The following is a 56,907-nucleotide window of genomic DNA, read 5'->3' on the forward strand; positions in this document are numbered from 1 at the left end:
GTGAGGGAGCTTCCACATGACGAGCCTGATCGAACAAGCCGCCGCGCGGCTGGAACAACTGAAGCAGGCCGGCGTCGACGTCGGCCCGGCCGCCACTGCACCGGCGACGGCACCGGCGACCGCGCCGACGGCGTCCGCGACCGTCCATCCGGCGGCTGCCGCCACGCCAACGGTCGCGCCCGTGGTGGCGCCGGCGGCGCCGGCGGTGATCCGCAGCCCCGGGGACGTCCACTCCAAGCGTGTCGACCTGGACCTCGAGGCGCTGGCCGCCCAGGGCTTCCTCACGCCGAACGCGCCGCGCACGGTGATGGCGGACCAGTACCGCAACATCAAGCGTCCGCTGATCCGCAACGCGATGAACAAGGGCGCCTCGTCGCTCAATCACGCCAACCTGATCATGGTGACCAGCGCGCTGCCCGGCGAGGGCAAGAGCTTCACCTCGCTGAACCTGGCCATGTCGATCGCGGCCGAATTCGACAGCACCGTGATGCTGGTCGACGCCGACGTCGCCCGCCCGTCGATGCTGCGCATGCTGGGCCTGCCGCCCGGCCCCGGCCTGCTCGACGTGCTGGAGAAGGAGGCCGACATGGCCAGCGTCCTGCTCAAGACCAACGTCGACAAGCTGACGCTGCTGCCCAGCGGCCGCCCGCATGCGCGCGCCACCGAACTGCTGGCCAGCGACGCGATGACCGCGCTGCTGGACGACATGGCCAAGCGCTATCCGGACCGGATCATCATCTTCGACAGCCCGCCGCTGCTGCTGACCACCGAATCGCGGGTGCTGGCCACGCACATGGGCCAGATCGTGATCGTCGTGCAGGCCGAGCGCACCCCGCAGAGCGCGGTGCAGCAGGCGGTCGCCGCGATCGAGCATTGCCCGCTGAAGATGCTGCTGCTCAACCAGGCGAGCAACAAGCGCAGCAGCGGCTACGGCTACGGCTACGGGTACGGCTACGGATATGGCTACGGGTACGGCAACGCGGACGGACAGGGCCACGCGCCGGATGCCGCGTCCAACCCGGCTGCCGGACCGGATCGGGCCTGACACGATGACGCGGGCCAACGACCTCCGCCGCCGGCCGCAGTCCTCGGGCCGGGCGCTGTCCGCGGTGTGGCCGGATTCCCCGGTGCGGGGCGCCTGCCTGGCGGCACTGGGCCTGGCCGCGGCGCTGGCGCAGACGCCGGCCGCCGCCCAGGACGACGGCACCAGCGCCGCGGGGGCGCGCAAGGGCATCGCCTTCACGCCGCGGGTCAGCGTCTCCGAGACCTGGACCGACAACCTCGCGCTGTCGCCCGACAACTCGCGTGATCGCGCCTTCATCACGACGGTGTCGCCGGGCCTGACGATCTCCAGCAACACCGGCGCGATCCGCGGCAGCTTCGACTACACCCTCGACGGCATCCTCTACACGAAGAGCGACCGCGACGCGCGACTGCAGAACCAGCTCAGCACGCGTGTCACCGCGGAGCTGGTGCAATCGGCGCTGTTCGTGGACGTGACCGGCAACATCAGCCAGCAGGCGGTCTCGGCCTTCGGCCAGCAGTCGCCGGACGGCAAGCTGGACAGCCCCAACCGCACGGAGACCCGCACGCTGCAGGTCTCCCCGTACTGGCGCGGCCGGCTGGGCAGCTTCGCCGGCTTCGAGCTGCGGGCGATGGGGCAGATGCGCGATTCCAGCGAGGGCGGCGCCGGCGCGGCCAGCGGCAGCGGCAACAGCAAGGAAGGCGCGCTGTCGCTGAACCTCTTCGGCCCCGGCGGCCGCGAGATCAACTGGGGCCTGAGCGCGTCCACGACGCGCATGCACTTCGAGCAGACGGGCATCGACTACCGCACCACCAGCGTGATCGGTTCGCTGAACTGGGTGCCCGACGTCGACTGGAGCGTCGGCCTCACCGGCGGTCGCGAGCGCAGCGACTACTTCGGCCGCGAGACGACCTCCGTCTACGGCGCCAACCTGCGCTGGTCGCCGGGCCCGCGGACCAAGTTCGCCGCCGAATGGCAGCACCACAGCTACGGCGACAGCCACAACCTGACCTTCGAGCACCGCATGGCGCAGTTCTCGGTGCGGGCCAACAGCAGCCAGAGCGTCAGCACCGGCGAGACGCCGACGCAGGCGACCAACTACCAGCTGCTGGAACTGCAGTTCGGCAGCCTGGAGCCCGATCCGGTCAAGCGCGACGCCTTCGTGCGCGGACTGCTGGCCGCGCTGGGCCTGGACCCGAATTCGTTCAGCGGCGCCGGCTTCCTCAGCAACACCGCGTCGCTGCAGCGTCGCAGCGACCTGTCGCTGATCTGGACGGGGCCGCGCATGACCGTCACGCTCAGCGGCAACGACAACAACAGCCGCCGTCTGGTCAACTCGCCGCTGGACGTCGGCAGCGGCGACCTGGCGCTGACGGACCGCGTGCGGCAGCGCGGTGCCACGGTGTCCGTCGGCTACCGCCTGACGCCGCTGGCCAATGCGAATGTGAGCTACTCGCGGCAGAACTCCCGCGGCGACGGCGGTGTGGGGGGCAACGACATGCGCACCCTCACGGCCAACGCCACCTACCGGCTGGGCCCGCGCACCGATGCGGCCTTCGGCCTGCGCCAGACCAAGTTCGACGACACCAGCCTGTTCGCCACCAGCTATCAGGAACACGCGATCTACGCATCGCTGACCCAGCGCTTTTAAGCAGTCACCGACATGTACGAGGCCTTCTACGGGCTGGCCAGCAAGCCGTTCCAGCTCAGTCCCGATCCCAGCTTCTACTTCGGCAGCAAGCAGCATCGCCGCGCCAAGGCCTACCTCGACTACGGGGTGCTGCGCAGCGACGGTTTCATCGTCATCACCGGCGAGATCGGCGCCGGCAAGACGACGCTGGTGCGCGGGCTGCTGGACAGCCTGAACCGCAGCAACGTCGTGATCGGCAACATCGTCACGACGCAGCTGGACGCCGAGGACACGCTGCGCCTGGTCGGCGCCGCCTTCGGCGTGCGGGTCAAGGACCTGCCCAAGAGCGAGGTGCTGATGGCGCTGGAGGCCTTCTTCGTCAGCGAGGCCAGCCGCGGCAAGCGCTGCCTGCTGATCGTCGACGAAGCGCAGAACCTGACCGCCCGCGCGGTCGAGGAGCTGCGCATGCTGTCCAACTTCCAGTTCGGCAACCAGTCGCTGGTGCAGACCTTCCTGGTCGGGCAGCCGGAGTTCCGCGGCATCCTGCAGCGGCCCGAGATGGAGCAGTTCCGCCAGCGCATCGCGGCGAGCTGCCACATCGGTCCGCTCGACGAGGAGGACACGCAGCGCTACATCGAGCACCGGCTCAAGTGCGCCGGTGCTACCGACAGGCCCCGCTTCGATGCCGACGCCTTCACCGCGCTGCACCGCGCCAGCCACGGCATCCCGCGACGCATCAACACGCTCTGCGACCGGCTGCTGCTGCTGGGCTTCATGCACGAGAACCCGCATCTGACGGCGGCGGACGTGGAGGAGGTCGTGCAGGACCTGTCCAACGAGTCGGCTTCAGCGCCGGCGCCCGCGGTGCACGGGTCGGAGATCAACGGCCACGCGTCCGAGGGCGACCTGGCGGTCGATCTCGACCTGACGCGGCTGCGCTCGCGCGTGGCGCAGGGCGGCGGCCTGGACGGGGAACTCGGCGCGCTGGCCGACGGGCTTGCCGGCCTGAGCCTGGACGGCCAGGATGCCCGCCTGCAGCGCATCGAGGACAGCCTGATGCGTCTGGAACGGATCAACCAGCAGACGCTGGCGCTGCTGCAGAAACTCGTGGGAGCGATGCGATGAACACGACGACCCGTTCACCGATCCGCAATGCGATGAGCATCGACGTCGAGGACTACTTCCAGGTCTCGGCCTTCGCCCCCTACATCGCCCGCGGCGACTGGGACGCGCGCGAGTGCCGCGTCGAGCGCAACATCGCGCGCATCCTGGATCTGCTCGACGCCAAGGGCGTGAAAGCCACCTTCTTCACACTGGGCTGGATCGCGCAGCGTTACCCGCAGATCGTGCGCGAGATCGTCGCCCGCGGCCACGAACTGGCCAGCCACGGCTTCGGCCACGAGCGCGCCAGCGACCTGGACCGCGCCTCGTTCCTGAAGGACGTCGGCGACGCCAAGGCGCTGCTCGAGGACCTGGGCGGCGTCGAGGTCAAGGGCTACCGCGCGCCCAGCTTCTCGATCGGCAAGGACAACCTCTGGGCCTTCGATGTGCTGGCCGAATGCGGCTACCGCTACAGCTCCAGCGTCTACCCCATCGAACACGACCACTACGGCATGCCCGATTCGCCGCGTTTCGCCTACGAGGTCCGTCCGGGCCTGATCGAGGTGCCGGTGACGACGCTGCGCTGGCGCGGCAGGAACTATCCGAGCAGCGGCGGCGGCTGGTTCCGGCTGCTGCCCTACGGCGTGTCGCGCTGGATGATCGAGCGCTTCAACCGCATCGAGGGCCGCAGCGCGGTCTTCTACTTCCATCCCTGGGAGATCGATCCGGAGCAGCCGCGCATTCCCGGCATCGACGCGAAGACCCGCTTCCGCCACTACGTCAACATCGGCCGCACCGAGTCGCGCATCGAGCAGTTGCTCGGCGACTTCGCCTGGGCACGGATGGACGAGATCTTCCTCGCGCCGACGGGCGCCGAGCGGTTGGCGGCATGAGCGCCACGTCGACGGGCGCGATCCAGGTCAAGCACCTCGCGCTGAAGGATGCCGACGGCGCGAAGCGCTGGGACGCGTTCGTGCAAGGCTGCCCGACGGCCACCTTCTTCCACCTGGCGGCCTGGCAGCGGATCATCCGCAAGCAGTTCGGCCACGCGGGCTACTTCCTGTACGCCGAGCGCGACGGGGTCATCGAAGGCGTGCTGCCGCTGGCCGAGAACAAGAGCCGGCTGTTCGGCCATGCGCTGGTGGGCCTGCCGTTCGCGGTCTACGGCGGCGTCGCCGCGACCAGCGACGAGGCGGCCCGCGCGCTCGAGGACGAGGCGCAGGCGATCGCGCGCCGGCTCGGCGTCGAGCACCTGGAGTTGCGCAATGTCGAGCGCCGCCACCTCGACTGGCCGCACCAGGACCTCTACGTGACCTTCCGCAAGGAGATCCTCGAGGAGGAAGAGGCCAACATGCTGGCCATCCCGCGCAAGCAGCGCGCGATGGTCCGCAAGGGCATCAAGAACGAGCTGAAGGCCGAGATCGACCGCGACGTGTCGCGCTTCTTCGCGCTGTACGCCGACAACGTCCACCGTCACGGCACGCCGGCGATGCCCAGGCGCTACTTCCAGGCGCTGCTGGACGAGTTCGGCGACGCGGCCGAGGTGCTCATCGTCAGCAGCCCGCAGGGCGAGCCGCTGTCCGGCGTGCTGAGCTTCTACTTCCGCGACGAGGTGCTGCCGTACTACGCCGGCGACGCCGTCGCCGCGCGCGACCTGGCCGCCAACGACTTCAAGTACTGGGAGCTGATGCGACGCGCCTGCGGCCGCGGGCTGAAGGTCTTCGACTACGGCCGCAGCAAGCAGGGCACGGGCAGCTATTCGTTCAAGAAGAACTGGGGCTTCGAGCCCACGCCGCTGAACTACGAATACTGCCTCTACAAGCGCGAGGCCGTGCCGCAGAACAACCCCAGCAACGCCAAGTACCAGCTCATGATCAAGGCCTGGCGCAAGCTGCCCATCGGCGTCGCCAACTGGCTCGGTCCGCACATCGTGCGCAGCCTGGGCTGAGGACGACGCCATGGCCAACATCCTCTACCTGGTCCACCGGCTGCCGTACCCGCCCAACAAGGGCGACAAGCTGCGTTCGTACCACCTGCTCAAGCACCTGACCGCGCATCACAAGGTCTGGCTGGGCACCTTCGTCGACGACGCCGAGGACTGGGCCCACGTGCCCGCGCTGCAGGCGCAGTGCGAGCAGCTCTTCGCCGCCGACCTGAATCCGCTGCTGGCACGCGTGGCCAGCCTGCGCGGCCTGGCGACCGGCGAGGCGCTGAGCCTGCCGTACTACCGCCACCGCGCGATGCGCGACTGGATCGCGAGGATCGCGAAGGAGCAGCGCTTCGATGCGATCGTCGTGTTCTCGTCAACGATGGCGCAATACGCCGAGCAGCTGCGCGCCATCGCCGGCCCGGTGCCGATGCTGATCGATTTCGTCGACGTGGACTCGGCCAAGTGGACCGACTACGCCAAGGCCAACCGCTGGCCGATGTCGTGGCTGTACCGCCGCGAAGGCCGCGAGCTGCTGGCCTACGAGCGCCGCGTCGCCGAACAGGCGCGCTGCTCGTTCTTCGTCACCGAGGGCGAGAAGGCGCTGTTCCAGCGCCTGTCGTCCACCGGCGCGCCGGTCGAGGCGCTGGGCAACGGCGTCGACAGCGGCTACTTCGCCCCGTTGCCGCAGCAGGCGAATCCCTTCGCGGAAGACGAGCTGCCGCTGGTCTTCACCGGCGCGATGGACTACTGGCCCAACGTCGACGCGGTGCAGTGGTTCGCCGCCGAGGTGCTGCCGCAGCTGCGCCAGCGCTGGCCGACCTTGCGCTTCACCATCGTCGGCCGCGCACCGACGCCCGCGGTGCTCGCGCTGGCGGGCGACGCCGTGCGCGTCACCGGCACGGTACCCGACGTCCGTCCCTATCTGCAGCATGCGGCGGCCGTCGTCGCGCCGCTGCGGCTGGCGCGCGGCGTCCAGAACAAGATCCTCGAGGCCATGGCCGTGGGCCGGCCGGTCGTGGCGGCGCGCAGCTGCGTCGAGGCGCTGGGCGCCGACGGCGTGCTCGCCGGCCAGGACCTGCTGTCGGCGGACAGCGCCGCGGACTACCTGGAACTGGTCCACGCGCTGCTGAGCGCGCCGACCCGCGCCCAGGCGATCGGCCAGCAGGCCCGCGAACGCGTGCTGCGTCAGTTCAGCTGGCAGGCCCACCTCGCCAAGTTGGACGGGTATCTGCCGCAAGGACAGGTGGCATGAGCGCAGCGCAGGGCCGTCCCAAGCAAGCTCACGTCCCCTTGGGGGACCGGCTGCGGCATGCCGCGGACGAGGGGCAGACATGAGCGCAGCGCAGGGCCGTGCCAAGCAAGCTCACGTCCCCTCGGGGGACCGGCTGCGGCATGCCGCGGACGAGGGGCGCACATGAGCGCGACGACGCCTTCCGCGCTCCAGCAGCGCGGCATTCCCGATGCCTGGCGCCGCCCGCTGGCGGTGCTGGTGCTGCTCGTCGTCGCGCTGCTGCTGCTGTACCGGCAGACGGCGCTGGGCATGGTGACGATCTGGTGGCGCTCCGGCACCTTCACCCATGCCTTCCTGGTGCCGCCGATCGTGCTGTGGCTCGCCTGGCGGCGCCGCGGCATGGTCGCGCCGCTGACGCCGCGGCCGGTGCCGTGGCTGGCGCTGCCGATCGCCGCGCTCGGCGCGGTCTGGCTGTTCGCCGACTTCGCCGCGATCAACGCGGTCACGCAATTCACGCTGGTGGCGATGCTGGTGCTGCTCGTGCCGGCGGTGCTGGGCTGGCGCGTTGCGCGCGAGATGGCCTTCCCGCTGGGGTTCCTGTTCTTCTGCGTGCCGGTCGGGGAATTCCTGCTGCCGCAGCTGATGGACTGGACCGCCAGGTTCACCGTCGTCGCGCTGCGGCTCAGCGGCCTGCCGGTCTACCAGGAAGGTCTGCAGTTCATCATCCCGAGCGGCCAGTGGTCCGTCGTCGAGGCCTGCTCCGGCGTGCGTTACCTGATCGCCTCGGCGATGGTGGGCACGCTGTACGCGTACCTCAGCTACCACTCGAACCGCCGGCGGATCGGCTTCATCGCCTTCGCGCTCGCGCTGCCGCTGGTGGCGAACTGGGCGCGCGCCTACCTGATCGTGATGATCGGCCACCTGTCGGGCAACACGCTGGCTGTCGGCGTCGACCACCTGATCTACGGCTGGCTGTTCTTCGGCATCGTGATGCTGGCGATGTTCCTGATCGGCGCGCGCTGGGCGCAGCCGGAACTGCCGCTGGTGCCGCCGCCGCGCGATCCGGCGACGGCCTCGACGGCCGCCGGCGTCGGTGCGGGTTGGGCGGCCGCCGTCGCCGTGCTGCTGGCCATCGCGCTGCCGGTCACCGCCGGCGTGCTGCTGCGCCAGGGGCATTCGGCGCCGATCCCCGCGCTGCCGGCGGTGCCGGCGGAGCCGGGCTGGGCGGACCAGACCGTGCCGTCGGACGCCTGGATGCCGGACTTCGAGGGCGCCAATGCCTCGCTGCACCAGGAGTTCACCGGACCGGACCAGGTCGGCCCCGCGAAACCGCGGGTCGGTCTGCACCTGCAGTATTTCCGCGACCAGGACTACGAACGCAAGCTGGTCAGCTCCAGCAACGCCGTCGTGGCCGCCGAGGACAAGCATTGGGCCGTCACCGGTCGCGACCAGACGGAATTCGCGCCGGTCACCGGCGGCTCGGTGACGCCGGTCCCCGTGCTGACGACGCAGGTGCGCGCCTCGTCGCTGGACGCGGTGACCGCGCCGCGGATGCTGGTGTGGCATGTGTACTGGATCAACGGCCGGCCGATGACGAGCGCCTGGCAGGCGCGTGTGCGCGGCGCGCTGGAGCGGCTGCAGGGCCGCGGCGACGACGCGGCGCTGGTGCTCGTCTACACCGAGGCCGACGAGCTCGCGCCGCAGCGGCTGCAGCTGTTCCTGCGCCAGCACTGGGGCGCGATCGATGCGCAGCTCCGACGCGTGCGGGATGGCGGCGCCGGCGCGGTGCGGTCCCCGCAGGGCGCCCCTGGCGCCGCGAGCGGTTCGGGCGGTTCGAGCCTGCCGGGGGCGCCGACATGAGCGCCGGTCTCAGCGTCGAGCGCGCACTCGCGATGGCCGACGCACGGCCGCTGGTGCTGCACGTGATGTACCGCTTCGACACGGGCGGCCTCGAGAACGGCGTGGTGAACCTGATCAACCACATGCCGGCGGACCGCTACCGGCATGCGATCGTCGCGCTGACCGAGGTCACCGACTTCCGCAAGCGGCTGCAGCGCGACGACGTCGAGTGCTTCGCGCTGAACAAGCCGCCGGGGCAGGGCTTCTGGCTTTATCCCAAGCTCTACAAGCTGTTCCGCGCGCTCAAGCCCGCGATCGTGCACAGCCGCAACCTGGCGGCGCTGGAAGTGCAGCTGCCGGCCTGGGCCGCGCGCGTGCCGGTGCGCATCCACGGCGAGCACGGCCGCGACGTCGGCGACCTCGACGGCCGCAACCGCGCCTACCAGCGCGTGCGCCGCTTCTACAAGCCCTTCGTCTCGCACTACATCGCGCTGTCGCGCGACCTCGGCGACTACCTGACCGGTCCGGTCGGCGTGCCGCCCGCGCGCGTGAGCCAGTTCGTCAACGGCGTCGACACCGCGCGCTTCCAGCGCCAGCAGGTCGAGTCCATCCCGGGCTGCCCCTTCGATCCCGCCACCCACTGGCTGATCGGCACCGTCGGCCGCATGGCGCCGGTGAAGGACCAGGTGATGCTGACGCGCGCGTTCATCGCGCTGATCGGCCAGGCGCCGGACCTGCGCGCGAGCGCGCGGCTGGTGCTGATCGGCGACGGCCCGCTGCGCGCGCAGTGCCAGGCGCTGCTGGACGAGGCCGGCCTGGGGGCGCTCGCCTGGCTGCCGGGCGAGCGCACCGATGTGCCGGCGGTGATGCGCGGGCTGCATGTCTTCGCGCTGCCGTCGCTGGCGGAAGGCATCTCCAACACCATCCTCGAGGCGATGGCCAGCGGGCTGCCGGTGGTCGCGACCGAGGTGGGCGGCAACGCGGACCTGGTCACGCGCGACCTCAGCGGACTGCTGGTGCCGGCGGCGGATCCCGGGGCGATGGCCACCGCGCTGCTGCGCCTGGCGCGCGATCCGGCAATGGCCGCAGCGATGGGCGAAGCCGGCCGGGCGCGGGTGGAGCAGGATTTCAGCATGCGGGCCATGGTCGCTCGGTACCAGGGCCTGTATGACACGCTGCGCGGCCACAATGCCGGCAGCCACAAGAACTGACGGGGAAATCGACCATGTGCGGAATCAGCGGACTCTTCGATACCCGGGGGCGGCGCGACTTCGACGGCGCGCTGATGCATCGCATCAACGACTCGCTGCACCACCGCGGCCCCGATGAGGGGTCGATCCACCTGCAGCCGGGGCTGGCCTTCGGCCACCGCCGGCTGTCCATCATCGACATCGCGACCGGGCAGCAGCCGCTGTTCAACGCGGACCATTCGGTGGGCATCGTCTTCAACGGCGAGATCTACAACTACCGCGAACTGACCGCGGAACTCACCGCGCTGGGCTACCAGTTCCAGACCAAGAGCGACACCGAGGCCATCGTGCACGCCTGGTCCGCCTGGGGCGAGGACTGCGTCCAGAAGCTGCGCGGCATGTTCGCGTTCGTGGTCTGGGACAAGGCGCGCGACCAGCTCTTCATGGCGCGCGACCGGCTCGGCGTGAAGCCGATGTTCTACGCCCTGCTGGACGACGGCACGCTGGTCTTCGGCTCCGAGCTGAAGGCGCTGCTCGCGCATCCGGCCATGAAGCGCGACATCGTCCCGCAGGCGGTGGAGGAGTACTTCGCGCTGGGTTACGTCGCCGAACCGCGCACCATCTTCCGCCAGGCGCTGAAGCTGCCGCCGGGCCACACGCTGGTCATCAAGCGCGGAGAAGCGCTGGGCCAGCCGCGCCGCTACTGGGACGTCAACTTCACGACCGACAACAAGATCGACGAGGTCCAGGCGCAGGAAGAGCTGACCCGCCGCCTGCGCGAGGCGGTCAAGCTGCGGCTGATCTCCGAAGTGCCGCTGGGCGCCTTCCTGTCGGGCGGCGTGGACTCCAGCGCGGTCGTCGCGATGATGGCCGGCGAGACCAACGGGCCGGTGAAGACCTGCTCGATCGGTTTCGACGACCCGCAGTACAACGAGTCCGAATTCGCGCAGATGGTGGCGGACCGCTACCGGACCGAGCACCATGTCGAGACCGTCCAGAGTGACGACTTCGACCTGATCGACACGCTGGCGCGGCTCTACGACGAGCCCTACGCCGACAGCTCCGCGATCCCGACCTATCGCGTCTGCCAGCTCGCGCGCAAGCACGTGACGGTGGCGCTGTCGGGCGACGGCGGCGACGAGAGCTTCGGCGGCTACCGCCGCTACAAGCTGCACATGATGGAGGAGCGCATGCGCGCCAGCCTGCCGCTGGGGCTGCGCAAGCCGCTGTTCGGCACGCTGGGCCGGCTCTATCCGAAGGCCGACTGGGCGCCGCGCGTGTTCCGCGCGAAGACCACCTTCCAGGCGCTGGCGCGCAACTCGGTGGAGGCCTACTTCCACACGATGTCCGTGATCCGCGACAACGAGCGCATGCCGCTGTACAGCGCGCGCTTCAAGTCGGAGCTGGGCGGCTACAACGCGCGCGACCTGTTCCTGCGGCACGCGGAGCGCGCCAACACCGACGATCCGCTGGCGCTGATCCAGTACATCGACACGCACACCTACCTGGTCGGCGACATCAACACCAAGGTCGACCGTGCGTCGATGGCGCATTCGCTGGAAGTGCGCGAGCCGCTGATGGACCACCCGTTGGTCGAGTGGCTGGCGACGCTGCCCTCCCACCTGAAGCTGCGCGGCGGCGAGGGCAAGTACCTGTTCAAGAAGACGCTCGAACCGCACCTGCCCAACGACGTGCTGTACCGGCCCAAGATGGGCTTCGCGGTGCCGCTGTCGCGCTGGTTCCGCGGCCCGCTGCGCCAGCGCGTGCGGAACTCGTTGCTGGGGGGCCGCTCGCCGATTCGGGCATGTTCGACCTCAAGACCGTCGGCCAGATGGTCGAGCAGCATGAGAACGGCAGCCGCGACCACAGTACGCCGCTCTGGACCTTGCTGATGTACGACGCGTTCCTGCGCAACGTGATGGGCGCGACCTCGATGCGCGAAGCCGCCTGAGTCCTGTGAGTCCTGTTTCCCCGATGTCCTTCCGCTCCGCATGAAGATCCTGTACCACCATCGCACCGCGTCCAAGGACGGCCAGGCGGTCCACATCGAGGAGATGATCGGCTCGCTGCGCGCGCTCGGCCACGAGGTGCGCGTGGTCGCGCCCGGCGGCGAGTCGGCGCCCGAGGACAAGGCCAAGATGGGCGACGATACCGGCTGGGTGCACCGCCTGCGCGCGAAGCTGCCCAAGTTCGTCTACGAGCTGCTGGAGCTGGCGTATTCGCTGGTGGCCTACCGTCGCCTCGCGGCGGCGGCCCGTGACTTCCAGCCCGACCTGATCTACGAACGCTACAACCTCTTCCTGCTGAGCGGGCTGATGCTCAAGCGTCGCCTGCGCGTGCCGCTGCTGCTGGAGGTGAACGCGCCGCTGGTCGACGAGCGGACCAAGTTCGGCGGCCTCGCGCTGCCGCGCATCGCACGCTGGGCCGAGGACACGGTCTGGCGCGGCGCCGACGCGGTGCTGCCGGTGACCCAGGTGCTCGGCGCGATGGTGAGCGCGCGCGGCGTGCCGCAGGACCGGCTGGTGGTGATCCCCAACGGCATCAACGAAGAGCACTTCGACGCGGCGCCGTCGCCCGACGAGGCCAAGCGCACGCTCGGCTGGGACGGCGCACTGGTGCTGGGTTTCACCGGCTTCGTGCGCGACTGGCACGGCATGGACCGCGTGATCCGCTGGATGGCGACGGACGCGGCGCCCGCGAATGCGCGGCTGCTGCTGGTCGGCGACGGACCGGCACGGGCCGACCTCGAAGCGCTGGCCGGCGAACTGAAGCTCGGCGAACGCGTGCGCTTCACCGGCGTCGTGTCCCGCGACGCGGTGCCGGCCTACGTGGCCGCCTTCGACATCGCGCTGCAGCCGGCGGTGGTCGCCTACGCGTCGCCGCTGAAGCTCTTCGAATACCTGGCGCTGGGCAAGGCCATCGTCGCGCCGAACCAGCCCAACATCGAGGAAGTCCTGGACGACGACCTCAACGCGCGGCTCTTCGATCCGTCCCGGCCCGGCGCGCTGGAAGCGCTGCTGGCGCGCCTGGCGTCCGACGAGGCCCTGCGCCGCCGCCTGGGCGAGGGCGCACGCGCCACGATCGGCCGGCTGCAGCTGACGTGGCACGGCAACGCCGCGCGCGTCGTGGCACTGGGCCGGGCCTTGAAGAGCGGGCAGGGCGCCCGCGAGGCGCAGCAGGCCGCCCATGCGGCCGTCGCGCCGGGGGCGGGCGCGCCCGCGGTCGACGGTGCGCCGGCGGTGCCGTCCCGTGCCGGTGACGCGAAGGCCTGAGCCATGCTGAAGCTGCTGACCTTCTCGACGCTGTACCCGAGCGCGGTGATGCCCAGCCACGGCATCTTCGTGGAGACGCGCTTGCGCCACCTGATCGCGTCGGGCCAGGCCGAGTCGCGTGTCATCGCGCCGGTGCCGTGGTTCCCGCTCAAGGGGGAGCGCTTCGGCGAGTACGGCAAGTTCGCCGCGACGCCGGCGCGCGAATCGCGACACGGTCTGGACATCACGCATCCGCGCTTCGTGCGGCTGCCCAAGGTCGGCATGAGCAGCGCGCCGTACACGCTGGCCTGGACCTTCCTGCGCGCGGCGCGGCAACTGCAGGCGACGGGCTATGACTTCGACCTGATCGACGCGCACTACTTCTATCCCGACGGCGTCGCCGCGGTGATGGTGGCGCGCGCGCTGAACAAGCCGGTCGTGATCACCGCACGCGGCACCGACATCAACCTGATTCCCCAACACGCCTTTCCGCGCAAGCTGATCCTGCGCGCGGCCGACCAGGCCGACGCGATGATCACCGTCTGCGAGGCGCTCAAGGACGAACTGGTCGCGCTGGGCGCGGCGCCCGCGAAGGTCACCGCGCTGCGCAACGGTGTGGACCTGGCGCTCTTCCATCCGGCCGGCCGCGACGAGGCACGCGCCGCGCTGGGCCTGGCCGCGGGGCGCTTCACCCTGGCCTCGGTCGGTCACCTGATCGAGCGCAAGGGCCATGAACTGGTCATCGGCGCGCTCGCCGAGCTGCCCGATGTCGACCTGCTGATCGCCGGCACCGGTCCGGAGGAGGGCGCCCTGCGCCGCCTGGCCGAGTCGCTGGGCGTGACGTCCCGGGTGCGTTTCCTCGGCGCGTTGCCGCAGGCGCGGCTGCGCGAGGTCTATGCCGGCGTCGACGCGCTGGTGCTGGCGTCCAGCCGCGAAGGCTGGGCCAACGTGCTGCTGGAGGCGATGGCCTGCGGCACGCCGGTGGCGGCGTCCAACGTGTGGGGCACGCCCGAGGTCGTGGCCAGCCCCGAGGCCGGCGAGCTGATGCCCGCGCGCACCGCGGCCGGCGTGGCCGAGGCGGTGCGCCGCCTGCGCGCGTCGCCCCGCGACCGCGCGGCGACGCGGCGCTACGCCGAACGCTTCAGCTGGGACGCGACGACGCAGGGCCAGCTCGACCTGTTCCACCGCATCCTGGCCGCGCGGCGGTCGCCGGAGCTGCGCCATGCGTGACCTGCTGATGCTGGGCCTGTTCATGGCCCTGATCTACAAGACCTTCAAGGACCCGATGTGGGGCGTGCTGGGCTGGGTCTGGATGGGGGTGATGAACCCGCACCGCCTGGCCTACGGCTTCGCGCACGACGCGCCGTGGTCGATGGTGATCGCGCTGGCGCTGTTCGCGAGCCTGCTGGTCCACCGCGACAAGCTGGTGAAGTTCCCCGTCAACGCGGTCACCGTCCTGCTGGCGATCTGGATCCTGTGGATCGGCGTGTCGCCGCTGCTGTTCTCGTTCTACCCGGACAAGGAGATGAACTTCTGGTCGCGGGCGTTCAAGGTGCTGCTGATGGTGCTGGTGTCGCTGCTGGTCGTGAAGCGGCGGCGCGACCTGGACTGGCTGGTGCTGGTGCTGGTGATCTCGATCGGCTACTACGGCATCAAGGGTGGCGTGTTCACGGTGCTGTCGGGCGGCTCGGCGCGCGTGTGGGGGCCGGAGGGCTCGTTCATCGAGGACAACAACTCGCTGGCGCTGGCCACCATCATGACGGTGCCGCTGATCCGCTACCTGCAGCTGCAGGCGACCAAGCCCTGGCAGCGCCACCTGGCGACGGTGTCCATGCTGCTGTGCATGGCCTCGGCGGTGGGCTCGCAGTCGCGCGGGGCCTTCCTGGCGATCGTGACGATGTCCTTCTTCCTGTGGATGAAGAGCCGCAACAAGCTGCCGCTGGCGCTGGTCGTGCTGGTGGCCCTGCCGCTGATCTTCGTCTTCATGCCGGACAGCTGGACCAACCGGATGGAGACCATCAAGACCTACGACCAGGATTCGTCGGCGATGGGGCGCATCAACGCATGGCAGATGGCCTGGCGCCTGGCCATCGACCTGTTCCCGTTCGGTGGCGGCTTCACCGTCGCGGGACCGGCGGTGTTCGCCAAGTACGCGCCGGATCCGTCGGTGCCGCTGACGGCGCACAGCATCTACTTCCAGGCGCTGGGCGAGCACGGCTTCTTCGGCCTGGCGATCTTCGTCGGCATCTTCGCGACCACCTGGCGGCTGGCGAGCGCGACCATCCGGGCCGCCAAGGACCTGCCGGACCTGCAGTGGGCGCGGGACCTGTCGGCGATGTGCCAGGTCGGGCTGATCGGCTACGCGACCGGCGGGGCCTTCCTGAGCCTCGTCTACTTCGACCTGCCGTACTACCTGGTGCTGATCGTGGTGGTGGTGAACCGCGTCGTCGCCGCGGAGGTGGCGGGGCGCAGAAAGGCCGCCGTCGCCGCGGGGCAGGCGCCGCGCGACGTGCATTCGCCGTACTGGGGAGGCACCTGATGCTGGCATCGTTGAGCCTGCTGGGCTGGCCGCGCGGCGAGCCCGCGCTGAGCATCCTGATCTACCACCGCGTGCTGCCCGGACCCGACGCGATGCGGCCGGGTGAGATCGATGCCGCGCGTTTCGAGGCCCAGGTGTCCTTCCTGGCGGACCACTTCACGCTGATGACGGTGAGCGACGCCGCCCTCGCGCTGCGCGAGGGCCGTCTGCCGAAACGCGCCGCGTGCATCACCTTCGACGACGGCTACGCGGACAACTGGACCGTGGCGCATCCGATCCTGGCGCGGCACGGTGCGCGCGCGACCGTGTTCATCGCGACCGGCTACCTGAACGGCGGCCGCATGTTCAGCGACACGGTGGTGGAGTTCGTGCGGCTTGTCCCGGGACCGGTGCTGGACCTGTCGGCGGTGGACATGGGCGTGCATCCGGTCGCGACGACGGAGGACCGGCTGAAGGCCGTGTCCGCGCTGCAGGTGCAGCTGAAGTACCTGCCGCCGGACGAGCGCGACGCGCAGCTGGCGCGCATGCTGGCGGCGCAGCCGGTCGGGGCGATGCCGGACGACCTGATGCTCACCGACGCGCAACTGAAGCAGCTGGCCGACGCGGGCCATGAGATCGGCGGCCACACCGTGGACCACACGGTGCTGACGACGCTGTCGCCCGAGGGCGCGCGCGAGCAGGTGCAGGCGGGGCGTGACCACCTCGCGGCACTGCTGGGCCGGCCGGTGCGCAGCTTCGCGTACCCGAACGGCCGGCCGGTGCGCGACTACGACGCAGGCCACGCGGCGATGCTGCGGGAGCTGGGCTTCGAGGCGGCGGTCAGCACCGCGCCCGGCGTGGCGCTGCCGGGCGCCGACCTGTTCCAGCTGCCGCGCTACACGCCGTGGGGCAACTCCACCGCGATGTTTGCGGCGCGGATGATGCGCAACGCGCGCATGGGCGGGCCGGCGGCGGTGGTCTGAGGCCCCCGGCCTCGGCACCGGAGCCGGTGTCGCGGCGGGCATGGCCGCCGGCACGCTGGCGTGCCGGCGCGGCGGTGACGGCATGGGGGCGCTGAAGCGGGTTCAGACCCGGTAGTTCGGTCGCCGTCCGCGCAGCCACTGCTCCAGCATCATCAGGATCCACACCATCTCGCCGTAGTACCCGGGGTGTTCCGGCAGCCGCTCCTTGAGCAGGCTCCGGATGAACTCGGGGCGGACGATGCCGCGCGTGGACAGGCTGCCCAGCGAATCCTCGGCGAGTGCGCGCAGGTTGGCGTCGCGCGTCGCCCAGACGCCGAAGGGCAGGCCGAAGCCCTGCTTCTTCTTGACGATGATCTCGTCGGGCAGGAAGCCGCGCAGCGCCTCCTTGAAGAACCAGCGCAGCTGCAGGCCCTTGAGCTTGTAGTCCGCCGGCAGGCGTTCGGAGAAGGCCAGCAGCTCGTCGTCCAGCATCGGGAAACCGACCGAGGTCCCCGCCAGCCGCGTGGTGCCCACGACCTTGGGCAGGTCGGTGTCCGCCAGCGTGTAGCGCCAGTCGAAGGCCAGCATGCGGTCGACCAGCTGGCCGGTCTTGAGCCCGTTCCACACCTGGCGCTGCTGCTTCTGCGGCCCCAGCGGATCCACGCGGCGCAGGAAGTCCGTCTCCAGCACGTCGCCCATGCCCAGCCGCGTCAGCAGGTTGTAGCTCTGCAGCCGGTCCGGCATCGGCACGCGCGCCTGGTCGATGTAGCTGGCGCCCTTCTTCAGCAGCGGCAGCTTGCCGATCGGCGAGCCGAACACCGGCTGCAGCACGAGGTCCCGCAGCGGCCCCGGCACGTTGCCGTACCAGGAGAACACCGTCTGCTTCGCATAACGCGTGTTGCCGCCGAAGAGTTCATCCCCGCCGTCCCCGGCCAGCAGATGCCGCACGCCGTTGTCGTGGGCGCGGCGGGCGCAGTAGTAGGCCGGCAGCGCCGAGCTGTTGCCGAAGGGCTGGTCGTAATGCGTCGCGACCTTCGCGATCCCGTCGACCAGGTCCTTGGGCGTCACGTAGTACTCGTGATGCCGGCAGCCGAAGTGCTTGGCCGCGATGCGCGCGAAGGCCATCTCGTCGTAGCCCTCGGCCTCGAAGCCGATCGAGTAGGTGTCCGGTGCCCGTCCCGCGACGCGGCTCAGCATGCCCGCGACCGTCGAGCTGTCCGTGCCGCCGCTCAGGAAGCAGGCCGCGTCCGGCGCGTGCATCGCGCGCTGCACCGAGCGCTGCAGGATCTCCTTGAACTCGACCTTCAGGTCCTCGAGCTTCGGGGCCGGATCGGCGCGGAAGGTCGGCGTCCAGTACGGCGTCACGCGCAGCTCGCCGCGCTCGAAGATCGCCACATGCCCCGGCGGCAGCCGGAAGATGTTGCGGAACACCGTCCGCGGCGACGGGATCACGTGGAAGTAGAGGTAGTCGAACAGCGCCTGCGGATCGAGGTCCACGTCGTCGCCGGCCAGGTCGTCGGCGCGGGTCGCGAACTGCAGTTCGTGGCCGACGATGCGGTAGCACAGCGGCTCGATGCCGAAGCGGTCCGTCGCCAGCAGCGTGCGCCCGCCGGGCTGTCGCCAGGCCACCGAGAAGCGGCCGCCGACCTGCGCCAGCGCCGGTGCCGGATCGCTCGCCGACAGCAGCGTCTGCCATGCGGCGTCGCGTTGCACGGCCGGGACGTCGGCGGGGAGACCCGGCAGGACCGGCTGGCCCGTGGAAAGGAAGGTGGCGGTGCTCGTCGTCATCGTTGTGTACGGACCGGCGATGCGGCCAAGAGGCAGGAAAGAGGGAGGTTCGCGGTGTGGAACTCCCCGCCGGATTCTGGCGTGGAATTGAGTCGCCACGCCTGTCCCCCACCCCACCCACTTGGAGGGCCGCCCTTCGGGGGAGGCTTCCGACCATGCCGCACAATCGCGGCCTGCCCGCTGTCGGAGGCGGACCCTGGAGCCGGTTTGCAGATTCACTGGATGCCTCACGCACTGAACCCGGCCTACGCCGGCGTGCGCCTGCGCTGCCTGATGCCGAGCCGCGAACTGCGCCGCTCGGGTCTGGTGTCGCGCGTGCTGGATCCGGCGTCGGACGCTCAGCCGCTGCCCAGCGAGGGCGTGCTCGTGGTCCAGGCGAAATGGCTGCTCGACGCGGGCTCGCCCGACGCGCTGCGCGGCCGTGCCCGGCGCCTGGCCGAGGCCCGCGCGCACGGCGTCCGGCTGGTGCTGGACAGCTTCGACAACTACTTCCTCAACGAGTCCGGCGATCCCGCGCGTGCCGCGCTGCTGAGCGCCTACCGCGAGGCGCTCCCGCTGTTCGCGCTGTTCACCGTGTCCTCGCCCGGCCTGAAGCCGCTGCTGGAGGCGGAACTGCCGCCCGACCTGCGCGCCGCCGCGCCGGTTCGCGTCGTCGGTGATCCCGTCGAGACGCCCGCCGCCGCGCGCGACTTCGAATCGTGGCCGCACCGCATGCATCCCGGTCGCTGGAGCGGCCACTGGCGCGCCTGGCGTGAACTGCGCGAGCACCGCGCGCAGCGCCGCGTCGCCCGGCAACTGGTGTGGTTCGGCAATCATGGCAGCGCCTATGCGACCGGCGGGATGGCGGAGCTCGAACCGCTGCTGCCGCTGCTGGAGGCTGCCGCGCGGCGACAGCCGCTGCGACTGACGGTGGTGAGCAACTCCGAACAGCGTTATCGCGAGCTGCTCGGTCGCGCCGCCTTCCCGCACCGCTACCGGCCCTGGGACCGGCTGCATTTCCTGTCGCTGCTCGGCGAGCAGGACCTGGTGCTGCTGCCCACCCGCATGACCGCCTTCACGATGGCCAAGAGCAACAACCGCATGCTGCTGGCGCTGGCCCAGGGCGTGCCGGTGATGGCCGACCCCTTGCCTGACTACCAGCCCTGGCGCGCCCACTGCGCGCTGGACGACTGGGCGCACCTCGCCGATCACATCGCCGATCCGGCCCCGCTGGCCGCCCGCGCGCGCGCCGCGATGCCCGCCATCGAGCGCGACTACTCCACGCGCGCCATCGCCGCCCAATGGCGCGAGGCGCTGCAAGCCCCCGTCCCTTGATTGTCCCGATGAACCGCATGACGCCCGATTCCCTCGCCCCGCCGGACGGCGCCCCTGCGGACGGACACGCGCCCGCATCGTCGACGCCGGCTTCCTCCGCGGAGCACCCGCTCGCGATCGCCATCGTGCTGCCGCAGTTCCACCCGTTCCGTCAGAACGACGAGTGGTGGGGCAAAGGCTTCACCGAATGGCGCAACGTCGCCAAGGCCAGGCCGCTGTACGAGGGCCACTACCAGCCGCGGCTGCCGGGCGAGCTTGGCTTCTACGACCTGCGGCTGCCCGAGGCCCGTGCGGCGCAGGCCGAGCTGGCCCGTGAGCACGGCATCGGCGGCTTCTGCTACTACCACTACTGGTTCACCGGCGAGCGCTTGATGGAGCGCCCGATCGAGGAGATCCGCGCCAGCGGCGAGCCCGACTTCCCGTACTGCCTGGCCTGGGCCAACGAGAACTGGACCCGCGCCTGGAACGGCAAGGACCGGGAGATGCTGATCGAGCAGCGCTACTCGGACGAGGACGACGAGGCCCACATCCGCACGCTGCTGCCGCACTTCCGCGATCCGCGCTACATCCGCATCGACGGCAAGCCGCTGTTCATCGTCTACAAGGTCGATCACCTGCCGGATCCGCAACGCACGCTGGCGACCTGGCGCCGCATCGCGCGCGAGGAGGGCGTCGGCGAACTGACGCTGGCGCAGTTCGAGTGGAGCGGCACCGGCTCCGGCGCCGATCCGCGCGAAGTCGGACTGGACCTGTCGATCGAGTTCGCGCCGGACTGGCGGCGCCTGGGCGGCAGGCACTTCACCGGCTGGAAGTCCAGGCTCGCGATGAAGCTGGGCTTCCTGCCCAAGGCCTACGGCGAGCACAACTTCTTCGACTATGACCGCATGGTCGACGGCGTGCTGGCCAAGCCGGCGCCGGACTATCCGTTCCTGCGGTGCGTCAGCCCCGGCTTCGACAACAGCGCGCGGCGCTCCTCGGGCGGCGCCACCATCCTGATGAACAACACGCCGCAGCGCTACAAGCGCTGGCTCGAGGCGGCGCTCGCGTGGACGCGCAAGCACCAGCCGCCGCAACGGCAGGTCGTGTTCATCAATGCCTGGAACGAATGGGCCGAAGGCAACCACCTCGAGCCCGACGCGCTGAACGGCCGCACGCTGCTGGAAGCGACGCGTGACGCGTTGAAGCACAAGGACTGACCCCGAAGGCCAGGGCCCGATTTCCTCGGTCGTTCAGGGACGGCAAGGCGCGAGGTTTCGGCGCTTGCCGCCGGGGCCTTGCGCCTTGGCGGCCAAGCGCGCCGACGTTGGCAGTCGAAGGACCGGGTGGGTCAGCGCCCGATCCGTGCCGCGCACGCCGCCTGATGCCGAGCCACCGATCCGCGCATCGACGCCAACGCCTCCTCGGTACGCCGCAGGTCGTCGGCGATGCGCGGTGCGCGCGAGATCGCGGCCAGCCAGTAGTCGCTCATCGAGACCTCGTCGTCGCACTCGTGCAGCACGCCGCGATCGCGCAGCAGCCGGTAGACCGGATACGACGGGTAGGTCGTGTCCCAGCCGCCGCGGATGGTGAGCGGCTTGTTCAGCCCCAGCGGTTCCAGCACGTTGTGGTCCACGCCCACATGCGCGACGGTCGCCGCCGCATAGAAGTCGCGCAGCTCGCCGACGGTGTCCAGCACCAGGCACTGCACCTCGGCCGCGAGCGGCGCGTCCTCGATCTGCGAGCGCCGCGTGACGCGCAACCCCGCCTCGCCGAGCTGACCCAGCAGCGCGCCCATGCGCTCGAGGTTCTCCGGATGGCGCGGCGCCAGGATCAGCAGCGCGTCGGGATGCGTGCGGCGCAGACGATCGAACGCGCCCAGCACCTGCTGCTGCTCCGGCAGTTCGGTGACGCAGCCGCCGACCACGATCGGCCGGGCCGACGCCAGCAGGTGGCCGAGCAGGCGCGGGCTGCGCGTGGCCTGCTCGACGCCCCAGTCGGCGCGGCGCATCGCGTCGAACTTCATGTTGCCCGTCACCTGCAGCCGCTCGCGCGGCGCGCCGCGGGTCTCCAGCTGCCGCGCGGTCTCGGCGTCCTGCACGCACAGCACGTCGAAGGCCTGGAGGAAGTCTCGCGCCAGCAGTCGGCGCTCGATCTGGTCGAGCCGGGCCGGCGGGTCGTAGTGGTACAGCCAGCCGTTGAGCATCAGCGTCGCCGCGTTGTGGCGGCGCGCCTCGCGCAGGAAGGCGTAGGAGAAGCGGCAGGGCGCCTCCGACGGCAGGCAGGGGATCTCCGCCACCGCGAGCATGGCCGGCGGCAGCAGGCGCGCGAGCCGGCGCGCATCGGCGCTGTGGCCGCGGCTGGTGCAGACCACCGCCTGCGGCAGCCGGGCGAGGTAGGCGTCGCGGTAGTGCGGGTGCTCGGTGATCAGCACCGGGCGCAGGTCGGGCCGCTGCGCGATCAGCCACTCGATCATCGGGGCGACGGCGTTGAGCTCGCCGATCGTGGTCACGTAGAACCACAGCGCCGGTCCCGTGGCATCGGCCGGCGTCAGCGAGAACGCGCCCAGCGTGTTGTTGCCGCGCAGGTCGCTGAGGCGCTCCAGCGCGCGGAACATCGCCCAGCGCAAGGTCTCGCCGGGGCGGACCGGCGCGGACGTGGCGGGCGCGGCCAGGGACGGTGTCAGCTCAGGCATGGCGGCTCCGCAGATGGGTCAGGGCACGGCGGACCTCGGTCATCGCCGGATGCCGCAACAGCGCGGCGCTGGCCAGCCACGCACCGGCGCCGGCGATCACGCACAGGGCGATGCGCGGGATCAGCGGCAGGCTCAACTCGTAGGCGATGAACTGGGCCAGCCCGAGGCCGGCGCAGCAGCCCAGCGTCAGCTGCACGCTGACCCAGCTGGGCGCGAACAGCTGGCGCGGCGTGGCCTTCAGCACCTCGGTCAGGTGACGCGTGTACATCGCGACCTGCACCAGGTTGCCGATGACGAACACGGCCGCCACCGCATGCAGGTTCCAGAACGCGGCCAGGCCGACGCACGCCAGGTGGGTCGGTCCGTACCAGAGCGCCACCGACAGCCGGCGCCGGATCTGGCCGGTGGCCGCCAGCGCATTGGGCGCGAGCATCGTCAGCGCGTACGGCAGGCCGGCCAGTGCCAGCAGCGTGGCCAGCGGCGCGGCCTCGTGCCATTGCGCGCCGAACAGCAGCGCGATGATGTCGCCCGACATCAGCGCCACGCCGGCCATGAAGGGCCACGCGATGCCGGTGAAGATGGCGGTGCCCTTCGCATAGGGACCGACCAGGCTGTGCCCGGCGCGGTGGTCCGCCGCGAGCGCCGGCGTCGCGACGCGCAGGATGGCCGAGCTCACCGTCTGGCCGAGCAGGTCGATCAGCCCCGTGGCGCGGCTGAACAGGCCCAGCGAGGTGAAGCCGAAGACCTTGCCGATGATCAGCTCATGGCCGTTGCGGGAGCCCGATTCGACCAGCCGCGAGCCCGTGAACATCGCGCCGAAGCGCAGCTGCCGTCCCGCGCCGCGCAGGCGCGGCATCAGCAGCGCGTCGCGCGGCCGCAGCCAGACGAGGATGGCCACCTGCACGGCGATGCCAGCCACCGGTCCCCAGGCCAGGCTCATCGCGCCGTGACCGCTCCAGGCCAGCGCGATGCTGGTCGCCGAGTTCGCGGCGTTGGCGCAGACCTGCACGATGAAGACCTTGTGGAAGGCCATCTCGCGGTTGAGCAGCGCGAAGGACGGCGACGCCAGCGGCAGCATCACGAAGTTGAGGCTCAGCACCAGCAGCAGGTCCGCCAGCAGCGGCTCTTGGTACCAGTCGGCCAGCAGGAAGCGGCCGCCGAGGATCACCAGCGCGATGCTCCAGGCCATCATCAGCGTGATGGTGAAGGCGCTGCGCAGCTTCTCGCGGTCGAGCTCGCGCTCCTGGATGATGTACTCGCTGACGCCGAAGTCCCGCAGGATGGACGCCAGGTTGGTGACCACCGCGCACAGCGAATAGACGCCCACCTGCGTCGGCGTCAGCAGCCGGGCCAGGATCATCGTGGTCGGCACGGTGATCAGCAGGCTCAGGTAGCGCTCGGCGAAGGACCAGGCCAGCGCGCCGCGCACGGACGGGCTCTTGCTCATGCCGGGGCTTCTTCCGTCTTGGGCGCCGCATCGCCGGACGGTGTCGCGTCACCGCCGCGCAGCAGCCGCTTGAGCGCCGGCACCCAGCCCCAGCGGTACAGCGTGGCGTGATAGACCGGGCGCATGTCGGCGGTCCAGCGGGTGTGCCATTCCATGACCTTGCCGTAGAACTCGATGCGGCGGATCGGACCGCCCGCCGCCGCCGCGTCGAACAGCTGCTGGAACTGCAGCTGGCGCATCAGCGTCGACGGCGACACGGCCTTGTGCGCCTCGTCGTAGGCGGTCTTCAGGATCACGATCTTGCCGCCGGACTCGATGCACAGGTCCATCGCGACGACCGCGTCGTCGAACCAGTACTGGTAAAGGCGGACGCGACCGGCGCGCGCGAAGCCTTCCAGCATCGCGCGATAGAACTCGTACTGCGGATGGCCCGGCGCGATCGCCGTGCCCTCGGAGCCCTTCCAGCCGCTGGCCTCGAGGCGTCCGTAATCCGTCAGCGCGGGAGCGACGTCCTCGGGCCGCGTCAGGCATTCCAGCCGCGTGACCGTGCCGGCGGTGTCCAGCTTCTTCTGCTGCTTCTTCAGGTTGGTGCGCAGGTTCTTGCCGCGCGCTTCCCAGTAGGTCTCGAAGTCGCCGGTCAGGTCGACCCAGGCGGTGTCGATGTAGTCCTGGCCGCGCCAGCGCGTGCCGTCGGCGGGGCGCGGGTGGAACAGGCTGTCGATCTGCGTCAGGCCCAGCGCGAGGGCGGGCAGCGGCAGCGCGCGCAGCAGGCCGTCGGCCAGCGGTTCGAGCGCCTCGCCGGCCGGGCTCAACCAGGCGCCCAGCGGCAGCTGCGACGGCTGGAAGGTGGCCCATTGCGCGGTGCCGGCGGGCGTCACGATCGCGGCGGCGCGAGGCGCCTTCGGATCGCCGAGCAGCGCGAGCCGCTCGCGGCCCGTGCCGAAGACGCCCAGCAGCGGTGCGAGGAAGGCGCTCTCCAGGAAGGGCAGGCCGGCGACACGCGCCTGCAGCGCGTCCCACGCGGCGGCATGCGGCGCGAAGGCGGCCGCATCGGGCAGCGCGATGAGGGACCAGCGCAGCGAGCTTGCGGGGGGCGAGGAGGTCGGGGGTGTCGGGCTCATCGGGCTCATCGGGCTCAGCGGGGTCATGGTCGCGCCTCGGCGGTCGGCATCTGGGGGGCGCAGGCCTCGTCGAGCACGCGGGCGAGTTCGCCGGTGCGGGACTCGCGCGAGGCGGCGGCGATGGCCGGCGGCGCGGGCAGCGCGGCACGGCCGTGGAACAGGTCGTCGAGGAAGCGGTCGAGCACGGCGGCGACGCCGGGACCGTCTTCCAGCGCCGCGTTGTGCGGCAGGCCGGCGCGGCGCATCAGTTGCGCGGTGTCGCCGGCGGGATCGGCCAGCGTCAGCACGGGCCGGCGCGCGCGCAGGTATTCATAGGCCTTGGCGGGGATCTGGTCGTTGCAGTCGTTCGACTGCAGCAGCAGCAGGCCGTCCGCGCGCAGCATCTCGGCCAGGGCGTCGGCATAGGGAATCGGCGGCGCGATCTCGACCAGATCGGCCACGCCCAGGCGCGAGGCGAGCGCACGGACGAAGTCGTCATGCGCCGTCGCGCGCAGCCGCAGCCGCAGCCGCGACGCATCGATGCGGCCGTCGGCCTTCGCGGCGGCGAGCGCCTCGAACAGCCGCACCGGGCTGCGCCAGTCCGGATAGACGACGCCGCTGTGCAGCAGCACGCGCGGGCCGGTGCTGCGCGCCACATCGGTCTCGGCGGCATCGGAGGCGCCGGCCACCCCGCGTGCGTGCCCCGCGGTGCCCGTGAAGGCCAGCGTCTGTTCGGCTTGCCGGAACGCCTCCTCGCTGTAGCCGTTCTCGATCACGCGGATCCGGTCGGCGGCGGCGGGGAAGCGCCTGGCGTAGAGGCGCGCGGCGCCGGGCGTCGTGAAGGTGAAGCGGGATGCGCGCGCGAAGACCTGGCGCTCCACCGCCGCGAAGCTGCGCCACAGCACCGGATCGGCGGGGTAGCCGTCGTGGGCCATCGGGTCGCGGAAGTCGGCCACCCAGGGCAGGCCGCTGAGCTTGGAGAGCCAGTAGCCGACGAGGTGCGCCGTCGGGATCGGATAGGTGCTCCAGATCGCGTCGGGGCGTGTCTCGCGGATCAGCTTCAGGCCGGCCGGGACGGCGCCCAGCAGCCAGCTGTGCCAGCGGTCCGGGCGCGCAAGGAAGCTGGGATAGCGTCCCCCGATCGACAGGTGCCGCGCGGCGTCCAGCGCGAAGGCGCGGCGCACGATCAGGTCCGCCGGGATCTCCTCGACGAGGTCGGTGCCGGTCTGCGCATGCACGCGGGGATGCGCGGTCAGCAGGCTCGGCGTCCAGCCCGAGGCGGGCAGCTGCTGCGCGAAGCGCAGCGCGCGCTGCACGCCGCTGGTCCCCGCCATCGGCGGGAACTGGAAGGAGACCATGAGCACACGCCGCATCGCCGGGCTTTCAGCGCGCGGGCGCGGCGGGCGTGATGAACAGGCGCTCGACCTGCTCGACGATGCGGCGCAGGTCCGCCTCGGTGAGGTCCTGGTGGCAGGCGAGCTGCAGCACATGGTGCGACCACGACTTGCCGGCATCGCCGGGCAACGCCGGCACGCCGGGCCACAGTCGGTCCCAGCGCGAGACCGGCACGCCGAGCTTGCGCATCTCGGCGTAGCCCGGATCGGGCGTGCGCACCCACAGCGGGAAGACGTAGGGCGCGCAATCCGCCGGCAGCGCCGGCAGCAGCGGATGCACGCCGTCGCGGTGCGAGAACGCCTCGGTGAAGAACGCGTAGTGGTGCCGGCGCGCCTCGACGATGCGACGGCGCGGCACGCGCCGCGAGATCCAGCCGCTGGCATGCGTCAACGCGCGGTGCGACAGCGGCAGGTCGATCAGCGCCATGTTGGCGTCGATCTCCTCGGCCTCGTCGAGCTCGCCGTGGCGGCTGGGCGGCGCCTGCGAGCCGGCGGCCGGACCGCCCTTCACCAGACGGCGCAGGGCGCTCTTGAGCGCGAACGCGCCGCGGATCAGCCGGTTCAGGCCGGTCAGGCGGTCGTGGGCGGCGCCCATGTGCAGGATGTCGGAGCCCGCCTTGACCTGGTCGATGCGCGAGGCCGGCGTCAGCGCCGGCATCGTCAGCCCCGTCCGGTTGAGCGCGAGGATGCCGCCCTCGGGCGTCGGGAAGAACTTGGTCAGGCTGGCGATGGCCACGTCGCCCCACGAGCCGATCGGCCGCGCGCCGGCGCGTCCGAACATTGCATGCGCGCAATCCTCGATCAGCGCGATGCCGCGGGCGTCGCACCAGGCGCGCACCGCCTCCATCGGCTGCGGCAGCCCGAAGTAGTGCGGCACCAGCAGCGCCTTGATGCTGGCCGGCACGTGGGCCGGCACGTGCGCCGAGAGCCAGTCCAGGCGCGGCGCGCCGTGCTCGTCGATCGGGTAGAAGGCCGCGTCCGCCCCGAGCGTCTTCACCGGCGAGACCATCGTCGGACAGTGGTAGGTCGGCAGCAGCACCAGGTCGCCGGGACCGACGTGCAGGCATTCCAGCGCCAGCAGGATCGCCGCGCGCCCGCTGGTGGTCGGCAGGTGGCGCGGATGGTCGAGCAGGCTGTGCTGGTCGACCTGCGCGGCGCCCGCGAAGGTGCGCCAGCCGATGACCGGCAGCCGCGGCGCGGGAAGGGTGGGGGCGGGGTCAAGTCGACGGCCTCCCGGTCAGCGGCCGGTGGCGGCCGACGGGGCCGACGAGGCCGGTGGGGCCGATGGGGCCGATGGCACCGATGGGGCTGGTGCGGCCGCGCCGGGCGCCGAGGAGGGCGCCGAGGCGGGCGCGGACTCGGGTGCCGACGCGGCGTCCCCCGGCAGACGGATGTCGGCGGGCCAGCGGTTGATCGCCATCAGCCGCTGGCGCAGGATCGGGTGCGTCATGCCGGCGCCGTAGGCGCGGCGCGCGGCGTCGACGGCCAGGTCGACCTCGTTGAGGTCCATCGCGACCATGCCGACGTTGTAGACCGAGAACGCGTTGTCGCCGGCCGCGGCGAGCTTGTTGGCGGCCTCCAGCTGCTCCTTGGCGCCGGCGGTCTTGCCCTTGCCGTTCAGGAACCCGGCGTAGATCAGGTGCACGATGACGTCATCCGACTTCCAGGTCAGCGCGCGCTTGAAATAGCAGTCGACGGTGAACAGCGCCTCGGGCGGCTGGTCGCGCTTGGTGCGCTCGCCGTAGAGCATCATCGCGATCAGCGCGCGGTGGTGGTTCGGGAAGGCGCGCAGCGTGTAGTCGATGTCGCTGCCGATGCTGCCGCGCTTGCACTTGACCAGCGCCTCGCAGGTGTCGATGAAGTGGGCCCCTTCCACCATCTGCAGCGGCGACATCTGCTTGGTCACCGGATCGATCTCCGGCATGTCCTTGTACTGGCGGTAGTCGAACGGACCGTAGTTGTTGGCCAGCCCGCCGCAGCCGATCCCCTGCGCGACGGCGGCATGGGCGGCGACGGCGCCGGCCAGGGCCAGCACGAGGGTGCGCCACGGGGCGCGGGCGGCGCGAGGGGAAGCGGGGACGGACATGGCGGGGCTCCGGTGAGGCCGGGTGTACCGGGCTGGCGGTCAGGCGGCGGCCGGCACGCCACGGACGAAGTCGGCGGTCAGCCGTTCGACGTGGGCGCGCCAGGCGGCGGTCGAGAAGGTGTGGTCCGCGTCGGGCAGGTCTTCGCGGCGAAGGCCGGGACGGCTCAGCAGCCCCTGCCAGACAGGACCGCCGTCGCGGCAGCGGTCCTGGAACTCGCGGGCGCAGACATCGTCGCCCGACAGGATCAGCAGCACCGGGCCGCCGAACGCACGCAGGCCGTCGGCCATCTGTTCGGTGTAGTGACGGGTGTCGGCCAGGCGCGCCGCGCTCGACGAGCCCGCGGCGCCTGACGAGCCCGCGGCAGCCGAAGGACTTCCGGCGTGCGCCGGCGCGCGGCTCTGCGCGAGCTTGCCCAGCAGTTCACGCACGGCGCCCAGGCCCACGCGGCCGCTCAGCAGCTTGCGCCAGAACGCCGGCTGGCGCAGCCGGTCGAGGTAGTAGTGCTTGACCTGCGCGCGGGCCAGGCTGGTCGCCGTGCGGACCCAGGGATTGGCCAGGCACAGGCCGGCCACGCGCGGGTCGCGGCGGCGATGCACGTACAGCAGCGCGGCGGACGCGGCGTCGCACAGGCCCCAGAGGACCACGCGCTTCAGCGACGGATGTTCGCGTTGCCAGGCGTCGATCGCGGCGGCGATGTCGGCGTCGACCTGCGCGAAGTCGCGCTGGTCACCCTGCGCGTCGCCCATGCCGCGGTAGTCCAGGCGCAGGCAGGGGACGCCGGCGCCGGCCAGTGCGCGGCCCAGCAGCGTGAACTGGCGGTGGCTGCCGACGCGGTACTGCGGGCCGCCGACGATCAGCAGCACGCCGATGTCGGAGGCGGCGACGACCGGTTCGCTCAGCAGGCCGACCAGCGTCTGGCCGTCGCAGTCCACGCGCAGCACGCTGTCGCGGTGCGCGGGCCTGATCGACGCGGTCGGCGTGTTCATGCGGCCTCCGCCTCCACCGGTCGGGTCGCGAAGTCCGCGTCGGCGGTCAGCGCGGCGAGGCTGGCCTCGATCAGGCGCGGGGCTTCCTCGATCTCGATGGCGGCCCAGAACGACGGGCCCTGGCAGACGGCGGCACGCACCGCCGCGCCTTGCGCGGTCCAGGCGTCGACGGCCATCGTCGCGGCGGGGGTGAGCGTCGCGTCCTCGCGCGTCGAGAGCTCCAGCCAGGCGACGCGGCGCACGCGCGCCGACGGCTTCAGCTGGGCGGATTCGAGGCCTTCGGCCAGCGCGGGCGACAGCAGGTAGCCGGCGATCTCGACCGGTTCGCCGCGCGCGAGCTGGTCGCGCATCGCCTGCACGGCGCCCTTGGCCTGGCCGCCGATCAGGTCGGCGGCGACGCGCAGGCGCATGAACTGCTGCAACTGCAGCTTGCCGGCGGTCAACGGCTGCCAGAGCAGCAGGTTCAGCGGCCGGTCGACCAGCACGTCGAAGGCCGCCGGCGCCAGCAGCGCGCCGGCGCGCAGGCCCCACAGCCACAGCGGCGGCTTCGCGCCGTCGGCACCGGACCGGGCGCGGGCGTCGAGCCAGTCGAGCGCCAGGCGGACGTCGCCCTGCCAGTGGGCCCAGGCCGCGTCGCCGAAGTCGCCGCTGCTGTCGCCGCAGCCGAGCAGGTCGATCGTCAGCACCTCGAAACCCGCGGCGGCGAAGGCGCGCGCGGCGAGGGCGGTCATGCGGCGCGCCTTGTTCATCTCCTCCGCGAAGGGCGGCAGGAGCAGGATCTGGCCGCGCGGCACCGTCGCCCCGGTCGCGGAGGCGGTGGGGGTGACGGCGGGCGGGTAGTGGACGCACAGCCGCTGGCCGCCGGCGCCGTCATCCAGGAAGAACGGCACAGGGGCCGTGGCTGGCGTGGACGGCGTGGAGGCGGCCATGGCGGAGGGGCGCGGCGGTCGCGCCCGTCAGGCGGCGAGCTTGCCGTTCACGAAATCGAGCAGGGCGCCGACGGTGGCGAAGGTGGCGCCGTCGATCTCGTCGTCGTCGACGACGATGCCGAACTGTTCCTCGAGCGCGGTGATCAGGCTGACGACCGCCATGGAGTCGAGCTCCGGGATCGCGCCCAGCAGCGCGGTGTCGACGGTGAAGGCCTTGGCGCGGCCCTCCAGGCTCAGGACGTCGTCGAGGATGGCGAGCAGGTGTTGTTGGGTGTTCATGGTCGGGGCGGATCTTAACTGGGGCCCCCTCTGGGAACCCCTGAGGCGCCCCCTCATCCCAAGGGGATCTTCCCGGCTTCGTGAGGGATTGCCAGGGGACTGCGTGAGATACTTTTTTCATGACCGCCGCCATCGACAGCCACCTGCTTCCGCACCTGATCCGGCACAGCGCCGAACGCGATCCGGCGGCCCCGGCGCTGCGCGACGGCGCCCGGTCGCTGAGCTACGCGGAACTGGCCGCGCAGGTCGAGGCGCTGGCCCACGGCCTGCTGTCGCTGGGCCTGGCGCGGGCCGAGCGCGTCGGCCTCTACCTGGACAAGCGGCTGGAGACGGTGGTCGCCAGTTTCGCGGCGCCCGCGGCGGGCGGCGTGTTCGTGCCGGTCAACCCGATCCTGAAGCCCGAGCAGGTCGGCTTCATCGTGCGCGACTGCGACGTGCGCGTGCTGATCACCTCGCGCGACCGCTTCGCGTCGCTGCGGCCGGTGCTTGCGGCGTGCCCGTCGGTGCGGCACGTCGTGGTGGTCGATCCGGTGCCCGACGCCGCGCCGGACGGCTGGCACCGCTACAGCGACCTGCTGGACGCCCCCGCGCAGAGGGCGCACCGCGTCATCGACACCGACATGGTGGCCATCCTCTACACCTCCGGCTCGACCGGCCGGCCCAAGGGCGTGGTGCTGTCGCACCGCAACATGGTGGCGGGGGCGAAGAGCGTCGCCAGCTACCTCGGCAACCGGCCGGAGGACCGTCTGCTCGCGGCGCTGCCGTTGTCCTTCGACGCCGGCTTCAGCCAGCTGACGACGGCCTTCCACGCGGGCGCGTCGGTGTCGCTGCTGAACTACCTGATGCCGCGCGACGTGCTCAAGGCGCTGGAACGCGACCGCATCACCGGCCTGACGGCCGTGCCGCCGCTGTACATCCAGCTCGCGCAGCTGGAATGGCCGGCCGCGATCGACCAGCAGTTGCGCTACTTCGCCAACACCGGCGGCCGCATGCCGCGCGAGACGCTGAACCTGCTGCGCCAGCGCGTGCCGTCGGCGCAGCCCTTCCTGATGTACGGCCTGACGGAGGCCTTCCGCTCGACCTACCTGCCGCCGGAGGAGGTCGACCGCCGGCCCGACTCGATCGGCAAGGCGATCCCGAACGCCGAGATCCTGGTGCTGCGAGAGGACGGCACGCCCTGCGCCCCGGACGAGCCGGGCGAGCTGGTGCACCGCGGCGCGCTGGTCGGGATGGGCTACTGGAACGACGCCGAGAAGACGGCCGAGCGCTACAAGCTGCTGCCGTCCGGCGCGGCGGGCCGGGAGTCCGGCCTGCAGCTGCCCGAGTACGCGGTCTTCTCCGGCGACAACGTGCGCCAGGACGCCGAGGGCTTCCTGTACTTCATCGGCCGGCGCGACGAGATGATCAAGACCTCGGGCTACCGCGTCAGCCCGACCGAGGTCGAGGAGATCCTGTACGCGACGCAGCTGGTGGGCGAATGCGTCGCCTTCGGCGTCGACCACGCGACGCTGGGCCAGACGATCCAGGTGATCGCGACGCCGCCGGCGGGCGCCGACACGCTCGACGGCGCCGCGCTGCTGGCGCAGTGCAAGGCCCGCATGCCGGCCTACATGATCCCCGCCGGGATCGAGTCGAAGGCCGGACCGCTGCCGCGCAACCCCAACGGCAAGATCGATCGCAAGCTGCTGAGCACCGAATGGGTGGCGAAGCAGGACGCCCAGTGAATGCGCCGAAACACGCGCTGAATGAAAACCCGGTGACGAATCCGTGAGCAACGACGACAAGACCCCCGCCGCGCCCGTCAAGGCCGCGCCGCAACATGCGCCCATGGACCAGTTCACCGCGCGCGACGGCGTGCTGCAGATCGGCGGCCAGCCGCTGACGCGGCTCGCGGACCGCGTGGGCCGCACGCCGTTCTACGCCTACGACCGTGCGCTGCTGACGCGCCGCGTCGAGGAGCTCCGCGCCGCGATGCCCGCGAAGCTGGAGCTGCACTTCGCGATGAAGGCCAACCCGATGCCGACGCTGGTCGCGCACCTGGCGACGCTGGTGGACGGCATCGACGTGGCCTCGGCCGGCGAGCTGCAAGTCGCGCTGGACGCCGGCGCCGATCCGCGCGAGATCAGCTTCGCCGGTCCCGGCAAGAGCGCGCTGGAACTGAAGCAGGCGCTGGCCGCCGGCATCCTGATCAACCTCGAATCGTTCCGCGAGGTCGAGCTGCTGCGCACGCTGTGCGCGGAGACCGGCTACGCGGCGCGCGTGGCGGTGCGCGTCAATCCGGACTTCGAGCTGAAGTCCTCGGGCATGAAGATGGGCGGCGGTCCCAAGCAGTTCGGCGTCGACGCCGAGCAGGTGCCGGCGCTGCTCGCGCGCATCGGCGAGGCGGGTCTCGGTTTCGAGGGCTTCCACCTCTTCGCCGGCTCGCAGAACCTGAAGCCCGAGGCCATCGTCGAGGCGCAGCTCAAGAGCTTCGAGCTCGCGCTGCGCCTGGCGAAGGACGCGCCGGCGCCGGTGAAGGTGCTCAACCTCGGCGGCGGCTTCGGCATCCCGTACTTCCCCGGCGAGCAGCGGTTGGACCTGACGACCATCGGCGCCAACCTCGCCGCGCTGATCGATCGCGCCGCGGTCGAGCTGCCGCAGGCGAAGCTGGTCGTCGAGCTCGGCCGCTACCTGGTCGGCGAGGCCGGCGTCTACGTGTGCCGCGTCGTCGACCGCAAGGTCTCCCGGGGTCAGGTCTTTCTCGTCACCGACGGCGGCCTGCATCACCACCTGGCGGCCTCGGGCAACTTCGGCCAGGTGATCCGCAAGAACTATCCGGTCGCCATCGGCAACCGCATCGGCGGCGAGCCGGAAGCGGGCGTGTCCGTGGTCGGACCGCTGTGCACGCCGCTGGACCTGCTGGGCGAACGCATGACGCTGTCGCACGCCGAGCCGGGCGACCTGGTCGTCGTCTTCCAGTCCGGTGCCTACGGCATCACGGCCAGCCCGCAGGGCTTCCTGAGCCATCCGGGCGCGGCCGAGGTCCTGGTGTGAGTTCGGCCCCGCGCCTGGCGCAGCTCGATGCCCTGCGCGGCATCGCGGCGCTGGCGGTGGTGCTGTTCCACTACACGACGCGCTACGACCAGCTCTTCGGTCACGCGCAGCCGCCGGCGGTGTCGTTCCCGTACGGCTACCTGGGCGTCAACCTGTTCTTCATGATCAGCGGCTTCGTCATCTTCATGACGCTGGAACGCACCGCGCGGCCGATGGATTTCGTGGTCTCGCGCTTCAGCCGGCTCTACCCGGCGTACTGGGGCGCGATCCTGCTGACCTTCGCGCTGACCCACGCGATCGGGCTGCCCGGCAAGACCGTCGGCTGGGACGTGCTGCTGGTCAACGTGACGATGGTGCAGGGCTTCTTCGGCGTGGCCCATGTCGACGGCGTGTACTGGACGCTGGAAGTCGAGCTGCTGTTCTACGCCTGGGCCTTGCTGAGCTTCCGCGCCGGCGGCGCGGCCGGCCTGCGGCACTTCCTGTTCGCGTGCCTGGCGCTGCGGCTGGTCTACGCGGCGGCGAAGACCTTCTGGGGCGTCGACCTGCCGTGGATCGGGCAGCGCTGGCTGCTGCTGCCCTATATCTGCTGGTTCGCGCTCGGCGTGACGGTCTACCGGCTGAGCCGCCGGGATGCGGGTTCCGCGTGGGGTGCCGCGGAGGGGGGCGTCGGACTGGGCGCTGGCGGCGGCGGCGATGCTCGTGCTCGGCCTGGTCGAGGACTGGGGCCTCGCGGCGCTTGCCGTGGGGTTCTACGCGGTGCTGTTCGGCGCGGCGCGCGGACGCTGGACCTGGCTGGAGCATCCGGTGCTGCTGTGGTTGGGGGCGATCTCGTACACGCTGTACCTGCTGCACGAGAACATCGGCTGGGCGGTGCTGCGCCGGCTGGAGTCCTGGGGCGTCGAGGTGCATGTCGCCATCGTGCTGACGATGGCGCTGTCGGCGGCGCTGGCGCACGGACTGACCCGCCTGGTGGAACAGCCGGGCATGCGCTGGATCCGCGACCGCTATCGCGCACGGCGGCAGGCGTCGTCACCCGCACCGGCCGGCGGGTGAGGCGGACCGCGCCCGCCCGGGGCGCCGGGGCGGAGACAATGCGCGCTTCCCCTTGCAGTCGACGACGCCCCTGATGACCGAAGAACGGAAGAATTCCCTGATCCCGCTGGCGATCGGCGCCGTGGCGCTGCTGTCCTGCGGCGGCATGATCGCGGCCGGCGTGGCGATGCTGCGCAACGGCAAGCCGTCGACGCCCGCGGACGACCTCGCGGCGCGGATCGCCACCATCCACGACATGCCCGTGACGGCGCCCGACTGCGGCGCGGTGTTCAAGGACGAGCAGCCGGTGGTGATCGTCGTGATGGGGCAGTCCAACGCGGCCAATCACGCCGACCCGATCCCGCCGGCGGCCGCGCCGGTGCCGCCGATGCCGGTGCTGCACCTGGGCGGCTGCGGTCTGGCGAGCTCGCCCGTGCCGGGCGCGACGGGCACCGGCGGCAGCCTCTGGCCGGCCGTGAACCAGGCCCTGGGCGGGCGCTGGCAGGGGCATCCGATCGTGTGGGCGGTGGTGGCGGTGGACGGTAGTTCGATCGCCGAATGGACCGATTCGAACAGCGCGCTGCGCGCCTATTGGCAGACGCAGATGGACCGCATCAAGGGCACCCGCTGGCCGGTGGCCGCGGTGCTGTGGCAGCAGGGCGAGGCCGACGCGCGCGACCGCACGGCGATGGCCGACTACCGCGACGCGCTGGCGGCGCTGCGCGCCGGCGTGGCCGCGCGGGGCGTGGACGCGCCGTGGTGGATCGCGCGTTCCACGTATTGCCCGCCAGCCGACGGCGGCCAGGTACGTGAGGCCGTGCGGGAGCTGCTCGCCATTCCCGACAGCGGCTTCCGCGCGGGGCCGGACACCGACACGATCGGCACACCGCTGCGCAACGGCTGCCACTTCACGGTGGACGGCACGGCGCGTGCGGCGGCGCTGTGGGCGCAGACCTTGAAACCGGCGGCGACGCGGCGGTAGACCTGCGCGCGGGCGCAGGCGCGGATACGGGTATCGTCGCCAGTCGCGACGGGCGGAACACTGCCCGCGACATCACGCCCAGGGAGGGACGATTGAACGCACGCCGACTTGCCCCGCTGCTGGCCGCCATCCTCGCGGTGCCGGCCCAGTTCCTGTCGATGTCCGACGCCATGGCCGCCGAGGACGCGAACCGCTGCCGCATCGAGACCATGAGCATCCCGGTGCGGCTGGTCGACCGCCTACCGGTCGCCACCCTCCAGCTCAACGGGGTCGCCGTGCCGATGCTGGTGGACAGCGGCGCCTTCTACAGTTTCCTGAGCGCCTCGACGGCCCAGCAACTGGGCCTGCCACTGCGCAAGCCGCCGTCCCACCTGGAGGTGCGGGGCGTCACCGGTCCTGTGGAGGGCCTGCGCGTCACGACGGTCAAGCGCGTGCGCCTCGAAGAGGCCGCGCTGGAGGACATCGAGTTCCTCGTCGGCGGCAGCGAGAAGGGCGCCGGCATCATGGGCGTGCTGGGCCGCAACTTCCTGTCCATCGCCGACACCGAGTACGACCTGGCGCACGGTGTGGTGCGCCTCGTCTTCCCCAAGGGCGACTGCGACAAGACCTCGCTGGCGTACTGGGCCGGCGACGCGCCGGTGATCGAGGCGCCGATGCTGAGCTACAGCCGGTCCGACCGCACCGTGCGGGTCGAGGTGCAGGTCAACGGTCGCAAGCTCGAGGCGGTGATGGACACGGGCGCGACGAACACCGTGCTGACCTGGGGCGCGGCGCGCAAGGCCGGCATCGAGGAGAAGGACATGACGCCGGCGGGCCGCACGAGCGGGGCGGGCGCGGACAGGGCGCGGGCCTGGTTCGCGAACGTGGAGCGTTTCGAACTCGGCGGCGAGAAGGTCCGCGACAACCGGCTGCTGGTGACGGACGTCAGCAGCCGGGACCAGGACATGCTGCTGGGCCTGGACTACTTCCTGGCGCACCGGGTGTATGTGTCGCGGCTGCAGGGCAAGGTCTACGCGACCTGGAACGGCGGCAGGGTCTTCGCGCCGAGCCGGCCCGGCAGCGAGGCCTACAACGCGAGCTACGCGGCGAAGGCCGACGAGATCGCCGCCGACGACGCCGACGGCTTCGCGCGACGGGGCAACGCGTCGCTGGTGGCGGGCGATGCGCCGCGCGCGCTGGAGGACCTGGACCGGGCGATCCAGCTGGCGCCGGCGGTGGCGGGCTACTTCGACGCGCGCGCCCGGGTGCGGATCGCGCTGAAGCAGGGGAAGGCGGCGCTGGCCGACCTGGACGAGGCCCTGCGCCTGGATCCGACGATGGCGGAGACGCGGCTGCGCCGGGTGCCCTTGCGCCTGGCGTCCGGCGACCGCGACGGCGCGGACGCGGACCTGAAGGCACTGGATGCGAGCTTGCCGCCGGCGTCGAACCTGCGCGCGTCGATGGCGGTGACTTACGCGCGGCGCAACCTGGTGCCGGAGGCGATGCGCCAGTTCGAGCTCTGGATCGGCAGCCACCCGAGGGACGTGCGCCTGGCCTCGATGCTGGGGGAGCGCTGCTGGCTGCGGACGCGGCTGAACCTGGAGGCGGACCAGGCGATCGACGATTGCAAGGCGGCGATCGACCGGGACGAGGACGAGCCGGCATACCACTGGCAACTGGGCTGGGCGTGGCTGCGGCAGGGCGACGCGTCACGGGCGCGCAAGGCCTTCGATCAGGCGATCACGAGGAAGCCGTCGGCCTGGGCGCACTACGGGCGTGCGGTGGCGCTGCTCAGGCTCAATGACACGGACAAGGCGCGTCAGGATCTGGAGGCCGCGCGTCGGCTGACGCCGACGATCGATGAGAGCGTGACGAAGGCGGGGTTCGAGGCGTTGGCGGGCGCGGCGGCGGTCAGACAGCCGGAGTGAATGCCGTTGCTGACTGCCGGCGCCATCACCGTTCGAACGTCTCGAGGAATCGTCGGGCCTCGGTCTCGACGATCTCCAGCATCCCCCGACCTTGGCCACGAGGGGGGCCAGGTCTTGCAAGGTGGTCAGGACGATCCCGGCCAGTTCGATGACCCGGGCATCGATCTGGGGCCGGCTCAGATCGCAGGCCCTGCCGAACTCCAGCAGGCCGAGCCGCGAGGCGAAGAAACTCTTGTTGCCGTCCAGGTTGAGCGCGAGGTTGTCCTCACGGATGTAGACCCGCGTGCAGACGATGTCATAAGCGGGCGCCATGCCGACCTCTCCGGAGACCCGGTCGTAGAGGACGCCGAAGTTCTTCAGATGCGCGTCTCCGTTGCCCAGGATGCACGAGAGGACGACCATGTCGAACAGCTGAAGGATGGCGGGCCGGGTGAGTCGTGGCGAGCAGTAGAGGTCCAGCAGGCGTCGGATCTGTTCGTACGAGCCCTTGTACTTCTGATCGGGGGCCCTGCCGCTCAGGGACAGCATGTCTTCGAAGCCGAGGATCCGCCCATCGGCGGGGCGATCGAAACGCCGCATGATGAAGAGTTCACCGTCGTTCGACAGGAAGAACTCGGGGACGGGCACACCGGCGCGCCGGACTGCCGTCATGCAGATGAACTCGTTGATCGACAAGGCGGGAAACTCGCCCAGGCCGGACTTGACGATGAGGTCCGAGGTCGACAACGCCGCCTTGAATTCCGGATCCATGGGGCCGCGTTCCGGAACCAGCACCTTCGGCTGCACGCCGCTGATGCCGCTGCGCAGCACGTAGTCGTCGACCAGGCGTGCGAACAGCTCTCGCGTGCCGCGTGCGGCCAGCAGGTCGGCGAGACGTTCGCCTTCCCCGGGTTGCCGCTCGGAGGAGGGCGCCTGTCCGTCCAATGCATAGCGGAGCCTGCCGATCGGCGCCTGCGATCCGATCACGCTCAAGAGCAGCAAGGGGTCGAGTCCCGTCGTCTTGGCAAGTCGGTTGCGCAACTGCTCGAGCACGAAACCTTCCGGCAGGTTCATGTGGAAGACCGGATGCAGCGTCGGCTGCTCATAGGGCCGCACGCGCAGCGGCATCGTGAGGGCGGGGGCGTGATCGGGCGTCGCGTCGGCGGCGAACGTGAACAGGTAGTCCCCGTCGCGGTGGATGTGCCCGCTCAGGCCTTCGGGCGTGAAGACGGCGAGCTTGCGGGCGATGGTCGGTCCTTCGATCATTCGTCATCCCCCAGCAGTTGCCGGATCTCGTCCAGCGTCGGCCGCTTCTGCGGCACGACACGCATCTCGCCGCCCATCGCGGCAGCCACGCGGGCATAGGCCGCGACGGCGACTCCTGGCTTTCCCGCTTCGATCTGGACGATCTTCAGGCGAGGCACGCCAGCCATGACCGCCAGATCGGCCTGGCTGTACCCGCGCTCCAGCCGCATCGCCTTCAACGACTGGGCGAGGTGGGTCAAGCCAGTGACAAAATCCGCCATGAATGTATCGAATACGATGCTTTAATCTGTTTAAGTATCGAATTCAATGCATTGGAAGTCAAGGTCGCGGGACCGGATGCCTGCCCGATCACACCGTGCCCGGAAGAGGGGGCGACTTCGGCGCTGATGCCCGCGTGCTGCGCCGGTCCGTTCAGTCCGGCGTCTGGATCGTCAGCCACGGCCAGCGTCGCTGGTACGACGCGGCCTTGCGTTCGAAGAGCTGGCGATGCGGCACCAGCGGATTCATCGCGAGCAGGCCTTGGTACAGGCCTTCCAGACCGTACGGCGCATAGACCTCGCCGGGCCGCACGCCGACGCAGGTCGACGGCACGAGGAAGCGCTCGATGCCCGCGCATGAACTGTGCAGTGGCTCGTAGGGCTCGCCGAAGTCCTCTTCGTACCAGAGGTGCACGCGCGCCTGGTTGGCGGCCTCGACCGTGATGCCCAGGTCGCCCAGCACCGCATCCGCTCGGGCCTGGACGCGCCGCTCGGCCTCGGCGCTCAGGTCGTCCGGGTCGAAGTAGAAGAGGTCGTAGTCCTTGATGTCCGCCGTCGGCGGCTTGCCGTCCCGCAGATTCCCGACGGTCTGGAACAGGCAGCCCGCGACCAGCCAGCCGTCGGGCAACGCGAGCGCGTCCCAGCGGTCCAGGATCGCGCGGTTGTTCGGGTTGGTCAGCAGGTCCGCGACGAAGCGGTCCTGGAGGTTCGGCGACAGGGGTGCGAAGGGCATCGTGCCATTCTGGCCGTGCCGCCCGAGACACGCCGGTCAGTGGAATCCCTCTCTGGCGGACACCCTCGCTGCTTGCCCGTTCCTGCTTGTCCCTCTCTGTCTCTCTGGTGGACTCCCTCTCCCGCTTGCGGGAGAGGGAAGGGGTGAGGGCCAGCAGCGACGGAAAAGCTCAAGCCCTCCCGCGCCTCACCGTCCTGTCGTGCGAAGCGCGTCTGCCTCCGGCAGCCGCACCATCTCCGGCACGCTGACGACCACCAGCGCCTGGTCCGGCGACAGCGATGACAGCTCGATCGACTCGCCCGCGTTCTCGCGGCGCGCACCGGGTTCACGGGTCTGCGCGGCGCGGCAGGCCGTCTCGTTGGCGCAGACGATCACGCGCAGCCAGCGGTCCTGGTGCCGGATGCGCACCTCGGCCTGGTCCCAGTGCACCGGCAGGCAGGCCGTCACGCGCAACCGGCCCTGCTCGACGACGACGCCGCAGATCGATTCCAGCGACGCCCGCAGCAGCCAGCCCGCCGAGCCGCTGTACCAGCTCCATCCGCCGCGCCCGACCCAGGGCGCGTGCGAGTAGATGTCGCCGGCCATCACGTAGGGCTCGATCGCGTAGGTCGGACCCAGCCGCGGATCGGCCCAGCGGTGCGCCGGGCTCAGTCCCGTGTAGACCTGCCACATCGTGTCGCGCTGGCCCAACCGCGCCAGCGCCATCAGCGACCACACCGCCGCATGGTTGTACTGGCCGCCGTTCTCGCGCACGCCCGGTGCGTAGGACTGGATGTAGCCCGCGCTCGGCTGGGCCATCGCCAGCGGCGGGTGCAGCAGCCGCGCCAGCTTCGCCACCGGATCGAGCAGGTGCGCGCAGGCGCTCGCCATCGCCTGCCGCGCATGTGCGGGATCGGCCGCCGCGGTCAGCACCGCCCAGCTCTGCGCGATCAGGTCGATCTTGCACTCCGCGTTCTCCGACGAGCCCAGCGGCGAGCCGTCGTCGAAGAAGCCGCGCCGGTACCACTGGCCGTCCCAGCCGGGGCCGTCCAGCGCCGCGATCCAGCCGTCGCGCGCCGCCTTCCAGCGTTGCACGCGCTCGTGCTCGCCACGCGCGGTGGCGACCGGCACGAAGTCCTCGATCACCTGTGCCAGGAACCACGCCATCCACACCGATTCGCCCTTGCCCTCGTGGCCGACGCGGTTCATGCCGTCGTTCCAGTCGCCGGTCCCGAACAGCGGCAGCCCGTGCTGCCCGCTGTCCAGGCTGCGGTCGATCGCGCGGGCCGCGTGCTCGTAGATCGAGGCCATCGGTCCGTCGGTCCGCGGGCTCTCGTAGATGTCCTCGGCGCCCTCGGGCACCTGCTGGCCGTTGAGGAAGGGCACCGTGTCCTCGAGTAGCGCCAGGTCGCCGGTCCGGACCAGATAGTGCGCGAGCGCATAGGGCAGCCACAGCCGGTCGTCCGAGAAGTGCGTCCGCACGCCCGCGCCGCCCGGTTCATGCCACCAGTGCTGCACATCCCCTTCAGGGAACTGCCGCGCCGCGCTGCGCCGGATCTGGTCGGCCAGCAGCTGCGGCGCGACATCCGTCAGCGCCATCGCATCCTGCAGCTGATCGCGGTAGCCGAACGCGCCGCCGGCCTGGTAGAAGCCGGCTCGTGCCCACATGCGGCAGACCAGCGTCTGGTACGGCAGCCAGTGGTTGGTGAGCGCGTCGAAGCGCGGGTCCGGCGTCGAGACCTGCAGGCCACCCAGCAGCGCCGGCCATTGCCGGCGCTGGCGGTCCAGACGCGTGGCCGGATCGACCTTCCAGGCCGATTCCATCAGCGCATGCGCGGCGTCCGGCGACGGCGCGTGGCCGAGCAGGACGGTCAGTTCCGCCGGCTGCGCGCCGTCGAGCTCGATGCGCGCGCCCAGCGCCGCGCAGGCATCGAGCCCGCTGCCGCTGCGACGGCCCAGCGCCTTGGGCAGGACCATGCGGCCGGCGCTGTCGAAGAACTCCCGGCGGTCGCAGGTCCAGTCCTGCGGGTCGAGTCGTACGCGCGCCGGAGCGGCATCGCCGCCGGACGCACCGCCCGCGCTGTTCACGTCGCCGGCCCCCGCGCGCCGCTGCCATCGCCTCGCTGCCGCGGGCGGATGCTGAGGGCAGCCGTCGCGTCGCCGAATCCGCCGAGGTGATCCAGCTGCGTCGCCTGCAGCGCGAGCGCGCGTTCCGGCTGCGGCAGTCCGGCGCCGAGTTCTCCGGCCGTCAGCCAGTCGTTGTGCGTCGTCACCGATAGGCGCTCGCTGCGTGCGCTGCCGAGCTGCCACTCGGCCAGCGCCACCAGCCGCAAGCGGCGGCGTGACCGGGCGGCGGAGTCGATGCGCACCTGCACCTGCTTCACCGAGGCGTCGCGGTCCACGCACCAGCAGAGGTCCACCTGGAGATCGCCCAGCCGCTGCCGGCTGCGCGAGTACCCGATGCCGTGCTCGATCGACAGCGGCGCGTCGCGACGCAGCTGCCGGCCGAGCGGCCAGACGCGGTCGTTGTCCAGGTCGTGCAGCAGCAGCCACTCGCCGGGCGGGTCGATCAGCGGGTCGTTGGACCACGGCGTGACCTGGTGCATCCGGCTGTTGCCGGCCCAGGTGTAGCCCGCCGCGATCTCGGTGACCTGGCAGCCGAAGTCCCGGTTCGCGAGCACGTTGACCCAGGGCTTGGACGGGTGCCGGGCCGGCGAGACCTCGAAGGCGAAGCCGCCGTGGTCCGGATCGAAGCGGCCCTCCGGCGGGCGCGGCGTCGCCTCCGGCAGGGGACGCTCGGCCAGCGCATGCGCCACCGGCAGCCGCTCGGCGTCGTTCGTCGGCGCCGTGTCCTCGATCCAGCGCTCGAGCTGCTGCGACAGCGGACGGCCGTCCGCCTGCAGCCGCAGCCGTGTCAACGTCTGCAGCGTGAAGCGCTCGTCGGGTTGCAGGTCGCCGTCACGCAGCACATGCAGCGCGGAGCACAGGTGTCCCGGCCGACCCTGCGCCTGACCCTGCAGGCGCGATTGCAAGGCGTGCAGCGCCTGCTGCACCGGCGCGTTGTACGAGGACGGTTCCTCGTTCAGCACGACGAGGTCGATGCCGATCGCGTGCGTGGTCCACATGCGCAGCGCCTTCTTGAGCGCGCGGATCAGGTCGATGCCTTCCTCGCCGGTGACGGTGACCATGAGGATGGGCCGGTCCCCGGAGATGCCGAAACGGTACAGCGCGCGGCGGTCGCAGCGGCCTCGCGGTTCGCGGACATGCGCGGGCTCGCGGACGGCCTGGCCGGTGACCAGCGTGTTGAGCTGCAGCAGCGCGCCCCAGGTCGCGGTGTCGAACTGCAGCTCGCGCAGCCGGATGCCGCCCATCGTGTGCGACATCGACGCGGAACGCTCCACGTGCGCCGACTGCCGGTACTTGTCGACCAGCGCGCGCAGCAGGTCGCCGTCGCGCGAGGCCGCCGTGCAGAAGGTCAGTCGCACCGTCGCGCCCGGCGCGAGGTCCAGTCCGACCCGCAGGCCGGCGATCGGATCCAGCCCCGTGTCGAGCAGCCGGCCGGGTTCGCCGGCAGCGGTCACGTCGGCCTCGTCGTCGACGAACTCCGGCCGCGCGTCGCCGACCGGCCGCGTCGTGCTGCCGTAGCGGCCCAGCCAGCGCGCGCGATCGGCGATCGGCAGGACTTCGCGCACCGTGTAGCCGTCGGGACGGGCGTCGATGCCCTGTGCGCCCTCCACGCCGACGGCGTCCTTCCCGGGCGCGACGCCTCGCGCGCCATCGCGCCGTGCCGTCTTGCCGCAGTTCGCGCCGCCGTCGACCCCGGCCAGGAAGAACACCGCGCGCATCGCGGCCTCGTCGAACAGGCGCGGCCGGCGCCGCAGGTGCAGCGCATGTTCCGCCTCGTCCCAGCGGGCCTGGATGAACAGGTTGGAGAAGGCCGGGTGCGCCTCGTCACCGCGCTGCGGTGCGAGCGTGGCCTCGAAGGAGGAGACCAGGTCCAGCACGAGCGGCTTCGTGCCGCGGTTGATGAGCTCGACCTGACGCAGCTCGCAATCGTCCTCCGGGCTCACCCAGACCGTGGTGCAGCTCTGCAGGTCGGGCCAGGAGGCCTCGAAGAGCACGCGCTCGGCCTGCATCCGGGCCTCGTAGCGCGCCCGCGGATCGGGCGTCGGGCGGGCGGTGTTGCTGAACCAGTCGTCCTCCCCGGCGCGGCGCAGCATCGTGAAGCTGCCGTGCTGGTCGCGCAGCAGGTCGTCGCGCCAGCGCGTCACCGCGACGCCGTCCCAGTTGCTGTAACCGCCGCCGTGGCTGCGCAGCACCACCGAGTAACGGCCGTTGGTCAGCATGTGCGTCAGCGGCAGGGTCTCCGTCAGCGGATCGCTTTCGCGCACCATCCGTGCCTTGCGGACCTGACGCGCGCGCGGCGTCGGATCCGTGATCTCCGCGGACAGCGGGGCCACCTCGCGCGGCGCACGCTCGTGCAGCAGCGTCGCCACGGCCTTCACATGCGGATCGCTCATCAGCCAGCGACGCGGCGCGTCGTCGGCCAGCAGGTTGGTCAGCGCGACGAAACCCATCGCCTGGTGGTGGGCCATGTAGGTCTGCACCAGCGTGAAGCCCGCGCCGGCGGTCTGCCGCTGCGGCGTGTAGTCCACCGCCTCGATGAAGCCGAACGCGCCGCGCGCGCCCAGCCGCTCGAAGTCCTGCAGGTTGGCCACGACCCGCACCGGCGCGACGATCGCGGCCATCACGGCCGCATAGGGCGCCAGCACGCGTTCGTCGACGGCCAGTCGCGCCAGCGCCAGCGTCTGCACGCCCTGCGGTCCGTACTGGTAGGCGAGGGTGTGATCCTGTCCGGCGATGGCCGATTCGGAGATGCCCCACGGCGTGCCCTTGCTGCCCGCCTCGAAGCGCTGCTCGGCGACGGCCGTGCGGATCGCGCGGCCCAGCGCGCTGTTGGCCGGCTCACGCAGCACCAGCGAGGGCATCAGGTACTCGAACATCGAGCCCGTCCAGGACTTCAGGCCCAGCGAATCGCCGGCCACGGTGCCGGCCCCGTCGCGCGAGAAGAACGGCCGACCCAGCGAGCGCCAGTGCTCGGGCGGCAGGTCGCCCTTGGCGATCGCGATCAGGCTGGTGAGCCGCGCCTCGCTGGCGAGCAGGTCGTAGTGGTTGTCGTCGAGCTGTTGCGCGTCGCCGCGCCAGCCGATGCGCAGCAGGCGGCGTTCGGGGTCGTACAGCGGGCGGTAGTCGGCCTCCAGGCCGAGGCGCCGCGCGCGCTGGGCCAGCTCCCGCAGCCGCAGGCGCGACTCGGCGAAGCCGGCGCCGTGATCGCGCCAGAACGAATCCAGCTGCGCGATCAGGTCGCGCAGCAGCCAGTGCGCCGCCGTGGCCTCGTAGGACTCCGCCGTCGCGAGGCCGTCCAGTTCTGAGCGCGCCGCCGCGACCTGCGCGCGCAGCACGGCCTGCTGCTCCTCCGCGCCGGCGCCGGCGTTCTCGGGATCGATCAGCGCGGCGACCAGCGCGGCCCCCGCGGCCAGCACGCCGTCGTTGGCCAGCGGCGGCTGCATCACGCGCAGCCGGTGCAGCGTCTTCGCCAGCGCGTCGCGCGGGGCGACGGCGAGCTGCTCCGGCGTCATCTCCGCCGCCAGTTCGCAGGCGCGCGCCACCGTCAGCAGATGCGCCGAACAGTTGCCGCTGTCGACCGCCGAGACGTAACCCGGCGCGAGCACGACCAGCGATTCGGTGTCGTACCAGTTGTAGAAGTGGCCGTGCCAGCGCGGCAGGCGCTCCAGCGTGTCCAGCGTCGCCGACAGCCGCTCCGTCATCGTCACGACGCCGATGAAGCCCATCTCGCGCGCGCAGGCGACGGTCAGCAGGTACAGGCCGATGTTGGTCGGCGAGGTGCGGTGCGCCACGAGCAGGTGCGGCGTCAGCTGCACGTTGTCCGGTGGCAGGTGGTTGTCGGCGGCGCCGACGTGCGTGTCGTAGAAACGCCAGGTGTCGCGCGCGAGCTGCCAGAGGTAGGCGCGACCCTGCGGGTCGAGGTCGGCTTCGCGCTGCAGCAGCGGCGCCCGCGGCGCGCTGGTCCACCAGATCCACAGCGGGGAGAGGGCCCAGACGATCAGCAGCAGCAGGGCTGCCGTGCCGTCGACGGGCGCGCCGGACAGGGCGGCGGCGGCCAGCACGCCGCCGAGCACGGCGGCCGCGATCGGCACGCGCAGGTGCTGACGGACGAGTGCCGGCAGCTCTCGCTTCGCGGCGGCCTGGGCGGCCGCGGCGGTCGTCCACTCGAGCAGTCGCCGGCCCGACACGGTCTGGCGCCACAGCGCTCGGCCGATCGCGTCGAGGTACAGCAGCGACAGGTGCAGCAGCAACGCGACGTGCCACGCCGCCAGGCCGAGCGCACGTCGCAGGTCGAGCGCGGTCTCGCGGTAGAAGTGTCGTCGCGCCAGGCCGTCACGGCTGGGCACCAGCCCCGCCAGCGCGCCGACCAGCGGTCCGATCGCGAAGGCCGCGGCGACCACCGCCAGCGTCAGCCCGAAGGGCAGCACGCCGGTGCCCAGCACCAGCAGCATCAGGCCCAGCGACATCGGCGCGACCAGCGAGCGGCGCAGGTTGTCGATCAGCTTCCAGCGGTTGATCGGCGGGATGCCGTAACGGCCGGCGCGCGCGATGAAGGGCAGCAGCTGCCAGTCGCCGCGCGTCCAGCGATGCAGCCGGGCATGCGAGACGTCCGCGTGCATCGGCGAGTCCTCGACCAGCGTGATGTCGGAGACGCCGGCGCAGCGCGCGATGCTGCCTTCCAGCAGGTCGTGGCTCAAGACCTGACCCTCGGGCAGGCGCGCGTCGAGCACCGCATGGCAGGCGCGCACGTCCAGCAGGCCCTTGCCGGTGAAGCTGCCTTCGCCGAACAGGTCCTGGAAGATCTCCGAGCTGACCGCGCTGTACGGATCGATGCCGAACTGGCCCACGAACAGGCGGTGGTACGGCGTGCTCTCCTTGTCGTCCGGCATGGGCGCGAGCACGCGCGGCTGCAGGATGGCGTAGCCCTCGACGACGCGGCGGCGCACGGTGTCGACGCGCGGCCGGTTCATCGGATGCGCCGCGGTGCCGACGAGGGCGCGCAGACGGCCCGGCGGCATGTCGGTGTCCGCGTCCAGCGTGATCAGGTGGCGCACGCCGGGCGCGGGGCGCGACAGGGCGCCGAAATCGACGAACGGCGAGGTCCCGGCCGAGGTCGCCAGCGCGCGCAGCAGCCGCTCGATCTTGCCGCGCTTGCGCTCCCAGCCGATCCAGCGGCGCTCGGTCGACGACCATTCTCGCTGGCGATGCAGCAGCAGGAAGCGCGGCTGGCCGTCGGCCAGCGGGCCGTGGCGCTCGTTGAGCGCCGAGATCGCGTCCGCGGCGGTGACGACGATCATCGTGTCGCCGGGCTGGTGTTCCTCGTAGGCATCGGCATGGTCGCTGAGCAGCGCGAACTGGACGAGGCGCTCCGGGTTCGCGAGGTGGTGCTGTTCCAGCTGCGCGATCAGGGGCGCGATGGCGTCCTCGTTGGGCAGCAGCACCGGCATCACGACCAGCGTGCGTTCCGCGTCGGGCAGGCCGGCGGAGAAGTCCAGGCGAGGCAGGCGCGCGGGGCGGGCGAGTTCGCTGATCCAGCGGTTCGTCAGGGCCACGACGGCCTCGCTGATCGGGCCGGCGGCCAGCACCGCGGCGGTCCACAGCAGCCAGGTCGCCGCGCCGGGGCGGGCCTGGCTCATCAGCCAGTACAGGCCGAGCAGTCCCAGCAGCGCGAGGCCGCCGAGGTAGGCCACCGCCGCCCAGCGCTGGCCGGGCGCGGTGTCGTGCGGCGGCCACCGCCGCTCGCGCAGGCCCAGCGCCGCGAGCAGCGTGGGCCGGCCGGCGCCGCGCCACCAGTAGACCGGCGCGCTGCGGCGGTCGGGCTCGCCGTCCTCCGGCGGCCCGGCGCGCTGTGTCAGTTCCAGCAGCTGGCGGGCGATGTCGAGCTCGCTCTTCTCGCACTTGCGCGCGAGCGCCTCGATCTCGTGCAGCGTCATGTCCTGCGTGTCCGCGGCCTCGGCGGCGAACACCGGCGACCGGCCCAGCGTCTGCATCACCGGACTCACGGTCTGGATCAGGCGGCGCCAGTCCGTCTGGTCGATGCGCCGCAGCGCGGTGATCGCGTTGCGGATGCTCTGCAGGTCGCGGATCGATTCGTCCTGTTGCCGCACCAGGGCCTGGGCGGGTGCGGGCAGCCGCGTGCTGAGCCAGGCGGCGAGTTCGCCCATCAGCGGCTGCGGCAATTCCTCGAGGCGATGATCGATCTGCAGCCAGAACGCGTCGAGGACGCCGCGTTCCTTCATGCGCGGCTCGAGGCGCGTGATCGCCTCGATGCCGACCTCCGTGGGTCGGCCGTCGTACCAGTGATGGACGACGTCGCGCGCCGCCTGCAGCGTCGCGAAGCGCTCCGCCAGGCGGCGCAGGTTCTCGACCAGCACCACGCGCAGCGTGGTCGGCAACGCCCACAGCTCCGCCAGCGACAACGCACGTTCCTCCTGGTAGGCGCGCAGGTAGGCGGCCAGCAGCTCGGTGTCGAAGCCGCCGTCGGTGTGCGCGACCCAGGCCCACGCGACGCCGTAGATGCGCGGCAGGCCGGCCAGCGGCTCGTCGCGCAGGCGCGGCAACAGTCGGAAGAAGCTGCGCGGGAGGCCGCGACGCACTTGGTGCATCTGCTCGTCGATCAGCGCGGCGTTGTCCAGCAGCCATTTGCCGGCGGCGCCGAGATGGCGGAAGTCGCGATGGCGCTTCTCGATCAGACGGCGCGTCTGCTGCAGCATCGCGACGTTGTCGTCGAGCCGCGGGAAGAACTGGCCGGCGCCGGCCGTGCCCTGGACCGCCTGCGCCTGCGCGAGGCTGCGCCCATGTTGTTCGAAGCGCGCCTGACCGAACAGCACGGCCCGGACCGGTGGCTCGATCATGCCGAGCGCCGGGTCGAGCAACGCAAGTTCTTCCGCAATTTCAGGGGCGCCGCAGCCCCCGGATCCGGAGAGCGTTCCGACGGAGCCCCCGGCTCGGCAGCGGGGGATCGGGTGGGGTCGTTCGCGCTCCGGAGGTCGGTCATAGCCAGTGGGCCACCAGTCCGAGGGTGACGGCGCCCAGCGCGGCCGTGGTGGCCAGTCGTGGCAGCACGAGGCCACGCGCACGTTCAGCGAACAACGCCACGCCGAACCATCGCCCTCGGGCCTTCGCGCACTGCAGCAGGTGGCGCTGAAGCGCTGGGTCGTAGAGGTGCGGGACGGCGGTGCCGACCGGGCCGACCTCGACGATCGGACGGAGCGGGCCGACTGGGCTGTTCATGGTGGGAACCTCTCTGCAAGTGGATGAAGCGGTCTGAAACCGGACGTATCAGCTCGGCAAGCACCATGCCTGCGCAAGCAATCGGTCCGGCCGCCGCCGATGGCCATCCAAATACCCATGCCAAGGCATGAATTCGAGCGCGATGTCAACCGCGAGGGAAGACCCTTCGTGTCCCTGTCTTGTCCCTGCCAGGGACGGCGGATGTCCCTTGACTGTCACCGGGGCCGTGCTCGCGCGTGTCCCTTGCGCCGGCATGTCCGACGGTCGCCGACGGTCGCCGGCGGGTGTCGGCCAGAGGCGCGCGCGGGGGCGCTTCAGAGGAGACACGATGCGTCGCAAGCCCGATGGACAGGGGCTTGCAGGGCAGGCTGCCTCGAATGAGGGGGGCTGTCCCCGCTTAAGAGATAGGGGGTGCGCGGGGCGCCCGTCGACTCCTAGACTTCGCAGCAATCGCATCGCAACAGGGGCGCCATCGGCGCACAGGAGGGTGATCATGCTCGCGACAGCCTGGTTCCAGAGAAGTCGACACATGGGTGCCCGACTCTTGGCAAGAGGGGTCCTGATGGCCGCCTCCGCGGCCGGCCTGCTCGGCCTGTCCGCGGTGCCCGCGACCGCCGCGCCGATCACGCTCACCACGACCCAGACCTCGGTGGTGCTGGACGCCGGCGACAGCGTCGTCATCACCGGCCAGATCACCAATGTCAGCGGCGGCCCGCTGCTGACCACGGACTTTTCCCCTCGCTCAGCGGCTATCCGTTCCCGTTCGTGGACGTGACGCCGCTGCTGGGCGATCCCGAGGTGGTGATCCCCGACCGGACGATCAGTCCCGTGCTCGACCTGTTGATGATCGCGACGCTGCCCGACATCCTCGCGGATCTGAACTTCGACCTCTCCATCCTGCTGTCGGACATCAACGGCAACTTCGCCGAAGAGGTGCTGGTGGCGGTGACGGTGCGCGCCGCGGCGGCGAGCGACGTGCCGGAACCCGGCACGCTCGCCCTGGCGCTGATCGCGCTGGTGCCGCTGGTCGTGCGACGCGCCCATCGCCGGGCCGATCCTTCCGGTCCGTCGGCGCTACCCGCCGGCACCTGAGCACGGACGGCCGGCGGATCACGCCGCCGGTCGCTTCCCTCTCCCGTCCCCCGTCCCCCGCGGCGACCGGCCTTCAGGCATCAGCGGACGCGCCCGGCACGACGGGTCCACTTCGACTCTCTTCGAGACATCACAAGGGGCAGGCATGGCCACAGTCGTCTCCGCGCGCGTGACCCTCGGCGCGCCATTCATCCAGCGCTTCGCCGGTCAGGTGAGGTTGAACATCCCGTTGATGAACATCGGTGAATCGGCGCTGCAAGGCGTGCAGATCACGAGCATCACCTACGGCAGCGCGACGCGGCAGAGCCCGCCGAACGCGCCCATCGTGCTGGGCACGCTCGGGGCCTCGTCGTCGACGACCTTCGCCGGGCGCTTCTCCGACGCGGGCCTGGTGGACAACGCCAACCTGCTGCTGACGGTGCGCGGGTCCTACGTCGTCGCCGGCGTGGCCTACGGCCTCACGGTCAGCCGCTACGTGCGTGTGCCGGCGGCGGGGAGCTTCCCGGCCGACGAGCTGCGCGCCTCGCTCGCGGTCACGACCACGCCCAACTACTGGAGCTACGCGCTGACCAACAACGAGCCGGCGGGCAGCGGCCAGCACATCGCGACGCTGTCGCTGTCGGTGAACGCGCCGGTGACGGTGACGGGCACGCCGCCGGGCTGGGAAGCGGACACCGACGGCATGACCTACGTGACCTGGGTCGCCTCGGACCTGGTCCCGCCGTATCCGAACCACGTGGCACCGGGGGCGACCTTGTCCGGCTTCCAGCTGATGAGCCCGCGCACGGGCTCCGAATCGACCGGCGCGAGCCTGGTCGCCTGGGACCACGCGGCCGACGACGCCGGCAAGGTGTCCGCCGACTACACGCTGACGCCGTCGCGCGCCTGAGCGGCGCCAGCAAGGAGTGATCCATGACAGAACGCACCTTCGGTTTCGGGCAACGCGTCGCGGCGCTCTTGCGACGCGGCATGGGCGGTTTCTCCGCCAGCGATTCGCCCGCCCTGCGATCGGATGACGCCATCGACCTCCAGGGGCATCTGGCCGACAACGCCTTCGACAACTTCACCCGCTCGCTGGGCAGCCAGGGCTCGCGCCGCGACGTGCTGAAGGTGTCGGTGCTGGGCGTGTTCTCGACGCTGGCCGGCGGCCTGCTGCCGCGCACGGCGCAGGCGGCGGCGGACTGCCTGTGCGGTCGCCAGCTCTACGACCCGGCGCTGCAGTGCTGCCTGCCCAGCGGCGCGATCGCCAACAAGCATCCGGTGGCGGACCTCGCGGCCTGCCCCAACAAGGTCGCGCACCCCGGCTACAGCTGCACGCCCAACGGCTGCGGCGCGGCGGGCGGCACGCAGTTCCCGTCGCAGTACGGCGCGGCCAGCTTCCTCGGCTGCTGCAACGGCCACGACTGCTGCTACGGCGAGTGCAACCAGGCCAAGGGCGGTTGCGACAACACCTTCTACAGCTGCATGACCAGTTCCTGCGACGCGGCCTACCCCGTCAACATGGTGCAGGTCGGACCGATCTCGGTGGACAGCAACAAGATCAAGCGCGGCGCCTGCAAGGCGGCCGCGGGCGCCTACTACCAGGCGGTCAACAACGCCGGCGGCGACGCCTTCACCGCGGCCCAGCAGGCCGGTTGCGATTGCTGCGGCACGCAGCCTTGCCCGACCTGCCCAGGCGGCACCTGCGGCGCGCTGCCGAGTTGCCAGGATCCGGGTTGCGTCTGCTTCCAGACCATCGAGGGCCGCGGCTTCTGCCATCTGCCGCAGTCGTGCGCGGGATTGCCGACCTGTTCGTCCTCGGCGGGTTGCCCGTCCGGATGGGCCTGCGTCAGCGTGACCTGCTGCGGATCGACGCCGATCTGTATCCGGCCCTGCTTCGTGGTCGGGTCGAGTCTGGCGAGCCGGTCGGCCTCGGTGCCCAGCTTCGGCATGACGACCGCCGGTCCGGCTCAGGGCTCGGGCGAGATGCGAGCGAAGTAAGGCAAGGCCTTGTCACGTCGCCCGGCCATTCGGCCGGGCGCGACCATTGGTGGCGACACCGGACAAGCGGAACGAATCGGAACGGAACGGGAAGGGAGACGCTTCATGGACATCCTGATCGTGTTGGGGGGCTGGTTCCTGGCGGGCGTGTTCGCGCTCGCGGCGTGGTCCAAGCTGGCGGAGCCGGATGCGACTGCGCAGGCACTGCGCAGCTTCGGCGTGCCGGCGGCGCCGGCGCGCGCTGGCGCCTGGCTGCTGCCGCTGCTGGAGTTCGCGGTCGCGCTGCTGGTGGTGCTGCCGTGGGCGCCCATGGTCGGCATCGCGCTGGCGGCCGGGCTGCTGGCCGTCTTCGCCGCGGCGATGGCGGCGCAGCTGGCGCAGGGCAACAAGCCCTCGTGCAACTGCTTCGGGCAGACGCGTTCGCAGCCGATCTCGTGGGCCAGCGTCGCGCGCAACGGCCTGCTGGTCGCGCTCGCGGCCTGGCTGCTGTCCGGCGCGCTGGCGGCTGAAGGCGCGGCATCGCTGACCGGCACGCTGGTCTCCAGCGGGCGGGGGCAGGTCTTGCTCTCGACGGTGCTGGTGCTCGCGGTGGGGCTGCTGGGCTGGCTGGTGCTGCATCTGGCGCGCCAGCAGGGACGCCTGCTGCTGAAGATCGACCACCTGGAGCTGCGGCTGCAGTCGCTGGGCATCGAGCCCGCGGGCGGCGTGCCCAGCCTGGAGTCGCTGGTGTCCAACCAGGTGCTGCATGTCGGCCAGGCCGCGCCGGCCTTCGCCGCGCCGACCGTGGCAGGCAACACGCGCACACTGGCGGACTACGTCGCACAGTCGGGCTCGCAGCTGCTGGTCTTCGTCGGACCGCAATGCGCGCCGTGCCACGAGGTCATGAAGGAGATGGCGTCCTGGCGCCGCCAGGACGGCGAACCGGTGCACTGGCTCACCATCAGCAGCGGCAGCGCCGAGTCCAACCGCACGACCTTCAACAACCTCGCGCCGGATCGCGTGGTGCTGCAGTCGGGGCAGGACATCAACCAGCTCTTCGGCGTGATCGCCACGCCGAGCGCGCTGTGGGTGGGCGCCGATGGCCGCATCCTGAGCACGGTGGCAGTGGGGCGCGACGCGATCCGAGCGTTGTACGACGCGCCGGTGCTGGCGCACGGTGAAGGTCACGCGCTGCCCTTGGCTTCCGCGTGATCGGCAGACCCCGGCAGGTGCCGGGGTCGTGCTGACGGATCACCAGAACCCGTCGATTCAAGGATCAGTGGATCCGAGGATCACTGGATCACGCCGCAGGCGATGCGCGCGCCGCCACCGCCCAACGGGGCAGGGTGGTCGGCGTGGTTGTCGCCGCCCGCGTGGACCATCAGCGCATGGCCCTTCACGTCGGCCAGCTTCAGGCGCGGCGCGAGCACGGGTTGCATCGCTTCCCCTTCCCCGTTGACGAACATCGGCGGCAGGTCACCCAGGTGGCCATCGCCCCAGGGTTCGCCGTGCTTGCCCGACTTCTTCGGATCGAAGTGGCCACCGGCCGCTTCAGCGGGGAGGGCTTGCCGTCCTTGTCGGCGGCGGCGCAGGACGGGTTCGCGTGCACGTGGAATCCGTGCAGCCCCGGCGGCAGGCCGGTGAGTTTGGGCGTGAACACGAGGCCGTATTTCGTGTCCTCCATCGTGACGGTGCCGACCGGGCCGCCTTCCCCCTGCGGGGTGGCGACCTTCAAGGTCACGGTGGCTTCGGCGGCGAGCGCGGCGGTCACGGGCAGGCAGGCCACCAGCGCGGCGGCCAGCAACGGGCGAAGGGTCATGCGAGTCTCCTGACTTGGGGGTGGGAACGGATGGCAATCCGTGTGCCCCCGTCGGAGCGACCTCCTCAGCGCGACACGATCAGGCGCAGTCCCAGTGCGACGAACACGGCGCCGGCGATGCGGTCCAGCCACAGGCCCGCACGCGGCTTGCGCTGCAGCCATTGGCCGATCGCGCCGGCGAAGTAGCCCAGCAGGCCGAACAGCACGGCCGCCTGCAGCGTGAAGGTCAGGCCGAGCAGGGCGGTCTGCGCGGCGACGTGTCCCTGCGCCGGCACGACGAACTGCGGCAGGAAGGACAGGAAGAACAGCACGACCTTCGGATTGATCGCGTTGGCGAAGACACCCTTGAAGAACAGGCGCGACAGCGAGTCCTCGACCTGCGACGCGTCGCCGACCGTCGCGCCGCCGCGGCTGCGCAGCGCCTTGATGCCGAGCCAGATCAGGTAGAGCCCGCCGCAGACCTTCAATGCGGTGAACGCGACCGGCGACGCTGCGATCAGCGCGCTGACGCCGATGGCGGCCAGTACCGTGTGGCTCAGGCAGCCGAGCGCGCACCCGAGGCCGAAGGCCATGCCGTGACGGCGTCCCTTCGAGATGCCCATGCCGAGCACCATCAGGTTGTCGGGACCCGGCGACGCCGTGATCAAGGTGGCAGCGAGCAGGAAACCGAAGAATTGTTCGAAGGTCAGCATGGGGGCGAATGATAGGTCTCGTCCCGGCGTCATCCAAAAGCAAACGGGCCTCGATCACTCGAGGCCCGTTGTGCTGGAAGTCTTGGCGGAGAGAGAGGGATTCGAACCCTCGGTAGGCTATTAACCTACACACGCTTTCCAGGCGTGCGACTTAAACCGCTCATCCATCTCTCCGAAGCCCGCCATCATAGCGCAGATTTTCGACCCCGAATGAAACTTGCGGGGCGAGTGGGCCGGCGGATGTGAAGGGGCAGGGCGATCGAACGCTCAGCGGCCCGGCTGGATCACCTTGTCGCTCTTGATCAGCGCCATCGCCGTGCCGATCAGGCCCGAGACCTCGCTCATGTTGGCCGGCACGATCATGGTGTTGTTCTTCTGGGCCAGCTGCGAGAAGGCCTCGACCGCCTTCTCCGCGACCTTCAGCTGCACCGCGTCGCTGCCGCCGGGCTGCTGGATCGCGGCCGCGACCTTGCGGATCGCCTCGGCGCTCGCTTCCGCCACGGACAGGATGGCCGCGGCCTCGCCCTGCGCCTTGTTGATCTCGGCCTGCTTCTCGCCCTCGGAGCGGGCGATCGCGGCCTCGCGCTCGCCGGTCGCGATGTTGATCTGCTCCTGGCGCCGGCCTTCCGAGGCCGCGATCAGCGCGCGCTTCTCGCGCTCCGCCGTGATCTGCGCCTGCATCGAACGCAGGATCTCCGCCGGCGGCGTCAGGTCCTTGATCTCATAGCGCAGCACCTTCACGCCCCAGTTCAGCGCGGCCTCGTCCAGCGCCTGCACGACGGAGCTGTTGATCACGTCGCGTTCCTCGAAGGTCCGGTCCAGCTCCATGCGGCCGATCACCGAGCGCAGCGTCGTCTGCGCCAGCTGCGTGATCGCGATGATGTAGTTGCTCGAGCCGTAGCTGGCGCGCATCGCGTCCGTCACCTGGAAGTACAGGATGCCGTCCACCGTCAGCTGGGTGTTGTCGCGCGTGATGCAGACCTGGCTGGGCACGTCGAGCGGGATCTCCTTGAGCGAGTGCTTGTAGGCCAGCCGGTCCACGAAAGGCACCAGGATGTTCAGTCCCGGCGTCAGCGTGCCGTGGTACTTGCCGAGCCGTTCCACGACCCAGGCGTTCTGCTGCGGGACCACCTTCACCGACTGGATGACGAAGACGATGGCGACGATCAGGATGACCAGGGCGATGATTTCCATGAGCGGGACTCTCCTCCGGGGAATGAAATGGTGGGACGGGACGGGGGGAAGGGCGGATCAGGCCGGCTCGACGAGCAGGCAACTGCCCTCGACGCCACGGATGACGTGTCGCCCGATGGCCGGAGCGCCGTTGCCGACGAAGCGCGCCTGCCAGGCGGCGCCGCGATAGCGGACCTCGGCGGTGCCGTCGGCGCGCCAGTGCGCGACGTCCAGGCTCTGGCCGATGTCGAGGTTGACGTTGGGGTTCTCTGCGGCAGGCAGTCTCGGGTGGCGACGCAGGCGCAGGTGCCACCAGGTCACCGCGCCGCCGCCGATCGCCGCGGCGATCACCAGCTGCGCCGAGAACGGCCCGCCGAGATGGGCCGTCAACGCGGCGGCTGCCGCGCCCAGCGCCAGCATCAAGAGATAGAACGTCGTGCCGGTCGCGAGCTCCGCCGCCACCAGCACGCCGCAGATCACCCACCACCAGGTGGCGAGACTCCAGTCCATCGATTCCTCCTAGCTGACTGCCGGACGATCCGTGATTCGCCCGGTCCTTCGAGTCGGGTCAGTGTACGCCCGGGGTCGGTGCTTGCCCGGTGGTTCCGAAGGGGGTGGGATCCCCGCTTTTCCGAGCCATTGAGACCCCATCCCCGGGTCATTGACGGGAGATCGGCGGCATGGCCGTTCTGTTTCTGCGACAACGCCCGATCAACACTTGCGTGACACGGCTGTAGCCCTACACTTCGCGCCTTTCTTGTTTGACCTGCCCCGATCCGGAGGCCTTCATGACGCCGCGTTTCCGCTTTCCCATCGTCATCATCGACGAGGACTATCGCTCCGAGAACACCTCGGGTTTGGGCATCCGCGCGCTCGCGGAGGCCATACAGAAAGAGGGCTTCGAGGTCCTGGGCGTCACGAGCTACGGCGACCTGAGCCAGTTCGCCCAGCAGCAGAGCCGCGCCAGCGCCTT

Annotated in this window: 44 protein-coding genes, 1 tRNA gene and 3 pseudogenes (2 of these 48 only partly in view); 27 read left to right on the top strand and 21 right to left on the bottom strand. The window is 71.0% G+C overall.

Annotation, left to right across the window (positions count from 1 at the left end):
- The 14 genes and pseudogenes from ACQ86G_RS16620 to ACQ86G_RS16685 form a co-directional block, all read left to right on the top strand.
- Nucleotides 1-4, top strand: the end of a protein-coding gene (locus ACQ86G_RS16620; RefSeq protein WP_431256377.1) for an XrtA system polysaccharide chain length determinant. It extends 1,589 nt beyond the left edge of the window; only the last 4 of its 1,593 coding nucleotides appear in the window; the start codon falls outside the window, past its left edge; it ends in the stop codon at nucleotides 2-4.
- Nucleotides 5-16: 12 nt separating this feature from the next.
- Nucleotides 17-1,045, top strand: coding sequence for an XrtA-associated tyrosine autokinase (locus ACQ86G_RS16625; RefSeq protein ID WP_431256378.1), 1,029 nt, complete (start codon nucleotides 17-19; stop codon nucleotides 1,043-1,045).
- A 4-nt stretch (nucleotides 1,046-1,049) separates the two neighbouring features.
- Entirely contained in the window at nucleotides 1,050-2,675 is a 1,626-nt protein-coding gene (locus ACQ86G_RS16630) for a TIGR03016 family PEP-CTERM system-associated outer membrane protein (RefSeq protein ID WP_431256379.1), read from the top strand.
- Between the two features lie 12 nt (nucleotides 2,676-2,687).
- On the top strand, nucleotides 2,688-3,779 hold the full coding sequence (locus tag ACQ86G_RS16635) for an XrtA/PEP-CTERM system-associated ATPase (protein WP_431256380.1): 1,092 nt from the start codon (nucleotides 2,688-2,690) through the stop codon (nucleotides 3,777-3,779).
- The gene (locus ACQ86G_RS16640; protein WP_431256381.1) at nucleotides 3,776-4,648 is read left to right on the top strand and encodes an XrtA system polysaccharide deacetylase; all 873 of its coding nucleotides are present in this window, start codon (nucleotides 3,776-3,778) and stop codon (nucleotides 4,646-4,648) included. The genes ACQ86G_RS16635 and ACQ86G_RS16640 overlap by 4 nt, the downstream gene beginning before the upstream one ends.
- The gene (locus ACQ86G_RS16645) at nucleotides 4,645-5,703 is read left to right on the top strand and encodes a FemAB family XrtA/PEP-CTERM system-associated protein (protein ID WP_431256382.1); all 1,059 of its coding nucleotides are present in this window, start codon (nucleotides 4,645-4,647) and stop codon (nucleotides 5,701-5,703) included. The genes ACQ86G_RS16640 and ACQ86G_RS16645 overlap by 4 nt, the downstream gene beginning before the upstream one ends.
- 10 nt (nucleotides 5,704-5,713) lie before the next feature.
- Entirely contained in the window at nucleotides 5,714-6,937 is a 1,224-nt protein-coding gene (locus tag ACQ86G_RS16650; RefSeq protein WP_431256383.1) for a TIGR03087 family PEP-CTERM/XrtA system glycosyltransferase, read from the top strand.
- A gap of 162 nt (nucleotides 6,938-7,099) precedes the next feature.
- On the top strand, nucleotides 7,100-8,776 hold the full coding sequence (xrtA, locus tag ACQ86G_RS16655; protein WP_431256384.1) for an exosortase A: 1,677 nt from the start codon (nucleotides 7,100-7,102) through the stop codon (nucleotides 8,774-8,776).
- Nucleotides 8,773-9,966, top strand: a complete 1,194-nt coding sequence (locus ACQ86G_RS16660; RefSeq protein ID WP_431256385.1) for a TIGR03088 family PEP-CTERM/XrtA system glycosyltransferase — start codon at nucleotides 8,773-8,775, stop codon at nucleotides 9,964-9,966. Before xrtA ends, ACQ86G_RS16660 begins: the two co-directional genes overlap by 4 nt.
- 14 nt (nucleotides 9,967-9,980) lie before the next feature.
- Nucleotides 9,981-11,896: pseudogene (locus tag ACQ86G_RS16665) on the top strand (XrtA/PEP-CTERM system amidotransferase).
- Nucleotides 11,897-11,936: 40 nt separating this feature from the next.
- Nucleotides 11,937-13,217 (top strand): glycosyltransferase family 4 protein, encoded by a 1,281-nt coding sequence (locus tag ACQ86G_RS16670; protein WP_431256386.1) that lies wholly within the window; start codon nucleotides 11,937-11,939, stop codon nucleotides 13,215-13,217.
- Between the two features lie 6 nt (nucleotides 13,218-13,223).
- Nucleotides 13,224-14,426 carry a glycosyltransferase family 4 protein gene (locus tag ACQ86G_RS16675; protein ID WP_431261424.1) on the top strand — a complete coding sequence of 401 codons (1,203 nt, stop codon included), beginning with the start codon at nucleotides 13,224-13,226 and terminating at the stop codon, nucleotides 14,424-14,426.
- Nucleotides 14,419-15,735, top strand: coding sequence for a putative O-glycosylation ligase, exosortase A system-associated (locus tag ACQ86G_RS16680; protein ID WP_431256387.1), 1,317 nt, complete (start codon nucleotides 14,419-14,421; stop codon nucleotides 15,733-15,735). The genes ACQ86G_RS16675 and ACQ86G_RS16680 overlap by 8 nt, the downstream gene beginning before the upstream one ends.
- Nucleotides 15,735-16,697 carry a polysaccharide deacetylase family protein gene (locus ACQ86G_RS16685; RefSeq protein ID WP_431256388.1) on the top strand — a complete coding sequence of 321 codons (963 nt, stop codon included), beginning with the start codon at nucleotides 15,735-15,737 and terminating at the stop codon, nucleotides 16,695-16,697. Before ACQ86G_RS16680 ends, ACQ86G_RS16685 begins: the two co-directional genes overlap by 1 nt.
- Before the next feature lie 102 nt (nucleotides 16,698-16,799).
- On the opposite strand, the gene ACQ86G_RS16690 is transcribed toward ACQ86G_RS16685, so the two are convergent.
- Nucleotides 16,800-18,464, bottom strand: a complete 1,665-nt coding sequence (locus tag ACQ86G_RS16690; RefSeq protein WP_431256389.1) for an asparagine synthetase B family protein — start codon at nucleotides 18,462-18,464, stop codon at nucleotides 16,800-16,802.
- Between the two features lie 222 nt (nucleotides 18,465-18,686).
- Here ACQ86G_RS16690 and ACQ86G_RS16695 point away from each other — a divergent pair, with 222 nt between their 5' ends.
- Together ACQ86G_RS16695 and ACQ86G_RS16700 are read left to right on the top strand one after the other, a co-directional pair.
- Nucleotides 18,687-19,778, top strand: a complete 1,092-nt coding sequence (locus ACQ86G_RS16695) for a hypothetical protein (RefSeq protein WP_431256390.1) — start codon at nucleotides 18,687-18,689, stop codon at nucleotides 19,776-19,778.
- 17 nt (nucleotides 19,779-19,795) lie between these two features.
- The gene (locus ACQ86G_RS16700; RefSeq protein ID WP_431256391.1) at nucleotides 19,796-20,974 is read left to right on the top strand and encodes a glycosyltransferase WbsX family protein; all 1,179 of its coding nucleotides are present in this window, start codon (nucleotides 19,796-19,798) and stop codon (nucleotides 20,972-20,974) included.
- A gap of 131 nt (nucleotides 20,975-21,105) precedes the next feature.
- Here the strand turns inward: ACQ86G_RS16700 and ACQ86G_RS16705 are convergent, their stop codons facing one another.
- The 9 genes from ACQ86G_RS16705 to ACQ86G_RS16745 are packed head-to-tail and all read right to left on the bottom strand — an operon-like array spanning nucleotide 21,106 to nucleotide 30,671.
- Nucleotides 21,106-22,449 (bottom strand): 3-deoxy-D-manno-octulosonic acid transferase, encoded by a 1,344-nt coding sequence (locus ACQ86G_RS16705; RefSeq protein WP_431256392.1) that lies wholly within the window; start codon nucleotides 22,447-22,449, stop codon nucleotides 21,106-21,108.
- Nucleotides 22,442-23,896 (bottom strand): oligosaccharide flippase family protein, encoded by a 1,455-nt coding sequence (locus ACQ86G_RS16710; protein ID WP_431256393.1) that lies wholly within the window; start codon nucleotides 23,894-23,896, stop codon nucleotides 22,442-22,444. The genes ACQ86G_RS16705 and ACQ86G_RS16710 overlap by 8 nt, the downstream gene beginning before the upstream one ends.
- Complete coding sequence (locus tag ACQ86G_RS16715; RefSeq protein WP_431256394.1) at nucleotides 23,893-25,044, bottom strand: GNAT family N-acetyltransferase; 1,152 nt, start codon at nucleotides 25,042-25,044, stop codon at nucleotides 23,893-23,895. Before ACQ86G_RS16715 ends, ACQ86G_RS16710 begins: the two co-directional genes overlap by 4 nt.
- The gene (locus tag ACQ86G_RS16720; RefSeq protein WP_431256395.1) at nucleotides 25,041-26,369 is read right to left on the bottom strand and encodes a glycosyltransferase; all 1,329 of its coding nucleotides are present in this window, start codon (nucleotides 26,367-26,369) and stop codon (nucleotides 25,041-25,043) included. The genes ACQ86G_RS16715 and ACQ86G_RS16720 overlap by 4 nt, the downstream gene beginning before the upstream one ends.
- Before the next feature lie 10 nt (nucleotides 26,370-26,379).
- Nucleotides 26,380-27,579 (bottom strand): DegT/DnrJ/EryC1/StrS family aminotransferase, encoded by a 1,200-nt coding sequence (locus ACQ86G_RS16725; RefSeq protein WP_431261425.1) that lies wholly within the window; start codon nucleotides 27,577-27,579, stop codon nucleotides 26,380-26,382.
- 48 nt (nucleotides 27,580-27,627) lie between these two features.
- The gene (locus ACQ86G_RS16730) at nucleotides 27,628-28,476 is read right to left on the bottom strand and encodes a hypothetical protein (protein ID WP_431256396.1); all 849 of its coding nucleotides are present in this window, start codon (nucleotides 28,474-28,476) and stop codon (nucleotides 27,628-27,630) included.
- Between the two features lie 39 nt (nucleotides 28,477-28,515).
- Nucleotides 28,516-29,463 (bottom strand): hydrolase 1, exosortase A system-associated, encoded by a 948-nt coding sequence (locus ACQ86G_RS16735; RefSeq protein ID WP_431256397.1) that lies wholly within the window; start codon nucleotides 29,461-29,463, stop codon nucleotides 28,516-28,518.
- Nucleotides 29,460-30,392 (bottom strand): hydrolase 2, exosortase A system-associated, encoded by a 933-nt coding sequence (locus ACQ86G_RS16740; RefSeq protein ID WP_431256398.1) that lies wholly within the window; start codon nucleotides 30,390-30,392, stop codon nucleotides 29,460-29,462. Before ACQ86G_RS16740 ends, ACQ86G_RS16735 begins: the two co-directional genes overlap by 4 nt.
- 27 nt (nucleotides 30,393-30,419) lie before the next feature.
- A complete protein-coding gene (locus tag ACQ86G_RS16745; RefSeq protein ID WP_431256399.1) occupies nucleotides 30,420-30,671 on the bottom strand; it encodes an acyl carrier protein in 252 nt (83 codons plus the stop codon).
- 119 nt (nucleotides 30,672-30,790) lie between these two features.
- Here ACQ86G_RS16745 and ACQ86G_RS16750 point away from each other — a divergent pair, with 119 nt between their 5' ends.
- From ACQ86G_RS16750 to ACQ86G_RS16770, 5 genes are all read left to right on the top strand, one after another.
- Nucleotides 30,791-32,395, top strand: coding sequence for an acyl-CoA ligase (AMP-forming), exosortase A system-associated (locus ACQ86G_RS16750; protein ID WP_431256400.1), 1,605 nt, complete (start codon nucleotides 30,791-30,793; stop codon nucleotides 32,393-32,395).
- Between the two features lie 103 nt (nucleotides 32,396-32,498).
- Nucleotides 32,499-33,704 (top strand): pyridoxal-dependent decarboxylase, exosortase A system-associated, encoded by a 1,206-nt coding sequence (locus ACQ86G_RS16755; RefSeq protein ID WP_431261426.1) that lies wholly within the window; start codon nucleotides 32,499-32,501, stop codon nucleotides 33,702-33,704.
- Nucleotides 33,701-34,831 (top strand): acyltransferase family protein, encoded by a 1,131-nt coding sequence (locus ACQ86G_RS16760; protein WP_431256401.1) that lies wholly within the window; start codon nucleotides 33,701-33,703, stop codon nucleotides 34,829-34,831. Before ACQ86G_RS16755 ends, ACQ86G_RS16760 begins: the two co-directional genes overlap by 4 nt.
- Entirely contained in the window at nucleotides 34,831-35,718 is an 888-nt protein-coding gene (locus ACQ86G_RS16765) for a sialate O-acetylesterase (protein WP_431256402.1), read from the top strand. Before ACQ86G_RS16760 ends, ACQ86G_RS16765 begins: the two co-directional genes overlap by 1 nt.
- A 92-nt stretch (nucleotides 35,719-35,810) precedes the next feature.
- Nucleotides 35,811-37,625, top strand: coding sequence for an aspartyl protease family protein (locus ACQ86G_RS16770; RefSeq protein WP_431256403.1), 1,815 nt, complete (start codon nucleotides 35,811-35,813; stop codon nucleotides 37,623-37,625).
- 168 nt (nucleotides 37,626-37,793) lie between these two features.
- Here ACQ86G_RS16770 and ACQ86G_RS16775 read toward each other — a convergent pair.
- The 6 genes and pseudogenes from ACQ86G_RS16775 to ACQ86G_RS16800 all read right to left on the bottom strand — a co-directional run.
- Nucleotides 37,794-38,870 (bottom strand): annotated as a pseudogene (locus ACQ86G_RS16775) (type II toxin-antitoxin system HipA family toxin); the annotation flags it as partial.
- On the bottom strand, nucleotides 38,867-39,109 hold the full coding sequence (locus ACQ86G_RS16780) for a helix-turn-helix transcriptional regulator (RefSeq protein ID WP_431256404.1): 243 nt from the start codon (nucleotides 39,107-39,109) through the stop codon (nucleotides 38,867-38,869). The pseudogene ACQ86G_RS16775 and the gene ACQ86G_RS16780, both read right to left, overlap by 4 nt.
- Nucleotides 39,110-39,281: 172 nt before the next feature.
- Nucleotides 39,282-39,860, bottom strand: a complete 579-nt coding sequence (locus ACQ86G_RS16785) for a nucleotidyltransferase family protein (protein ID WP_431256405.1) — start codon at nucleotides 39,858-39,860, stop codon at nucleotides 39,282-39,284.
- Between the two features lie 186 nt (nucleotides 39,861-40,046).
- Nucleotides 40,047-41,927, bottom strand: coding sequence for a GH36-type glycosyl hydrolase domain-containing protein (locus tag ACQ86G_RS16790; protein WP_431256406.1), 1,881 nt, complete (start codon nucleotides 41,925-41,927; stop codon nucleotides 40,047-40,049).
- A complete protein-coding gene (locus tag ACQ86G_RS16795) occupies nucleotides 41,924-48,820 on the bottom strand; it encodes a glucoamylase family protein (RefSeq protein ID WP_431256407.1) in 6,897 nt (2,298 codons plus the stop codon). The genes ACQ86G_RS16790 and ACQ86G_RS16795 overlap by 4 nt, the downstream gene beginning before the upstream one ends.
- Nucleotides 48,821-48,959: 139 nt before the next feature.
- Nucleotides 48,960-49,199, bottom strand: coding sequence for a hypothetical protein (locus ACQ86G_RS16800; RefSeq protein WP_431256408.1), 240 nt, complete (start codon nucleotides 49,197-49,199; stop codon nucleotides 48,960-48,962).
- Nucleotides 49,200-49,761: 562 nt separating this feature from the next.
- Between ACQ86G_RS16800 and ACQ86G_RS16805 the strand changes: the two genes are divergently transcribed.
- The 5 genes from ACQ86G_RS16805 to ACQ86G_RS16825 all read left to right on the top strand — a co-directional run bounded on the left by ACQ86G_RS16805 (nucleotide 49,762) and on the right by ACQ86G_RS16825 (nucleotide 53,462).
- Nucleotides 49,762-49,974, top strand: a complete 213-nt coding sequence (locus ACQ86G_RS16805) for a hypothetical protein (RefSeq protein WP_431256409.1) — start codon at nucleotides 49,762-49,764, stop codon at nucleotides 49,972-49,974.
- Complete coding sequence (locus ACQ86G_RS16810) at nucleotides 49,971-50,291, top strand: PEP-CTERM sorting domain-containing protein (RefSeq protein WP_431256410.1); 321 nt, start codon at nucleotides 49,971-49,973, stop codon at nucleotides 50,289-50,291. The genes ACQ86G_RS16805 and ACQ86G_RS16810 overlap by 4 nt, the downstream gene beginning before the upstream one ends.
- A gap of 145 nt (nucleotides 50,292-50,436) precedes the next feature.
- Nucleotides 50,437-51,180, top strand: coding sequence for a hypothetical protein (locus ACQ86G_RS16815; RefSeq protein ID WP_431256411.1), 744 nt, complete (start codon nucleotides 50,437-50,439; stop codon nucleotides 51,178-51,180).
- A 23-nt stretch (nucleotides 51,181-51,203) separates the two neighbouring features.
- Nucleotides 51,204-52,271 (top strand): hypothetical protein, encoded by a 1,068-nt coding sequence (locus tag ACQ86G_RS16820; RefSeq protein WP_431256412.1) that lies wholly within the window; start codon nucleotides 51,204-51,206, stop codon nucleotides 52,269-52,271.
- A 105-nt stretch (nucleotides 52,272-52,376) separates the two neighbouring features.
- The gene (locus ACQ86G_RS16825) at nucleotides 52,377-53,462 is read left to right on the top strand and encodes a MauE/DoxX family redox-associated membrane protein (protein WP_431256413.1); all 1,086 of its coding nucleotides are present in this window, start codon (nucleotides 52,377-52,379) and stop codon (nucleotides 53,460-53,462) included.
- Between the two features lie 80 nt (nucleotides 53,463-53,542).
- On the opposite strand, the pseudogene sodC reads toward ACQ86G_RS16825, so the two are convergent.
- The 5 genes and pseudogenes from sodC to ACQ86G_RS16850 form a co-directional block, all read right to left on the bottom strand.
- A pseudogene (gene sodC, locus ACQ86G_RS16830) lies at nucleotides 53,543-54,069 on the bottom strand (superoxide dismutase [Cu-Zn] SodC).
- Between the two features lie 65 nt (nucleotides 54,070-54,134).
- Nucleotides 54,135-54,761: a LysE family translocator gene (locus ACQ86G_RS16835; protein WP_431256414.1), complete on the bottom strand. Its 627-nt coding sequence runs from the start codon at nucleotides 54,759-54,761 to the stop codon at nucleotides 54,135-54,137.
- An 83-nt stretch (nucleotides 54,762-54,844) separates the two neighbouring features.
- A tRNA-Ser gene (locus ACQ86G_RS16840) sits at nucleotides 54,845-54,935 on the bottom strand.
- A 93-nt stretch (nucleotides 54,936-55,028) separates the two neighbouring features.
- Complete coding sequence (locus ACQ86G_RS16845; RefSeq protein WP_067274606.1) at nucleotides 55,029-55,955, bottom strand: SPFH domain-containing protein; 927 nt, start codon at nucleotides 55,953-55,955, stop codon at nucleotides 55,029-55,031.
- A 57-nt stretch (nucleotides 55,956-56,012) separates the two neighbouring features.
- Nucleotides 56,013-56,444 (bottom strand): NfeD family protein, encoded by a 432-nt coding sequence (locus ACQ86G_RS16850; RefSeq protein ID WP_431256415.1) that lies wholly within the window; start codon nucleotides 56,442-56,444, stop codon nucleotides 56,013-56,015.
- 278 nt (nucleotides 56,445-56,722) lie between these two features.
- On the opposite strand from ACQ86G_RS16850, the gene ACQ86G_RS16855 reads away from it, so the two are divergent.
- Nucleotides 56,723-56,907 carry the start of an Orn/Lys/Arg decarboxylase N-terminal domain-containing protein gene (locus tag ACQ86G_RS16855; RefSeq protein ID WP_431052006.1) on the top strand. It continues 2,095 nt past the right edge of the window, so 185 of the gene's 2,280 nt are visible here — the first part of the coding sequence; its start codon is at nucleotides 56,723-56,725; the stop codon falls past the right edge of the window.

Origin of the sequence: Roseateles chitinivorans (genome assembly GCF_050632145.1) — a bacterium.
Classification (GTDB): Bacteria; Pseudomonadota; Gammaproteobacteria; order Burkholderiales; family Burkholderiaceae_C; genus Roseateles; species Roseateles chitinivorans_B.

What these genes read in the sequence shown, in the direction of transcription:
- ACQ86G_RS16625 (WP_431256378.1), top strand. Translation starts at nt 17, where the DNA reads ATGACGAGCCTGATCGAACAAGCCGCCGCGCGGCTGGAACAACTGAAG.
- ACQ86G_RS16630 (WP_431256379.1), top strand. Translation starts at nt 1,050, where the DNA reads ATGACGCGGGCCAACGACCTCCGCCGCCGGCCGCAGTCCTCGGGCCGG.
- ACQ86G_RS16635 (WP_431256380.1), top strand. Translation starts at nt 2,688, where the DNA reads ATGTACGAGGCCTTCTACGGGCTGGCCAGCAAGCCGTTCCAGCTCAGT.
- ACQ86G_RS16640 (WP_431256381.1), top strand. Translation starts at nt 3,776, where the DNA reads ATGAACACGACGACCCGTTCACCGATCCGCAATGCGATGAGCATCGAC.
- ACQ86G_RS16645 (WP_431256382.1), top strand. Translation starts at nt 4,645, where the DNA reads ATGAGCGCCACGTCGACGGGCGCGATCCAGGTCAAGCACCTCGCGCTG.
- ACQ86G_RS16650 (WP_431256383.1), top strand. Translation starts at nt 5,714, where the DNA reads ATGGCCAACATCCTCTACCTGGTCCACCGGCTGCCGTACCCGCCCAAC.
- xrtA (WP_431256384.1), top strand. Translation starts at nt 7,100, where the DNA reads ATGAGCGCGACGACGCCTTCCGCGCTCCAGCAGCGCGGCATTCCCGAT.
- ACQ86G_RS16660 (WP_431256385.1), top strand. Translation starts at nt 8,773, where the DNA reads ATGAGCGCCGGTCTCAGCGTCGAGCGCGCACTCGCGATGGCCGACGCA.
- ACQ86G_RS16670 (WP_431256386.1), top strand. Translation starts at nt 11,937, where the DNA reads ATGAAGATCCTGTACCACCATCGCACCGCGTCCAAGGACGGCCAGGCG.
- ACQ86G_RS16680 (WP_431256387.1), top strand. Translation starts at nt 14,419, where the DNA reads ATGCGTGACCTGCTGATGCTGGGCCTGTTCATGGCCCTGATCTACAAG.
- ACQ86G_RS16685 (WP_431256388.1), top strand. Translation starts at nt 15,735, where the DNA reads ATGCTGGCATCGTTGAGCCTGCTGGGCTGGCCGCGCGGCGAGCCCGCG.
- ACQ86G_RS16690 (WP_431256389.1), bottom strand. Translation starts at nt 18,464, where the DNA reads ATGACGACGAGCACCGCCACCTTCCTTTCCACGGGCCAGCCGGTCCTG.
- ACQ86G_RS16695 (WP_431256390.1), top strand. Translation starts at nt 18,687, where the DNA reads ATGCCTCACGCACTGAACCCGGCCTACGCCGGCGTGCGCCTGCGCTGC.
- ACQ86G_RS16700 (WP_431256391.1), top strand. Translation starts at nt 19,796, where the DNA reads ATGACGCCCGATTCCCTCGCCCCGCCGGACGGCGCCCCTGCGGACGGA.
- ACQ86G_RS16705 (WP_431256392.1), bottom strand. Translation starts at nt 22,449, where the DNA reads ATGCCTGAGCTGACACCGTCCCTGGCCGCGCCCGCCACGTCCGCGCCG.
- ACQ86G_RS16710 (WP_431256393.1), bottom strand. Translation starts at nt 23,896, where the DNA reads ATGAGCAAGAGCCCGTCCGTGCGCGGCGCGCTGGCCTGGTCCTTCGCC.
- ACQ86G_RS16715 (WP_431256394.1), bottom strand. Translation starts at nt 25,044, where the DNA reads ATGACCCCGCTGAGCCCGATGAGCCCGATGAGCCCGACACCCCCGACC.
- ACQ86G_RS16720 (WP_431256395.1), bottom strand. Translation starts at nt 26,369, where the DNA reads ATGCGGCGTGTGCTCATGGTCTCCTTCCAGTTCCCGCCGATGGCGGGG.
- ACQ86G_RS16730 (WP_431256396.1), bottom strand. Translation starts at nt 28,476, where the DNA reads ATGTCCGTCCCCGCTTCCCCTCGCGCCGCCCGCGCCCCGTGGCGCACC.
- ACQ86G_RS16735 (WP_431256397.1), bottom strand. Translation starts at nt 29,463, where the DNA reads ATGAACACGCCGACCGCGTCGATCAGGCCCGCGCACCGCGACAGCGTG.
- ACQ86G_RS16740 (WP_431256398.1), bottom strand. Translation starts at nt 30,392, where the DNA reads ATGGCCGCCTCCACGCCGTCCACGCCAGCCACGGCCCCTGTGCCGTTC.
- ACQ86G_RS16745 (WP_431256399.1), bottom strand. Translation starts at nt 30,671, where the DNA reads ATGAACACCCAACAACACCTGCTCGCCATCCTCGACGACGTCCTGAGC.
- ACQ86G_RS16750 (WP_431256400.1), top strand. Translation starts at nt 30,791, where the DNA reads ATGACCGCCGCCATCGACAGCCACCTGCTTCCGCACCTGATCCGGCAC.
- ACQ86G_RS16755 (WP_431261426.1), top strand. Translation starts at nt 32,499, where the DNA reads ATGGACCAGTTCACCGCGCGCGACGGCGTGCTGCAGATCGGCGGCCAG.
- ACQ86G_RS16765 (WP_431256402.1), top strand. Translation starts at nt 34,831, where the DNA reads ATGACCGAAGAACGGAAGAATTCCCTGATCCCGCTGGCGATCGGCGCC.
- ACQ86G_RS16785 (WP_431256405.1), bottom strand. Translation starts at nt 39,860, where the DNA reads ATGCCCTTCGCACCCCTGTCGCCGAACCTCCAGGACCGCTTCGTCGCG.
- ACQ86G_RS16795 (WP_431256407.1), bottom strand. Translation starts at nt 48,820, where the DNA reads ATGATCGAGCCACCGGTCCGGGCCGTGCTGTTCGGTCAGGCGCGCTTC.
- ACQ86G_RS16800 (WP_431256408.1), bottom strand. Translation starts at nt 49,199, where the DNA reads ATGAACAGCCCAGTCGGCCCGCTCCGTCCGATCGTCGAGGTCGGCCCG.
- ACQ86G_RS16805 (WP_431256409.1), top strand. Translation starts at nt 49,762, where the DNA reads ATGGCCGCCTCCGCGGCCGGCCTGCTCGGCCTGTCCGCGGTGCCCGCG.
- ACQ86G_RS16815 (WP_431256411.1), top strand. Translation starts at nt 50,437, where the DNA reads ATGGCCACAGTCGTCTCCGCGCGCGTGACCCTCGGCGCGCCATTCATC.
- ACQ86G_RS16820 (WP_431256412.1), top strand. Translation starts at nt 51,204, where the DNA reads ATGACAGAACGCACCTTCGGTTTCGGGCAACGCGTCGCGGCGCTCTTG.
- ACQ86G_RS16825 (WP_431256413.1), top strand. Translation starts at nt 52,377, where the DNA reads ATGGACATCCTGATCGTGTTGGGGGGCTGGTTCCTGGCGGGCGTGTTC.
- ACQ86G_RS16835 (WP_431256414.1), bottom strand. Translation starts at nt 54,761, where the DNA reads ATGCTGACCTTCGAACAATTCTTCGGTTTCCTGCTCGCTGCCACCTTG.
- ACQ86G_RS16845 (WP_067274606.1), bottom strand. Translation starts at nt 55,955, where the DNA reads ATGGAAATCATCGCCCTGGTCATCCTGATCGTCGCCATCGTCTTCGTC.
- ACQ86G_RS16850 (WP_431256415.1), bottom strand. Translation starts at nt 56,444, where the DNA reads ATGGACTGGAGTCTCGCCACCTGGTGGTGGGTGATCTGCGGCGTGCTG.